The organism is Paenarthrobacter sp. TE4293 (genome assembly GCF_050435325.1).
Lineage (GTDB): Bacteria > Actinomycetota > Actinomycetes > Actinomycetales > Micrococcaceae > Arthrobacter > Arthrobacter nitroguajacolicus_C.
The window spans coordinates 692,060-749,730 of record NZ_JBNJRY010000001.1 but is presented as its reverse complement, the minus strand read 5'-3'; the positions used below and the strand labels follow the sequence as shown (position 1 = coordinate 749,730).

General features: G+C 62.2%; 48 protein-coding genes, 1 tRNA gene and 1 pseudogene (2 of these 50 running past the window's edge). 22 read left to right on the top strand and 28 right to left on the bottom strand.

Annotation, left to right across the window (positions count from 1 at the left end; genetic code table 11):
• The 9 genes from QF015_RS03415 to pyk all read left to right on the top strand — a co-directional run.
• Positions 1-249 carry the 3' portion of a Trp biosynthesis-associated membrane protein gene (locus tag QF015_RS03415; protein WP_310205572.1) on the top strand. It extends 357 nt beyond the left edge of the window, so the window shows 249 of its 606 coding nt (coding positions 358-606); the start codon falls outside the window, past its left edge; it ends in the stop codon at positions 247-249.
• A 132-nt stretch (positions 250-381) separates the two neighbouring features.
• Positions 382-654, top strand: coding sequence for an HGxxPAAW family protein (locus QF015_RS03410; RefSeq protein ID WP_310205569.1), 273 nt, complete (start codon positions 382-384; stop codon positions 652-654).
• Between the two features lie 2 nt (positions 655-656).
• Positions 657-1,475, top strand: coding sequence for an indole-3-glycerol phosphate synthase TrpC (gene trpC / locus QF015_RS03405; RefSeq protein WP_429387007.1), 819 nt, complete (start codon positions 657-659; stop codon positions 1,473-1,475).
• A gap of 114 nt (positions 1,476-1,589) precedes the next feature.
• Positions 1,590-2,966 (top strand): tryptophan synthase subunit beta, encoded by a 1,377-nt coding sequence (trpB, locus tag QF015_RS03400; protein ID WP_310205562.1) that lies wholly within the window; start codon positions 1,590-1,592, stop codon positions 2,964-2,966.
• Complete coding sequence (gene trpA / locus QF015_RS03395; protein ID WP_429387004.1) at positions 2,966-3,778, top strand: tryptophan synthase subunit alpha; 813 nt, start codon at positions 2,966-2,968, stop codon at positions 3,776-3,778. The genes trpB and trpA overlap by 1 nt, the downstream gene beginning before the upstream one ends.
• A gap of 20 nt (positions 3,779-3,798) precedes the next feature.
• The gene (gene lgt, locus QF015_RS03390) at positions 3,799-4,953 is read left to right on the top strand and encodes a prolipoprotein diacylglyceryl transferase (protein WP_310205555.1); all 1,155 of its coding nucleotides are present in this window, start codon (positions 3,799-3,801) and stop codon (positions 4,951-4,953) included.
• A gap of 259 nt (positions 4,954-5,212) precedes the next feature.
• On the top strand, positions 5,213-9,826 hold the full coding sequence (gltB, locus tag QF015_RS03385; RefSeq protein WP_429387000.1) for a glutamate synthase large subunit: 4,614 nt from the start codon (positions 5,213-5,215) through the stop codon (positions 9,824-9,826).
• Positions 9,819-11,276 (top strand): glutamate synthase subunit beta, encoded by a 1,458-nt coding sequence (locus QF015_RS03380; protein WP_310205550.1) that lies wholly within the window; start codon positions 9,819-9,821, stop codon positions 11,274-11,276. The genes gltB and QF015_RS03380 overlap by 8 nt, the downstream gene beginning before the upstream one ends.
• Positions 11,277-11,330: 54 nt before the next feature.
• The gene (gene pyk / locus QF015_RS03375; RefSeq protein WP_310205548.1) at positions 11,331-12,824 is read left to right on the top strand and encodes a pyruvate kinase; all 1,494 of its coding nucleotides are present in this window, start codon (positions 11,331-11,333) and stop codon (positions 12,822-12,824) included.
• Positions 12,825-12,960: 136 nt separating this feature from the next.
• On the opposite strand, the gene QF015_RS03370 is transcribed toward pyk, so the two are convergent.
• A complete protein-coding gene (locus QF015_RS03370; RefSeq protein ID WP_026540371.1) occupies positions 12,961-13,566 on the bottom strand; it encodes an ANTAR domain-containing response regulator in 606 nt (201 codons plus the stop codon).
• A 198-nt stretch (positions 13,567-13,764) separates the two neighbouring features.
• Between QF015_RS03370 and QF015_RS03365 the strand changes: the two genes are divergently transcribed.
• A tRNA-Leu gene (locus QF015_RS03365) sits at positions 13,765-13,846 on the top strand.
• Between the two features lie 1,057 nt (positions 13,847-14,903).
• The gene (locus tag QF015_RS03360; RefSeq protein ID WP_429386997.1) at positions 14,904-16,253 is read left to right on the top strand and encodes an MFS transporter; all 1,350 of its coding nucleotides are present in this window, start codon (positions 14,904-14,906) and stop codon (positions 16,251-16,253) included.
• A gap of 598 nt (positions 16,254-16,851) precedes the next feature.
• Here the strand turns inward: QF015_RS03360 and QF015_RS03355 are convergent.
• From QF015_RS03355 to QF015_RS03305, 11 genes are all read right to left on the bottom strand, one after another.
• A complete protein-coding gene (locus tag QF015_RS03355; protein ID WP_429386994.1) occupies positions 16,852-18,021 on the bottom strand; it encodes a hypothetical protein in 1,170 nt (389 codons plus the stop codon).
• 586 nt (positions 18,022-18,607) lie between these two features.
• A complete protein-coding gene (locus QF015_RS03350; protein WP_429386992.1) occupies positions 18,608-19,303 on the bottom strand; it encodes a carboxyltransferase domain-containing protein in 696 nt (231 codons plus the stop codon).
• A 155-nt stretch (positions 19,304-19,458) separates the two neighbouring features.
• Entirely contained in the window at positions 19,459-20,919 is a 1,461-nt protein-coding gene (locus QF015_RS03345) for an NAD-dependent succinate-semialdehyde dehydrogenase (protein ID WP_429386991.1), read from the bottom strand.
• A gap of 2 nt (positions 20,920-20,921) precedes the next feature.
• Positions 20,922-23,834 carry an FAD-binding and (Fe-S)-binding domain-containing protein gene (locus QF015_RS03340; RefSeq protein ID WP_429386989.1) on the bottom strand — a complete coding sequence of 971 codons (2,913 nt, stop codon included), beginning with the start codon at positions 23,832-23,834 and terminating at the stop codon, positions 20,922-20,924.
• A gap of 7 nt (positions 23,835-23,841) precedes the next feature.
• The gene (locus tag QF015_RS03335) at positions 23,842-25,119 is read right to left on the bottom strand and encodes an aspartate aminotransferase family protein (RefSeq protein WP_429386987.1); all 1,278 of its coding nucleotides are present in this window, start codon (positions 25,117-25,119) and stop codon (positions 23,842-23,844) included.
• A gap of 97 nt (positions 25,120-25,216) precedes the next feature.
• The gene (locus QF015_RS03330; RefSeq protein WP_429386986.1) at positions 25,217-25,933 is read right to left on the bottom strand and encodes a haloacid dehalogenase type II; all 717 of its coding nucleotides are present in this window, start codon (positions 25,931-25,933) and stop codon (positions 25,217-25,219) included.
• A 118-nt stretch (positions 25,934-26,051) separates the two neighbouring features.
• Positions 26,052-27,353, bottom strand: a complete 1,302-nt coding sequence (locus tag QF015_RS03325) for an MFS transporter (protein WP_429386983.1) — start codon at positions 27,351-27,353, stop codon at positions 26,052-26,054.
• A gap of 31 nt (positions 27,354-27,384) precedes the next feature.
• Complete coding sequence (locus QF015_RS03320; protein WP_429386980.1) at positions 27,385-28,614, bottom strand: amidohydrolase family protein; 1,230 nt, start codon at positions 28,612-28,614, stop codon at positions 27,385-27,387.
• 135 nt (positions 28,615-28,749) lie between these two features.
• Entirely contained in the window at positions 28,750-29,184 is a 435-nt protein-coding gene (locus tag QF015_RS03315; RefSeq protein ID WP_429386979.1) for a putative quinol monooxygenase, read from the bottom strand.
• Positions 29,185-29,206: 22 nt separating this feature from the next.
• Positions 29,207-30,364, bottom strand: a complete 1,158-nt coding sequence (locus tag QF015_RS03310) for a PucR family transcriptional regulator (RefSeq protein ID WP_429386977.1) — start codon at positions 30,362-30,364, stop codon at positions 29,207-29,209.
• Positions 30,365-30,389: 25 nt separating this feature from the next.
• The gene (locus QF015_RS03305) at positions 30,390-31,079 is read right to left on the bottom strand and encodes a GntR family transcriptional regulator (RefSeq protein WP_429386975.1); all 690 of its coding nucleotides are present in this window, start codon (positions 31,077-31,079) and stop codon (positions 30,390-30,392) included.
• 193 nt (positions 31,080-31,272) lie between these two features.
• Between QF015_RS03305 and QF015_RS03300 the strand changes: the two genes are divergently transcribed.
• Positions 31,273-32,739, top strand: a complete 1,467-nt coding sequence (locus tag QF015_RS03300; RefSeq protein WP_429386974.1) for an amino acid permease — start codon at positions 31,273-31,275, stop codon at positions 32,737-32,739.
• A gap of 103 nt (positions 32,740-32,842) precedes the next feature.
• On the opposite strand, the gene QF015_RS03295 is transcribed toward QF015_RS03300, so the two are convergent.
• Positions 32,843-32,980, bottom strand: coding sequence for a hypothetical protein (locus QF015_RS03295; RefSeq protein WP_429386972.1), 138 nt, complete (start codon positions 32,978-32,980; stop codon positions 32,843-32,845).
• On the opposite strand from QF015_RS03295, the gene pdxS reads away from it, so the two are divergent.
• The 7 genes from pdxS to QF015_RS03260 all read left to right on the top strand — a co-directional run bounded on the left by pdxS (position 32,979) and on the right by QF015_RS03260 (position 36,963).
• Entirely contained in the window at positions 32,979-33,875 is an 897-nt protein-coding gene (gene pdxS, locus QF015_RS03290; protein WP_429386969.1) for a pyridoxal 5'-phosphate synthase lyase subunit PdxS, read from the top strand. The two genes, QF015_RS03295 and pdxS, sit on opposite strands and share 2 nt — an antisense overlap.
• 5 nt (positions 33,876-33,880) lie before the next feature.
• On the top strand, positions 33,881-34,231 hold the full coding sequence (locus QF015_RS03285; protein WP_429386967.1) for a hypothetical protein: 351 nt from the start codon (positions 33,881-33,883) through the stop codon (positions 34,229-34,231).
• Positions 34,228-34,836, top strand: a complete 609-nt coding sequence (locus QF015_RS03280; RefSeq protein ID WP_429386965.1) for a TetR/AcrR family transcriptional regulator — start codon at positions 34,228-34,230, stop codon at positions 34,834-34,836. Before QF015_RS03285 ends, QF015_RS03280 begins: the two co-directional genes overlap by 4 nt.
• Positions 34,833-35,804, top strand: coding sequence for a DMT family transporter (locus QF015_RS03275; RefSeq protein ID WP_429386962.1), 972 nt, complete (start codon positions 34,833-34,835; stop codon positions 35,802-35,804). Before QF015_RS03280 ends, QF015_RS03275 begins: the two co-directional genes overlap by 4 nt.
• Complete coding sequence (locus tag QF015_RS03270) at positions 35,801-36,298, top strand: SDR family oxidoreductase (protein WP_429386960.1); 498 nt, start codon at positions 35,801-35,803, stop codon at positions 36,296-36,298. The genes QF015_RS03275 and QF015_RS03270 overlap by 4 nt, the downstream gene beginning before the upstream one ends.
• On the top strand, positions 36,256-36,567 hold the full coding sequence (locus QF015_RS03265; RefSeq protein ID WP_429386957.1) for an SDR family NAD(P)-dependent oxidoreductase: 312 nt from the start codon (positions 36,256-36,258) through the stop codon (positions 36,565-36,567). Before QF015_RS03270 ends, QF015_RS03265 begins: the two co-directional genes overlap by 43 nt.
• Positions 36,568-36,630: 63 nt before the next feature.
• On the top strand, positions 36,631-36,963 hold the full coding sequence (locus QF015_RS03260) for a tRNA-binding protein (RefSeq protein WP_429386954.1): 333 nt from the start codon (positions 36,631-36,633) through the stop codon (positions 36,961-36,963).
• 151 nt (positions 36,964-37,114) lie between these two features.
• Here the strand turns inward: QF015_RS03260 and QF015_RS03255 are convergent, their stop codons facing one another.
• The 5 genes from QF015_RS03255 to QF015_RS03235 all read right to left on the bottom strand — a co-directional run bounded on the left by QF015_RS03255 (position 37,115) and on the right by QF015_RS03235 (position 40,662).
• Positions 37,115-37,330 (bottom strand): hypothetical protein, encoded by a 216-nt coding sequence (locus tag QF015_RS03255; RefSeq protein WP_429386952.1) that lies wholly within the window; start codon positions 37,328-37,330, stop codon positions 37,115-37,117.
• A gap of 28 nt (positions 37,331-37,358) precedes the next feature.
• Positions 37,359-38,204 carry an amino acid ABC transporter ATP-binding protein gene (locus QF015_RS03250; RefSeq protein ID WP_429386949.1) on the bottom strand — a complete coding sequence of 282 codons (846 nt, stop codon included), beginning with the start codon at positions 38,202-38,204 and terminating at the stop codon, positions 37,359-37,361.
• On the bottom strand, positions 38,197-38,850 hold the full coding sequence (locus QF015_RS03245; RefSeq protein WP_429386947.1) for an amino acid ABC transporter permease: 654 nt from the start codon (positions 38,848-38,850) through the stop codon (positions 38,197-38,199). Before QF015_RS03245 ends, QF015_RS03250 begins: the two co-directional genes overlap by 8 nt.
• A gap of 62 nt (positions 38,851-38,912) precedes the next feature.
• Positions 38,913-39,716 (bottom strand): transporter substrate-binding domain-containing protein, encoded by an 804-nt coding sequence (locus QF015_RS03240; protein WP_429386945.1) that lies wholly within the window; start codon positions 39,714-39,716, stop codon positions 38,913-38,915.
• A 292-nt stretch (positions 39,717-40,008) separates the two neighbouring features.
• Positions 40,009-40,662, bottom strand: a complete 654-nt coding sequence (locus QF015_RS03235) for a GntR family transcriptional regulator (protein ID WP_429386943.1) — start codon at positions 40,660-40,662, stop codon at positions 40,009-40,011.
• 113 nt (positions 40,663-40,775) lie between these two features.
• Between QF015_RS03235 and QF015_RS03230 the strand changes: the two genes are divergently transcribed.
• Complete coding sequence (locus tag QF015_RS03230; RefSeq protein ID WP_429386940.1) at positions 40,776-41,417, top strand: GntR family transcriptional regulator; 642 nt, start codon at positions 40,776-40,778, stop codon at positions 41,415-41,417.
• Between the two features lie 1,173 nt (positions 41,418-42,590).
• A complete protein-coding gene (locus QF015_RS03225; RefSeq protein WP_429386939.1) occupies positions 42,591-43,379 on the top strand; it encodes a hypothetical protein in 789 nt (262 codons plus the stop codon).
• Positions 43,380-43,900: 521 nt separating this feature from the next.
• Here QF015_RS03225 and QF015_RS03220 read toward each other — a convergent pair.
• The 5 genes from QF015_RS03220 to QF015_RS03200 all read right to left on the bottom strand — a co-directional run bounded on the left by QF015_RS03220 (position 43,901) and on the right by QF015_RS03200 (position 48,387).
• On the bottom strand, positions 43,901-44,218 hold the full coding sequence (locus QF015_RS03220; protein ID WP_429386937.1) for a hypothetical protein: 318 nt from the start codon (positions 44,216-44,218) through the stop codon (positions 43,901-43,903).
• A gap of 390 nt (positions 44,219-44,608) precedes the next feature.
• Positions 44,609-45,439, bottom strand: a complete 831-nt coding sequence (locus QF015_RS03215) for an SDR family NAD(P)-dependent oxidoreductase (RefSeq protein WP_429386935.1) — start codon at positions 45,437-45,439, stop codon at positions 44,609-44,611.
• Positions 45,440-45,885: 446 nt separating this feature from the next.
• Positions 45,886-46,158, bottom strand: a complete 273-nt coding sequence (locus QF015_RS03210) for a hypothetical protein (protein WP_429386933.1) — start codon at positions 46,156-46,158, stop codon at positions 45,886-45,888.
• Between the two features lie 93 nt (positions 46,159-46,251).
• Positions 46,252-47,214, bottom strand: a complete 963-nt coding sequence (locus QF015_RS03205; RefSeq protein WP_429386931.1) for an alpha/beta hydrolase — start codon at positions 47,212-47,214, stop codon at positions 46,252-46,254.
• 186 nt (positions 47,215-47,400) lie between these two features.
• Positions 47,401-48,387 (bottom strand): hypothetical protein, encoded by a 987-nt coding sequence (locus QF015_RS03200; protein WP_429386929.1) that lies wholly within the window; start codon positions 48,385-48,387, stop codon positions 47,401-47,403.
• Between the two features lie 647 nt (positions 48,388-49,034).
• Here QF015_RS03200 and QF015_RS03195 point away from each other — a divergent pair.
• Positions 49,035-49,415, top strand: a pseudogene (locus QF015_RS03195) (IS110 family transposase); the annotation flags it as partial.
• A 558-nt stretch (positions 49,416-49,973) separates the two neighbouring features.
• Here QF015_RS03195 and QF015_RS03190 read toward each other — a convergent pair.
• The 5 genes from QF015_RS03190 to QF015_RS03170 form a co-directional block, all read right to left on the bottom strand.
• Complete coding sequence (locus tag QF015_RS03190) at positions 49,974-50,318, bottom strand: DUF4192 family protein (RefSeq protein ID WP_429386927.1); 345 nt, start codon at positions 50,316-50,318, stop codon at positions 49,974-49,976.
• Positions 50,297-51,004 carry a DUF4192 family protein gene (locus tag QF015_RS03185; protein ID WP_429386925.1) on the bottom strand — a complete coding sequence of 236 codons (708 nt, stop codon included), beginning with the start codon at positions 51,002-51,004 and terminating at the stop codon, positions 50,297-50,299. The genes QF015_RS03190 and QF015_RS03185 overlap by 22 nt, the downstream gene beginning before the upstream one ends.
• A gap of 1,064 nt (positions 51,005-52,068) precedes the next feature.
• A complete protein-coding gene (locus tag QF015_RS03180) occupies positions 52,069-54,207 on the bottom strand; it encodes an acetate--CoA ligase family protein (RefSeq protein WP_429386923.1) in 2,139 nt (712 codons plus the stop codon).
• 26 nt (positions 54,208-54,233) lie between these two features.
• Positions 54,234-56,603, bottom strand: a complete 2,370-nt coding sequence (locus QF015_RS03175) for an acetyl-CoA acetyltransferase (RefSeq protein WP_429386921.1) — start codon at positions 56,601-56,603, stop codon at positions 54,234-54,236.
• A 154-nt stretch (positions 56,604-56,757) separates the two neighbouring features.
• Positions 56,758-57,671, bottom strand: partial view of a LysR family transcriptional regulator gene (locus QF015_RS03170; RefSeq protein ID WP_429386919.1) — the 3' portion only. The gene runs 1 nt beyond the window's last position; the window shows 914 of its 915 coding nt (coding positions 2-915); only part of the start codon is in view: it crosses the right edge, with 2 bases visible at positions 57,670-57,671; the stop codon is at positions 56,758-56,760.

Sequence of the window (57,671 nt, the reverse complement as noted above, 5' to 3'; positions counted from 1 at the left end):
GGGGCGATCGCAGCTGCAACGGGCGTCTCGGGTGGGCAGGCCAACGCTGCGGCAACAGCGTTCCCGGTCCTGGCCATCGTCGCCGGATCCCTGCTGGCTGTCTGCGCGGTGGCCTTGCCGCTGGCCGGACGCCATTGGACCTCGCGGACCAAGTACGACGCCGGGACGCGGAGCCGGAAGGGCAGCAACGAACCGGTGGACGAGATTGACAGCTGGGACAGCCTGTCACGAGGTGAAGACCCCACGTAGGCAGCTGAGCAGGGCTTTCCGGCAGGTTCCGCGCAACAAAAGCGCACACGCCTTCCCTGACGTCGGACGATGTCCCGGACGCCGTCAATAAATGGCAGAATGTAAGCAGTATTCATCCTGAGGAGATTTCACATGAGCAAAACCACAGTGTCCGCAAACCAAACTGAATCCACCATGGCCAGCCACGCTGACGCCATCGGCCACGGAAACAGCCCGGCTGCCTGGACCTGCGTACTTGTGATGCTGGTCGGTGCGCTGATTTCCTCCATTGCTTTCGTCATCGCCAGCACCCCGATCTTCGTTGGCGGCCTGGTTGTCATGGTTATTGGCCTCATCGTTGGTGGCGTCATGCGCAAGGCGGGCTACGGAGTGGGCGGCAGCAAGCTGCAGAACAACGGCCACTAGTCGTGACCGTTCTTGATGACATCATCGTTGGCGTCAAGGAGGAGATGGAGGCGCGCAGCCGCCTCGTATCCCTTGCGGAGCTGAAGGACCGCGCCGCAGGTGCCGACCCGGCCCGCGATGCATGGGCAGCCTTGGGCGGTCCTTCGTCCGTCCGCAACGACCTCAAGGTCATCGCAGAAATCAAGCGCCGCAGCCCCTCGAAGGGCGACCTCGCACCGATCGCGGATCCGGCCTCCCTCGCGGTGCAGTACGCCGACGGCGGAGCTTCCGTTATCAGCGTCCTGACTGAACAGCGCCGTTTCGGCGGTTCGTTGGCCGACCTCGATGCCGTTCGTGCCGCCGTCGACATTCCCTTGCTCCGCAAGGACTTCACGGTTGACGAGTACCAGATCTGGGAAGCCCGTGCCCACGGAGCCGACCTGGTCCTGCTCATCGTCGCGGCATTGTCAGACACGGAGCTTGCGGAGTTCAGTGCCCTGAGCCATGAGCTCGGCATGAACGTTTTGGTGGAGACCCACACCGAGGAAGAAATCGAACGCGCCGTTGCGGCGCAGGCGAAAATCATCGGCATCAATGTCCGCAACCTCAAGACGCTCGACGTCGACCGCTCGGTCTTCGGCTCCCTGGCCGGTTTGATTCCGGCCGGGTCCGTCATTGTTGCCGAGTCCGGCGTCAGGGGCGCCGACGACGTGTCCCACTACGCATCGGGCGGCGCCAACGCCATCCTGGTGGGGGAGGCGCTCGTCAGCGACTCCACCCCGCGCGAACGCATCACCGAATTCAAGGCAGCTGGAGCTGCCGCCATCGCCGTCAGGAACTGAGGCAGTCACTGAATCACGGCGAACAGCCGCAAGGCAGCCCGGGCTTGTGCCTGTGGCTGCCTTGTGGCACGTGGAACTACCCAATGAACTAACTGGAACAGGACGGTGAGACTGATGGTCGACGCGCCAACAACCGGCTCAGAAGAGAATGCGGCCGACGCATTCCTGCAAGGTGGCCCTTCGCTGCGCAACGCCTCCGGGCCCTACTTCGGCAATTACGGCGGACGCTGGATGCCCGAATCCCTCATCGCCGCCCTCGACGAAGTCCAGGACACGTTCGAGAAGGCCAAGGCTGACCCCGATTTCATCGCACAGCTCAAGGACCTCAACAAGAACTACTCCGGCAGGCCTTCCTTGCTCACCGAAGCCAAGCGCTTCTCCGAGCATGCCGGCGGAGCGCGTATCTTCCTCAAGCGTGAAGACCTGAACCACACGGGCTCCCACAAGATCAACAACGTCCTGGGCCAGGCCCTCCTTGCCAAGCGCATGGGCAAGACCCGTGTGATCGCGGAAACAGGGGCCGGGCAGCACGGCGTTGCCAGTGCCACGGCCGCAGCCCTGCTGGGCCTGGAATGCGTGGTGTACATGGGCGCCGAGGATTGCCGGCGGCAGGCGCTGAACGTGGCCCGCATGCAACTGCTCGGTGCCACTGTTGTCCCCGTCACCAACGGCTCGCAGACCCTCAAGGATGCCATCAACGACGCCCTGCGTGATTGGGTTTCGAACGTGGAGCATACCCACTACCTGCTGGGAACCGCAGCCGGGGCCCACCCGTTCCCCGCGATGGTCCGCTACTTCCATGAAGTCATCGGCGAGGAAGCCCGCAGCCAGATTTTGGAACAGACCGGCAAGCTCCCCGACGCCATCTGTGCGTGTATCGGTGGCGGCTCCAACGCCATCGGGTTGTTCCACGCCTTCCTGGATGATGCATCCGTGAAGATCTACGGCTTCGAAGCCGGCGGCGAGGGCGTTGAAACCGGTCGCCACGCTGCGGCCATCTCCCTCGGCCGTCCCGGCGTACTGCACGGCGCCCGTTCTTACCTCATGCAGGACGAAGACGGCCAGACCATTGAATCGCACTCCATTTCGGCCGGCTTGGACTACCCGAGCGTAGGCCCGGAGCACTCCTACCTGGCCGACATTGGTCGGGTAACGTATGAGGCCGTCACCGACACCGAAGCCATGGACGCATTCAGCCTCCTGTGCCGGACCGAGGGGATCATTCCTGCCATCGAGTCCTCCCACGCTCTGGCGGGTGCCATCAAGATCGGCCAGCGCCTCACCGAGGGCAAGGAGAACCCTTCCGACGTCACGGTGATCGTTAACCTGTCCGGTCGTGGGGACAAGGACGTCGAAACTGCCGCAGCCTGGTTCAACATGTTGGATGAGGAAGGGCACGTCAAGGGCACCACGCTCTCCACACGAAAGCCCAAGGGCCCCACAGAGCGCACGTCCGAAGCCGCCGTGGATGTCAACGAGGACCAGAACTGATGACTGAAGAATTCGCCAGCAAATCCGCTGCGGCCATCGATCGCGCCAAAGCAGAAGGCCGCGCCGCCCTGGTGGGCTACCTCCCTGCGGGATACCCCACCGTCCAGGAAAGCATCGAAGCGGGAATCGCTTTGGCCCGCAACGGCGCTGACCTGATCGAAATCGGAATCCCGTACTCCGATCCCGTGATGGACGGACCGGTCATCCAGGCCGCCACCACGGAGGCCATTGCCAACGGGTTCCGTGTCGCGAACGTCTTCGACGTCGTTGCCGGCATTACCGACGCCACCGACGCTGCCGTGCTGGTCATGACCTACTGGAACCCGGTAATGCGCATGGGCGTCGACGAATTCTCCCGACGCCTCGCCGAAGCCGGGGGAGCGGGCCTCATCACCCCGGACCTCATCCCGGACGAAGCGTCCGAATGGTTCGCAGCTTCCGACAAATATGGCCTCGACCGCGTGTTCCTCGTGGCTCCTTCATCCACTCCGGAACGCCTCGACATGACAGTGAAGGCCAGCCGTGGATTCGTCTACGCTGTCTCCATCATGGGCGTCACGGGGACCCGTCAGTCCGTCAGCAGCAGCGCGGAAGACGTCGTTGCCCACGCACACGCAGCCGGCGCAGAGCGAGTGTGCGTCGGTCTGGGCGTGTCCAACCCGGACCACGTCCGGGAGATTGCCGCCTACGCTGACGGCGTGATCGTGGGAACCGCCCTGGTGGCGGCCCTCCGCGATGGCGGCGTGGACGCCGTCGGGCAACTTACCAAGAACCTCAGCGCCGGCCTTGGCCGCGCAGCTGCAGAAGCCTAGAAAAGGAAACAGCGAAGCGAATGCAGACCGTCCTCCACGCAGCGGCAATGGTCCCCATGAGTATCCCGAGCCCTTCGTGGTCCGGTTTCGACATTCCGCTGCCGTGGGGGACGCTGCGTATCCACGCTTACGCCCTCTGCATCCTGGCGGGCATCATCGTTGGCCTTTGGCTGACATCAGCCCGGTGGAAGCGCCGGGGCGCACCTGAGGGCAGCCTGTGGGACATCGCCATCTGGGCGATTCCGTTCGGCATCATTGGTGGCCGTCTGTACCACGTGTTCTCGTCGCCTGATGCTTACTTCGGTCCGGGCTTTGATGGAACCGGGGACCTTTCCTTGATTCCGCAGATCCAACGTGGCGGTTTGGGCATCTGGGGTGCCGTACTCCTTGGCGCGGTGGGTGCCTGGATCGGCTGCCGGCGGGCCGGGGTGAAACTGACGGCCTTCCTGGACGCAGCCGCTCCCGGGCTGCTGCTGGCGCAGGCCATTGGCCGCTTGGGCAACTGGTTCAACCAGGAACTCTTCGGTGCGCCCACCACGCTTCCGTGGGGCCTGGAGATTGACCCGGCAAACGCCAACTTCCCTGCGGATATGGCAGCGGGTACGCTCTTCCACCCGACGTTCCTCTACGAGATGCTGTGGAACCTCGCAGGCGTTGCCATCCTGTTGCTGCTGGACAAGAAATTCACCTTCCGGTGGGGACGGCTCTTCTGGCTTTACGCCGTGTACTACACGCTGGGCCGGGTGTGGATTGAGGCCCTGCGCATTGACGATGCCGAACAGATCAATCTCTTCGGCATCACCACCAGGCTCAACGTGTGGACCAGCATCTTTGTCCTCATTGCAGCCCTGGCCATCTTCTTCATCCTTGGCAGGCGTGGCCGCCCGGTTCCCGACACCCCTTATTTGCCGGGGCGGGAGCCGGAACCGGAGAAGGAAAATGAGCCCGCGGCGGTGACGAGCGTCACCAGTCATGATGTGGACGCATCTGTCTCAGATACTGGTTCGCGTGGTAATCTCCCTGATAACCAAAGCGATTCGGGCCACGTTGACGAGCCGCAGGAAACAGCAGGCAAACCGGAAAAGGACGCCACGTCCTCCACGGAATCCACACCTGCTGCAACTGCCGCAAGGAAGGCCCCCGGATCCACTCCGGATACCGGCGACACCAAGTAGCCGTATCCGCTCAAGGGGCAACAGAGTCACCGCTCGTAGGGCCCAGTCCACAGCGTCGTGGCACCCCGGAAACCGGACCGCAGCACACCGATGTTCACTGGTCAAGCCGGGGCCAGAGGTCTGCGTAACTGTTCGTTGCGCTGGATCGGCTGGCCTACAATTCCAATTACTAGCGCTTTGTTGTGCCCGTCACAGGGCAGGCAAGGTGGGGCCAACGTTGTCCCTTCCATACGCACGATCTCGAGGAAGGACGTCTCCCATGACCCATCTTCATAACCCCGGCTGGTCCGAAAATATCGAACCTCAGGGTGCCATGTCTCCGTTCAAGCGCTTTGCCGCGCTCCCGGAGGCCCAGGGTCTTTACAACCCTGATAAGGAGAAGGACGCCTGCGGCTTGGCCATTATTGCCACGCTCCGCGGGGAACCGGGATACGACATCGTGGAAGCGGCACTGACCGCCCTCCGCAATCTCGAACACCGCGGCGCCGTGGGCGCCGACGAAGGTACTGGTGATGGTGCGGGTCTGCTCATGCAGGTTCCGGACGAGTTCTTCAGGGCCGTCACAGAATTCGAACTGCCTGCTCCCGGCCAGTACGTGGTGGGCACCGCCTTCCTTCCTGCTGAGTCCCGCGAATCGGACACCGCCAAGGCCGGCATTGAAGCCCTTGCAGCTGACGAGGGCCTGACAGTCCTCGGCTGGCGCGAGGTTCCCGTGGTCGCTGACCTCGTCGGTGCCATGGCCCGGGCGTGTATGCCCTACTTCTCCCAGCCCTTCTTTGCCTCCGCTACCGGCGAGCAGCTCGAACATAACGAGCTCGACTCCCGTGCTTGGCGTATCCGCAAGCGTGCGCAGAACAAATTCGGCGTGTACTTCCCGTCGCTGTCCTCCCGCACCATCGTGTACAAGGGCATGCTCACCACTGCCCAGCTGGAGCCCTTCTACCCGGACCTCTCGGACAAGCGCTTCAAGACCAAGCTCGCGATCGTCCACTCGCGCTTTTCCACCAACACGTTCCCGTCCTGGCCTTTGGCGCAGCCTTTCCGCACCATCGCCCACAACGGTGAGATCAACACCGTCAAGGGCAACCGCAACTGGATGCGTGCGCGCCAATCGCAGCTGGCCAGCCCCCTTCTGGGCTCCGTCCCCGAAGAGCTGTACCCGATCTGCACCCCGGGTGCCTCGGACTCCGCATCCTTCGACGAGGTAGCCGAGCTCCTTTGGCTGTCCGGCCGTCCGATCACGCATTCCATCATGATGATGATCCCGGAGGCGTGGGAGAACCACGCCACCATGGACCCCGCACGCCGTGCTTTCTACGAGTACCACTCCCTGCTCATGGAGCCGTGGGACGGTCCTGCCGCAGTTTCGTTCACCGACGGAAACCTCGTTGGCGCAACGCTGGACCGTAATGGCCTGCGTCCGGGACGCTACTGGATCACCGAAGACGGACTGATCATCTTCGCGTCCGAAGTTGGCGTGATCGAAGTAGAGCCTTCCAACGTGGTTAAGAAGGGGCGCGTTGCCCCGGGCAAGATGTTCCTGGTGGACACCGAAGCCGGCCGCATCATCGACGACGCCGAGGTCAAGGCCGAGGTTGCTGCTGCCAACCCGTGGGCCGAATGGCTCAAGGACAACCTGATCGACATCAACGAGCTCCCTGAGCGCGAGCACGTGGTCCACACCGCGGCGTCGGTCAACATCCGCCAGCGCACCTTCGGGTACACCACCGAAGAGCTCAAGATCCTGCTCGGCCCGATGGCCCGCACGGGTGCCGAGCCTTTGGGTGCCATGGGTTCGGATACTCCTGTTGCCGTGCTTTCCAAGCGCCCACGCCTGTTGTTCGACTACTTTGTGCAGTCGTTCGCCCAGGTCACCAACCCGCCACTGGACGCCATCCGCGAGGAACTGGTCACTTCACTGAAGTGTGCCATCGGCCCCAACGGCAACCTCCTGGACGGCAAGCAGGTTCGCCAGCCGCAGATCTCCCTGCCGTTCCCGGTGATCAACAACGACCAGCTCGCCAAGATCGCGAACATTGAAACGCCCGACGGCGACCGCATCGCCATGAAGGTCCGCGGCCTTTACCGCCCCGAAGGCGGAGAAGCGGCCCTGCGTGCCCGCCTGACGGAAATCTGCGAGCAGGTTTCCGGTGCGATCAACCGCGGTGTCCAGTACGTGGTGCTGTCCGACCGTGACTCGAACGCGCAGTGGGCGCCGATTCCGTCGCTGCTGCTGGTCAGCGCAGTCCACCATCACTTGCTCCGCAGCGCCAACCGCACCAAGACCGCACTCGTGGTCGAGGCCGGTGACGTCCGCGAGACGCACCACGTCGCCGTGCTCATTGGCTACGGTGCATCCGCAGTCAACCCGTACCTGGCCATGGAATCGGTGGAACAGCTGATCTCCAATGGTGACGTCACAGGCGTTACTGCCGAAGACGGCGTCTACAACCTCATCAAGGGCCTCGGCAAGGGTGTCCTGAAGATCATGTCCAAAATGGGCATTTCCACTGTGGCTTCCTACACGGGCGCCCAGACCTTTGAGGCTCTGGGCCTGTCCCAGGAACTCGTGGACGAATTCTTCTCCGGCACGCACTCCCAGTTGGGTGGCGTCGGCCTGGACGTTATCGCTGCCGAAGTTTCGGCACGCCACCAGATGGCCTACCCCGAAGGCGGCATCGAGCACCCGCACCAGCCGCTTCTCGGCGGCGGCGAGTACCAGTGGCGCCGTGACGGCGAACCGCACCTCTTCAACCCGGAGACGGTGTTCCGCCTGCAGCACGCCACCCGCGAACGCCGGTACGACATCTTCAAGTCCTACACCAAGGGGATTGATGACCAGTCCGAGAACCTCATGACCCTGCGTGGGCTCCTGAAGTTCAAGGACGGCGTGCGCCCTGCGGTTCCGCTTGAGGAAGTGGAGCCCGTCTCCAGCATCGTCAAGCGGTTCTCCACCGGCGCCATGAGTTACGGCTCCATCTCCAAGGAAGCCCACGAGACCCTGGCCATCGCCATGAACCGGTTGGGCGCCAAGTCCAACACTGGTGAAGGTGGCGAGGACGTTGACCGCCTCCTGGATCCGGAGCGCCGCTCCGCCATCAAGCAGATCGCTTCCGGCCGTTTCGGTGTCACCAGCCTCTACCTGACCAACGCCGATGACATCCAGATCAAGATGGCACAGGGCGCCAAGCCCGGCGAAGGCGGCCAGCTGATGGCGCAGAAGGTCTACCCCTGGGTAGCCCGGACACGTCACTCGACTCCCGGCGTCGGACTCATTTCCCCGCCCCCGCACCACGATATCTACTCGATCGAGGACCTCGCGCAGCTCATCTACGATGCCAAGCGCGCCAACCCTTCGGCCCGTGTCCACGTGAAGCTGGTTTCGGAAGTCGGGATCGGCACGGTGGCGTCCGGCGTCACCAAGGCGAAGGCCGACGTCGTGCTTGTTTCAGGTCACGACGGCGGTACCGGCGCCTCGCCGCTGAACTCGCTCAAGCACGCAGGCGTGCCGTGGGAACTCGGCCTTGCCGAAACCCAGCAGACCCTCATGCTCAACGGTCTCCGCGACCGCGTGGTGGTTCAGGTTGATGGGCAGCTCAAGACCGGCCGCGACGTTGTCATTGCTGCCCTGCTGGGTGGCGAGGAGTACGGCTTCGCAACCGCTCCGCTGGTGGTTTCAGGCTGCATCATGATGCGCGTCTGCCACCTGGACACCTGTCCTGTCGGTGTTGCCACGCAGAACCCCGAGCTTCGTTCGCGGTTCAACGGCAAGCCCGAGTTCGTGGTCAACTTCTTCGAGTTCCTCGCAGAAGAAGTCCGTGAAATCCTTGCCGAGCTTGGTTTCCGCAGCCTGGAGGAGGCCATCGGCCACGCCGAAGTCCTCGACACCCGTGAAGCGATCAACCACTGGAAGGCCGAAGGGCTGGACCTGGACCCGATCCTGCACGGGCTGGAGTTCGACGACGACGTGCCGCTGCGCAACATGACCGGCCAGAACCACGAGCTGGACAAGCACTTCGACCAGCGGCTCATCACCATGGCGCAGGAAGCACTCAGCGACCGCATGCCCGTCAAGATCACCCTGGACGTCATCAACACGGACCGTTCCGTGGGTACGATGCTCGGCCACGTGGTGACCAAGACGTTCGGCATCGATGTCCTGGCGACCGACACCATCGACGTCACGCTCAACGGCACCGCGGGCCAGTCCCTCGGCGCGTTTCTGCCTGCCGGCATCACGCTGCGCATGTTCGGCGATTCCAATGACTACGTTGGCAAGGGCCTTTCCGGTGGACGCATCATCGTCCGTCCGGACCGCACCAACGTGTTCCAGGCAGAACGCAACGTCATTGCCGGCAACGTGATCGGCTACGGTGCCACCAGTGGTGAAATGTTCCTGCGCGGCCAGGTGGGAGAACGCTTCCTGGTCCGCAACTCGGGTGCGACCGCCGTCGTCGAAGGCATTGGCGATCACGGGTGTGAGTACATGACCGGTGGACAGACACTGATCATTGGCCGCACCGGCCGCAACTTCGGCGCCGGCATGTCCGGTGGCACCGCCTACGTGCTGGACCTGCAGCCTGAGCGTGTCAACAAGATGGCCCTCGATACCGGCGAACTCCAGCTCCTGGAGCTCGACGCAGAGGACCGCGACATCGTTCACGGGCTGCTCACCAAGCACGTCGAGGAAACCGAATCCGTCCTGGCCGGCCGTCTGCTCGAGAACTTCGACGACACCGCCGCCCGCATCACCAAAGTACTGCCCCGCGACTACGCCGCAGTCCTGCAAACCCGTCTCGACGCCATTGAAGAGGGCCTTGACCCCGACGGCGAAGAAGTATGGTCTCGAATCCTGGAGGTAACCGGTGGCTGATCCACGCGGATTTTTGAAAGTCCGGCAGCGCGAGACGCAGCCACGCCGTCCCGTTCCGGTCCGCATCATGGACTGGAAAGAAGTGTACGAAGCACAGGAAAAGGGCGTCCTGAAAAGCCAGGCCGGCCGCTGCATGGATTGTGGCGTACCGTTCTGCCACCAGGGCTGCCCGCTGGGCAACCTGATTCCTGAGTGGAACGACCTCGTCTGGCGCGATAAGGGTGAAGAGGCGATCGAGCGTCTTCACGCCACGAACAACTTCCCGGAGTTCACGGGTCGACTGTGTCCTGCACCCTGTGAGGCGTCGTGCGTCCTCGGGATCAACCAGCCTGCGGTCACCATCAAGCAGGTTGAGGTCTCGATCATCGACCAGGCCTTCGATAACGACTGGGTCCAGCCCCTGCCGCCAACGCGCCTCACCGGCAAGACCGTGGCCGTCGTCGGTTCCGGTCCTGCCGGCCTGGCCGTGGCACAGCAGCTGACCCGCGTCGGCCACACCGTTGCCGTGTACGAACGCGACGACAAGATCGGCGGCCTGCTCCGCTACGGCATCCCCGACTTCAAGATGGAGAAGGAACAGGTTGACCGCCGCTTGGAGCAGATGAAGGCCGAAGGCACCCGCTTCCGCACCGGTGTCGCTGTTGGTACTGACGTGACCTGGGAGCAGCTGCGCCGCCGGTATGACGCCGTGGTTGTTGCCACCGGCGCCACGGTTCCGCGCGACCTGCCCATTCCGGGCCGTGACCTTGACGGTGTCCACTTCGCCATGGACTACCTGGTGCCGTCGAACCGCGTCGTGGCGGGGGAGAGCCCCGAGAACCACATCGATGCCCGCGGCAAGCACGTCGTCATCCTCGGTGGTGGCGATACCGGCGCGGACTGCATCGGTACCGCCCACCGCCACCAGGCTGCCTCGGTGACCACGCTCGCGATCGGCAAGCAGCCGCCCGCCGAACGTGCCGCCCACCAGCCGTGGCCGACGTTCCCCACCTTGTTCGAGGTCGCCAGCGCCCACGAAGAAGGCGGCGAGCGGACATACCTTGCTTCAACCGTTGAGTTCGTAGGAGAAAACGGCAAACTCACCGGCGTCAAAGTTGCTGAAACCGAGTTCGTGGACGGCAGGCGCCTGCCCAAAGCCGGTACAGAACGAATCATCCCAGCTGACCTTGTCTTCCTGAGCCTTGGCTTTACCGGTGCTGAGCCGGCGGGCATCACGGAGCAGGTCAGCGCAGAGTTCGACGGTCGGGGCAACGTTGCCCGCGACGGCTACTACATGACGAACACCGAGGGTGTGTTCGTTGCCGGCGATGCCGGACGTGGCCAGTCACTGATTGTGTGGGCCATTGCGGAAGGCCGTGCATGTGCGGCAGCAGTGGACAAGTTCCTGATGGGAAGCACCATTCTCCCGGCACCGGTCGCCCCCACCGACCGGGCGATAGCGGTCTTATAGCGCCGGCAGGAACAAACTTTTACTCAATCAGCATGAACTACTTAAGGTAGGTATATGAGACGCGCGAAAATTGTGGCAACTTTCGGCCCGGCTATCTCCAGCTTCGACAACACCCTTGCGGTGCTGGAAGCCGGCGTCGACGTTGCTCGCATGAACATGAGCCACGGCGACTACTCCGTGCACGACAACACCTACGAGAATGTCCGCAAGGCTGCAGCCCAACTGGGTAAGCCGGTTGCGATCATGGCTGACCTCCAGGGCCCCAAGATCCGTCTTGGCCGTTTTGTTGACGGGCCCCATGAGCTGGCCGTCGGCGACACCTTCACCATCACCACCGAAGACGTCCCGGGAACCAAGGACATCTGCTCCACCACGCTCAAGAGCCTCACCGATGACGTCAACGTGGGCGACGCCCTGTTGATCGACGACGGAAAGGTGGCCCTGCGTGCCATCGAGGTGGACGACGTCAAGGTTGTTGCCACCGTGACTGTCGGCGGCAAGGTTTCCAACAACAAGGGCATCAACCTGCCCGGTGTTGCCGTCAACGTCCCCGCCTTGAGCGAAAAGGACGAGGACGACCTCCGTTGGGCACTCAAGCGTGGTGCCGACCTCATCGCCCTCTCGTTCGTCCGTGATGCCTCAGACATCACCCGCGTCCACGAGATCATGGATGAAGAAGGCCGACGCGTACCGGTGATCGCCAAGATCGAAAAGCCGCAGGCCGTGGAGCAACTCCACGAAATCATCGACGCGTTCGACGCCATCATGGTTGCCCGTGGCGATCTCGGCGTCGAACTGCCCCTCGAAGAGGTGCCGATCGTCCAGAAGCGCGCCATTGAACTGGCACGTCGCTGGGCCAAGCCGGTCATCGTGGCTACCCAGGTCCTGGAGTCCATGATCGACAACCCGCGTCCGACGCGCGCCGAGGCTTCCGACTGCGCCAACGCAGTCCTCGACGGCGCCGATGCAGTGATGCTTTCCGGCGAAACTTCCGTGGGGCAGTACCCCATCGAAACCGTCAAGGTCATGGCACGGATCATCGAGTCCACCGAAGTCCACGGTCTTGAGCGCGTACCCCCGCTGGGCACCAAGCCCAAGACCCGCGGTGGCGCCATCACCCGTGCCGCCGTCGAAATCGCGGACCAGCTGGATGCAAAGTACATCTGTACGTTCACCCAGTCCGGTGACTCGGCACGACGCCTCTCGCGCCTGCGCCCCGTCAAGCCGGTCTTCGCCTTTACTCCGGTAGAACACGTCTGGAACCAGCTCGCCCTCACCTGGGGCATCCAGCCGGTTTTGGTTCCCTCCGTGGGCCACACCGACGAGATGACCGCCCAGGTGGACAAGAGCCTCCTGGAAATGGATCTCGTGGAGGAAGGCGACCTGGTTGTCATCGCTGCCGGTTCCCCTCCAGGGCAGGCCGGTTCCACGAACTCGCTGAAGGTCCACAAGGTAGGCGACCTCGCCGACACCTCCAAGACCGACGACGGTTCGCGCAAGGAACCTGTTGGCCCGTGGCCCGAAAAGAAGTCCAAGACCAAGGCATAGTTCCTCGGTTGTGAAAGCGGACCCCGCCATATGGCGGGGTCCGCTTTATTGTTTTGAATTGGCTGTGTTGGTGAGTACGACGGCGGCCGCCCACCTCGCGAGGTGAGCGGCCGCCGTCGTTGTTTTGGTTCTTGCGTTAATTGACCTGGTTGATGATGGTTTCGGCAACCTCACGCATGCTGAGGCGACGGTCCATGGAGGTCTTCTGGATCCAGCGGAAAGCCTCCGGCTCCGTCAGGCCCATCTTGGTGGTCAGGAGGCTCTTGGCGCGTTCTACGAGCTTGCGCGTGGCGAACTGCTCCTGGAGGTCGGACACCTCGTTCTCGAGCGCCTTGATTTCCTCGTGGCGGGAGAGAGCGATCTCAATGGCCGGAATGAGATCCGCGGGGGAGAACGGCTTCACGACGTATGCCATGGCGCCGGCATCGCGTGCCCGCTCCACCAGTTCCTTCTGGCTGAAAGCGGTCAGCAGGACAACAGGGGCGATGCGGGCCTTGACGATCTTCTCGGCCGCTGAAATGCCGTCCATGACGGGCATCTTGACGTCCATGAGGACAAGGTCGGGCTTCAGTTCCTCGGCCAGTTGCACGGCCTTCTCGCCGTTGTCTGCCTCGCCGACGACGTCGTACCCTTCGCCCTTCAGGATCTCGATAATGTCCAAGCGGATGAGGGTCTCATCCTCGGCTACGACAACGCGTCGGGCCGGCTGGGCTGTGGGTGTGGACTCCGTCTGTTCGGTCACGGGATCTCCTTGAAAAGGTTCGGCGGGTTCATGTCCATCTTAGTGCGGACTCTTTGATGGCTGGTTTTTGTTGCATCAGCGCGCCCGGTTCTTTGAATCAGCCTATCTGCATGTAGAGTAGTTTCGCGTGCTGGGAAAGGATCGCGTTGCTCACAGAAATGAGAGCGGTCAGCGAGATTTAACGTCCCGGTAATCCGCGCCCGAGTGGCGGAATTGGCAGACGCGCTGCACTCAAAATGCAGTATCGAAAGGTGTGTGGGTTCGAGTCCCACCTCGGGCACGGCATACCCCCTCGTCAGAGGGGGTTTTTGCTTTAACGTGTGTACATTCTGGGTGGTCAGGTCCCTCTGACACAGGCCGCGGGGTGTGCCTGGCGCCGCGGGTCGCCTGTTTGGTTGTGGGGGAGCGGGTTCAGGGTCGTGGCTGGTGGGCCCTCCGCTTTCTGTGAACTGGGGTTATGCGTTCCTCTCGTGGCTCGTCCGGTAGGTCGTGGTTGGCCTACACCTCTTCATGGGTAGGGGTGCTGAGCACAACATGACTTCGCGATTCTGCGTCAAATTTCTTGGTTTTTACTCGTTGCTGATGTCGTGCGCCAGGGGCGGGCGGTGCTTTGTCAGGCCAAAGGGGGTGTGTATATTGTCCACACTTAAATCGTCTTTATGGTGACTGCACGCGGCCACTAGCTCGTCCCTCATTGGGCCATCATCTACTCATCCATGTGAGTGGCCGCAGCGACATGACGCGGAATCCGGAAGCGCTCCAATTAAAGGGCCGTTCCGATATTGGAGTTCAGCCACTACTCGCGACCTGTCATTTTGGGTGGTTTCGTGCACGTTGTCGACGTGACGCTAAGACTGAACGGGCGCGCCGTCACGGAATGGACCGCTAGTCCTTAGCGTGCTCTCCGGAGCATCGGCAACTTAACCGGTCGACGACTGGGCATTCGAAGCCGGCCAGTTTGCCGATAAGGGTCCGCATGCGGGCCGGCACCATCTCCGCATGCTTGAAAATCGGTCGTCGCAGTCTGGCGAAGTCGCAGGGCTACACGTCAGGCTCTCGCTTAGCCCGACCTGAGCCTCCGTGATGTCCTCCAGAACAGACTCAGGCCCGTCGACATGCGGCGCACAGTGCGCTGCAGCGTTACCGGGCCCGAGCCTATGGTCCGAAGGCCGGAGCTGAACGCGCGTTGAACAGGCGGTGAAAATCCCTGATCTCCCGTCCATAGGCGTGAGGTGACGCTAGTCATAGAGTTTCAGTCGACCACCGACGATGTCTGTCTACATGCTGCTTTCAAAGGAGCCCATGTGTCCCTATCTGCCCGGCTAGACCGCTTGCCATTGAGCAAGCCACATTATGCCCTCCTGTTGATCGGAGGGCTTGGTTATACATTCGACGGGATGGACAACGCCGTTGTTGCCTTCCTGCTGCCCGACGTCAAGGCAGCCTTCGGGCTCTCCTCGCCCCAGCTTGGCCTGGTGGCCTCGGCCGCCCCCTTCGGTTACCTGTTCGGCGCCTTCCTCGCCGGGTACCTGGGCGACAAGCTGGGCCGAAAAAGGGTGATGATGTATTCTCTGACCTTGTATGCAGTGGCCTCGTTGGTTGCCGCAGTTTCCTGGAATTTCGAGCTATTCCTGGTCATGCGGATACTTGCCGGGTTGGGTGCTGGGGCTGAAAGCGCCATCATCGCCCCGTTCCTTTCGGAGTTTGTGCCCAGCCACAAGCGGGGGTGGTTCCTCGGGGCTTTGGCAGGGTTCTTCTCCTTTGGTTTTGTCGCCGCTGCAGTGATCGGCCGTTTCGTCGTCCCCGCGTTTCCCGACGGCTGGCGGTGGGCGCAGGTGCTTACCTTCCTGCCCGTCGTCATGCTGTTGTGGTGGCGCCGCGCTCTTCCCGAATCTCCGAGGTTCCTCATGAATGCAGGAAAATTTGTTGAGGCCGAGAAGGTAGTTGTTTCTTTCGAAGAAAAGGTGTTGGCCTCCACGGGCAAGGCGTTGCCTCCGGTCGACCCCAACCACGCCGAGGAACCGGAACCGGAGAAGTTCTCCCTGGGTAAAGCCATCAAATTCTTGTGGGGTCCGAAGATGCGCCGGATTACCTCCGTGACATGGCTGATCTGGTTTGTCATCACCTTCTCTTACTACGGCTTCTTCTCCTGGATACCGACACTTCTGATTAGTAAGGGTCTCACCGTCACGACGAGCTTCACCTTCTCGTTGTACATCTATCTCGCACAGATACCTGGCTACTTCAGTGCAGCCTGGGTCAACGAGAAACTCGACCGTAAATACACCATCGCCATCTACTTGATTGGTTCGGCCCTGAGCGCGTTCTGGTTGAGCGCCATGACCGATCCGACCTGGATAACTGCCGCGGGTATCGCTCTGTCCTTCTTCCTCAACGGAACCTACGCGGGCCTCTACGCCTACACTCCGGAGGTTTACCCAACATGGCTTCGTGCAACCGGGGTCGGCCTCAGCTCGTCCTTCGGACGGATTGGCTCTATCACGGCGCCGCTACTGATCGGCGTCTTTGCGGCTCAGTGGGGTTTCGTCGGGGTGTTCGGCGTGACCACCGCAGTACTTGCTGTGGGGGTGATCTGCACGTTGATCTTCGCAGTGCGCACAAAGGGACGGTCCTTGGAAGACATCACAATCACAGAAATCCAGGACAAGGCCCTCACCAGACGGTGAGCGCTGGAGCTGGGCCGCCTCGTGTCAGCCCTGACGACCTCTAATCGTCGCAGCCATGGCGGGTGCCGTAGGCTCGACGCTTGCTGGGCTCGGTCGCATTGTGTCGAACCGAGCCCAGCATGTCCTGATCCAGTAAAGAGTCGGCAATAGGGCCTGCCATTGACGTCAGGGTTCGGGTGCTTCCGATGGTGAAAACCAGATCCCGACCCTTGAAACCCTTTCACCTTCGGCAGGCGGGTAAAGTACCCGCAATCTGCCCCCTTGAAGCCAGCCAATTCTTGGCGGACTGAGATGGTCCGTTGACGGTCTGCTAGCTGGTCCTTTACTGGTCCCTCCATTGTCCTTTACTGGTCCCTCCATTGTCCTTTGATGGCCCGGAAAGCCGTCCTTTTGCGTGAACCATCAGGACCGACCCTATGTCCAAGCTGGCCAACATTGGTGTGGCTGCTGGCCTTGACCCCCATCGATGCCCGAAACGGATTACCGCAAGGACCATCCTTGGACCGCCGGAAGGACCACTCAAAGACTGGCAAGGACTATCCGTGGACCGGTGTAAGGGCGGCCGGAAGTACCACCCGGAGTAAGGGCGCTTACGCGTTCACATGCCGGGTGGGAGCTGGGTGTGATCCCGTGGATAAGCGGCCATCAGAGCTGCCGAGGCTACCCACACCAGGCCGACCCCAGCTATGGGAATTGCCCCTCCTGCTCCGGTGGCAGCAGCGGTCCCGGCGAGGGCCGCGCCGGCGGCGAAGGCTGTTGCGCGGAGGCCGGCTCCTACGGTGAAGACCTGAGCCTTCAGATGTGTCGGGCTGAGCTGATTTCTGAGGGACAGCATGGCTGCTACAGGGGAAGCAGTGAAAAAACCTGACAGCCCGATGAATACCACGGTCCATACAATTCCCAAGTCGATCGTGGCGCCGATTGTCAGGAGACCTGTCATCAGGAAGCCGAGCATCATGACCTTTTGGGGACGCGATCGTGTTGGGCGCAGCGTTTCATAAAGTGATCCGGCCAGTGCTCCCACAGCGAAGGCGGTCACGACGAAGGCGGCTTGATCGGGGGAGCCTACTCGTTCCAGGGAGAATGCGATGGCTGCGACGGCGAGCCCGCCTTGACCAACCTGACTAAGTGTTGACGCTGCCGTCAATAGCGCCAGTGGGCGATGGCCGAGCATCCATTTCACTCCGCCGGTGATGGCGCTCAGGACGGATTTGCTGGTCCCGGCGTGGGAGGGCAGCCCCATCCTGAAGACCCCCATGGCTCCCAGCGCCGCGCTGGCAGTGAGTGCCAGAACTGCTATCTGGACGGGCGCGAACAGCGTGAGCAGGGCGACGGCTGCGGGGCCGCCTACGGCTGAGATGTTATACGAGAGTGCGTCAATGGCGAATCCACGACGACTATGAGGCATCACGTCCGCAACAAAGCTGGAGAGACCACCCATGTAAAAAGGTGAGACCGCCCCGGCCAAGATCAGAAGAATGAAGATTACTACCAGCGGGATGGCACCGAGTAACGTCATGGCAGCGGTGACGGCGGCGGTCAGCAAGCACGAGAAGGCGATCATCACCCCGGGGCGCCGCGTACGGTCCAACGCGGCGCCGACCAAGGGAGCGGCTATGACACTGGGGGCGAGCGAAGCTGCGACCAGAGCGCCGGCAATCCCGATGTCACCGGTCTGTTCGATGGCAAGAATGGGCAGAGCAACGGCGGAACCTGCCATGGCCAGGCGGGGAGGGACGGATGCGGCCAGAAATCTCTTGGTGCTCATTACCGGCCTTACGTTTCCTTTCCATGGTTGCCGCTCTCGGTCTCGGGTCAGCAAAGCAGCTCTGCGTCGGACGCAAAGTACTGGCCTGTGGTTACCGGGGATGCACCGGCGCAATCACAGGCTTGTATCCTTCCGTCCCTCGGCTGGCGGTTCTGCGTTCCAATCTCCGGAGGTCACGGACGACAGCTTCCGACGAAGCAGCCCGGGATGCCGTGGTATTCGCGTACCGTCTGGTGCCCCCTCGTGTCGTGCGGGGCCGCCTGGGCTGCTGTGGTACGGAAACAGGGTCGCTAGGAAGCGGTACTTCAGCCAGAGGATCGTGGAATAACTGTACTGGTTCGGGCATGATGACGCTCCTTTCAGCGGACGTTGTTCCCCGCCACAGATGATGTAGTTTCCGGGTTGGGCCGGTACTGGGAGGCAGCAAGTGCCTCCGGCGGCCGCTCGTAACGATGACCAACAGCCGGGTTGGTGCCGGCAACTCTGCCGGAAGCCCTTGGTCGGCTCTTCGTCGTCGAAGGGATCATGGGGACGAACTGCCCGTGTTGGGCTGGTGCGTACAGATCGGAACCTTGGTTTCTCTTTTTCATCTCGTGCATTCCTGGGGGATGGATTCGTTGGGTTTCTGAGGGGACGCGTGTTGGAATCTGACGAAGTCTCCGATGTGGAGTCGTTGCGGCGGGGTGGTCCCTCGTTGCACCACTCGCCCAACCTGGTATTCGTTGCTGAAGCCTCCGAGCGCGGCGATGGTGATGCCGGCATCAGAAAGCAGAAGCGTTCCGTGCAACACTGCTTTACGTGACCGGCAAGCTTGAGAGGAGGCCGACATGGCTTTGGTTGCGGTGACGTCGACCACTGGGGCCGCAGCTGGAGCTGTGAGTGCGGCTACGACATGCCCCGTTCGGCACAGACGGCGAATCAGCCCGGTTTCTGAGGTGCCCAGCAGCAAACTCGCCACAGGCAGATCGATGCTGCCGGGGCCGTCAAAGGATACGGATAGGGTGTGGATGCGGGCCGTATGGTCACCTCGGGCGAAGCGGACTGCGGCGTCGGCTGCGGTGAGCATGTCCTCCAGGTCTTCGGTGTCCACGATTCTGACGTCATATGCGATGTGGAGCCCGTCTTTGAGCGCACGCATTCGCGTGACTCCCAAGAGGTTGAGGGATTCGACCATGTCCCGCAAGGCCAGGAGGTATCTGCCGGACCCGGACTGGTGACCGACCCTTATGAGGAGGTTCCCGGGGCGTGCGGGGAGGAAGGTAATCCCGGCGGGGGCGGTCATTGGATCGTCCTTCCTGTTTGATGGGTGCGGACCGCACCGATTGAACACAGTGCCATGTGCAATCGGTACGGTCCGCGGTCTGTTGGCGGCCCTGAGTGCGGGCTCGCGATGGGCCTTAGCCCTTGCAGCAGCGACGGTTGCCGCTGGGCGCGTGGTTACTGGTATGGGATGAAGGTGTACTTGTATTCGAGGAACTCGTCGATGCCGAGTACGCCGCCTTCACGTCCGATGCCGGAGGCTTTCACGCCTCCCAAGGGTGCGGCGACGTCGGAGATGATGCCGGAGTTGATGCCGACCATGCCCACTTCCAAGTGGCGGGCGACGCGGTGGGCGCGGCCGAGGTCGTTGGTCATGAGGTATCCGGCGAGACCGTAGGCGGTATCGTTGGCGAGGGCGACGGCGTCGTCTTCGTCGGTAAAGGTGATGATCGGAGCTACCGGACCGAAGATCTCCTCTTGGGTCAGCCGGGCGTCGCGGGAGACGTTGGCCAGGACGGTGGGCGGGTAGAAGGACCCGGCACCTTCCGGGATGATCCCACCGACGCGGACTTCAGCTCCGCCGGCGACGGCGTCGTCCACGAGTGACTGAATGCGTTGGACGCTGGCGTCATCGATCATGGGGCCGATCTCCGTGCCTTCTTCCAAGCCGTTGCCGACTCGGAAGGAAGCGAAGCGCTCGGTCAGCTTGGCGGTGAGTTCCTCGGCGATGCTCTCGTGAACGAGGACGCGGTTGGCTGCGGTGCAGGCCTCGCCCATGTTGCGCATTTTGGCGGCGGTGATTTCAGTGACGGCCTTATCCAGGTCGACGTCCTCAAAGACGATGAACGGGGCGTTGCCGCCCAGTTCCAGCGAGGTTCGGATCATGTGATCGGAGCACTGGCCGTGCAGTTTGCTGCCGACAAAGGTGGACCCGGTGAAGGAGAGGTGGCGTACGAGCCCTTCGCTGAGCAGCGGAGCGACCAGTGCGCTCGAGCTGGAGGTAGTGACCACGTTGACCGTTCCGGCAGGTACTCCGGCTTCCTCAAAGATTTTTGCCAGGAACAACATGGTCAGAGGGGTCTTCTCGGCAGGCTTGACGACGACGGCGCAACCGGTGGCAATGGCTGGTGCGATCTTGCGGGCTCCCATAGCCAACGGGAAGTTCCACGGGGTGATCAGGAGTGAGACGCCAATCGGTTCGCGGGACAGGACGATCTGTCCGCGGCCGCTGGGGGATTCGGCATGTGAGCCTTGGACCCGGACGCCTTCCTGGGCGTACCACTGCAGGTATCCGGCGGAGTATTCGATCTCGCCGCGGGCTTCGGCCAGGGGTTTGCCCATCTCGGCGGTCATGATCGCGGCGAGCTCTTCTTTGGATTCCAGCAGCAGTTTGTGGGCTGCAAGCAGAATGTCGGCCCGGGCACGGGAAGACATGCCCGCGAAGGCCGCCTGTGCAGCGTTGGCGGCGTCAACTGCACGGCGTCCGTCTTCGGGGCTGGCATCGGGGATTTCGGCGATGAGCTCGCCGGTCGCGGGGTTGTGCACCTGGATGCGGGGACGGTCGGGAAGGTCTTCCCAGCGTCCGTTGATGAACAGTTCGGTCTTCAGTCCCACGGGGGCCTGCGCGGTGGTGGTCATGGTCATCCTTCAGTCTTGTGGGTGGTCTGGGGGTCGAGAAGTTCGGCAAGGTGCAGGCTCTTGCGTTCGGGTTCGAGTTGCTTGACCTGCATGGCGCAACTGAATCCGTCGGCAAGAACGGGAACGTCGGCGGCCGTCTGTGCCAAGGCTGGTGCCAGGGCTTGTTCGGCGACCTTCATGGAGATGTCGTAGTGGTTGGCTTCGAATCCGAAGTTCCCGGCGACGCCGCAGCAACCGGTGGCTTCGTTGACGTTGGCGACGCCAAGGGCTGCCAGGGCCTTCCGTTGGACGGTGGCTCCGAAGGTGGAGTACTCGTGGCAGTGGGTTTGAACGGTCACATCGGTCGGCATGGCGGGGGGTGTCCATCCGCCGTCGACCCATTCCTTTACCGCTTCGGCGAAGCTGCGGATCCTGTGGGAGACACGTTCGGCCGCTTCGGTGCCGAGTAGTTCGGGTGCGTCCTTCTTCAACGCCGCTGCGCAGCTCGGTTCGATGACGACGATCGGCGCGTCGGTTCCGTCATCGAGCTTGGCTACTGCCTTGCCCATCAGCTTTTTGGCAGTGTCCAGTTGGCCGGTGGAAATCCAGGTCAGGCCGCAGCAGGCATCGGATTCGCAGCCGACGGTACGGCCGGTGCTTTCCACGACCCGGGCGGCAGCCCCCGCCACTTCGGGCCTGAAACCCTTGGTGAAGGAGTCGACGAACAACACAGCATCGGCGGGAGTGGAGGGGTTGCTGTACGGAGCCAAGGCATCACGGAGCGTCTTCCGGGAGGCGAACTTGGGCATCTTCCGCTGCGTGGTCAAACCGCCAGCGGCTGCGACGACTTTCCCGAGCGGGCTCGCCAGAACCAGGTTGACCAGCGGGCTGATCAGGGTGGTCAGTTTGAGCCAGCGCGGCAGCCAGCCGAGGGAGAAGTGCGACATGGGCCGGAGTTTTCCCTCGTAGTAATGCGAGAAGAATTCCGACTTGTAGGTGGCCATGTCCACGCCGGCGGGGCAGTCGTTGGAGCACGCTTTGCAGGCCAGGCACAGGTCCAGTGCTTCGCGGACGTCCTCGGATTTCCAGCCTTCGTCGATGGTCCGGGCGCCTCGGACCATGTCCTGGAGCACGCGGGAACGACCCCGGGTGGAGTCCTTTTCGTCGCCGGTGGCCCGGTAGCTGGGGCACATGACACCGCCGGCGTCTGAACGGCAACGTCCCACACCGATGCAGGCTTGGACGGCGTGTACCCAGGGATCGGCGCCGGCAGCGGCGCCTTCGACGGGGCGGAGTTCGAAGTGGGTTCGCCACTCGCGGTCCGGGATTCCTTGGAGGGCGAGGTTGTCTTCGATGGGATCGGGGTCGGTGATGGATCCCGGGTTCAGGATGTCGGCTTTGTCCCACAGTTTCCGGTAGGTGGAGAACGCGGCGATCATTTCGGGGGAGTACATGACGGGCAGGAGTGCCGAGCGGGCGCGTCCGTCGCCGTGTTCGCCGGAGAGGGAGCCGCCGTGGCGGACTACGAGTTCGGCGGCTGCCTGGCTGAATTTGCTGAACACGGTCCGGCCTTCGTCGCTGCGCAGGTCGTAGGTGATGCGGATGTGCATGCAGCCGGCACCGAAGTGACCGTACATGATGCCCGTCAGCCCGTACTCGTCCAGCAGGAGCCGGAAATCTGCCAAGTAGGCGGCAAGGTTTTTCGGGGCGACGGCGGAGTCTTCCCAGCCGGGCATCGATTCACCGCCGCTGGCGGGACGTGAGGACAAGCCGGCGCCGTCTTCGCGGACACGCCACAGGGTGGCGCGTTCGGTGGAGTCCGGTACGGCACGGCCGTCGACCAGTCGTCCGTTGGCGGCGAGCCGTTCGATGAGGCGGTCCGCTTCGGCGGCAACGTCTTCTGCGTTGTCTCCGTCCAGGTCGACGTAGAGGAAGGCTTTGCCTTGGGGGAGTCCGAGTACGGAGTCGGCGCCGCGGCGTACCCGCATGGTGTCCACGATGGCTTCGTCGATGCCTTCGACAGCGGCTGGGGAGAATTCGAGGATCGTTTCGATGTCTTTGGCGGCGTCCACGACGTCCGCGTAGCCGAGGCAGACCAGCAGGGCGCTGGGGGCCTTGGGGACGAGTTGCATCCTGGCGCGGACGACGATGGCGCAGGTTCCTTCGGTGCCGACCAGTGCGCGGGCGACGTTCAGGCCGTTTTCGGGCAGCAGGTTCGCCAGATGGTAGCCGGAGACCTGGCGCTGGATCCGGCCAAGTTCGACACGGAAGGCTGCCAGGTGGTCCTGGGCGAGCTGCTTGAGCTCTTCACCGAGTTCGAAGGCGCGTGAGACCGAGTGGGCGTCGGCGGTGTCTGTGGCGCGCAGGCCGGTGGAGGTCGCGGTGAGCCGGGCACCGTCGGTTGTGATGACGTCAATCTGTTCGACGTGGTCGGAGGTGCGCCCGTACCGTACGGAGTGGTTGCCGCAGGCGTCGTTGCCGATGGATCCGCCAATGGTGGCGCGGTTCTTCGAGGACGGGTCGGGGGCGAAGGTTAGCTTTCCGCCGGTCGCCTTTTCCGTCTCCCGGGTCAGGTGGGAAAGGATGACGCCCGCTTCGACGTCGGCGGTCCCTGCGGTTTCGTCAATGGACAGGATCCGGTCCATGTGCCGGGAAAAGTCCAACACGATGCCGGGTCCGATGGCGTTGCCGGCCATCGATGTTCCTCCGCCCCTGCTGATCAGCGGCGTTGCCGTTTCACGGCAGGCGTTGACAACCTCGACGACGTCGTCCACGGTGCGTGGAAAGACGACGGCGATCGGCGGTACCCGGTAGTTGGACGCGTCGTAGGAGTACGCGGCCACCCGGTGGCCTGAGGAGTCCACGGGTACGCCTGAGGCTTCAAGCCTGGCGAGGATCGGAGCGTGCTCCGGGGCGGAGAGAACATCGTGGGTCATGACGTGCCTAGACTCCGGCGGTTGCCGGTACAGCGCCGACGACGGCTCCGACTGCTGCTTCGAAGCGCTGGAGTCCGGCTTCGATTTCGCTTTCGGTGACGATGAGGGCTGGGATGAGGCGGACCACGTTTCCTTCTGGTCCGCAGGTCAGGGTCAGCAGGTCCTGGTCGGTGGTGGCCTGCTGCACGGCGGCGGCCGTTGCCGCGTCCGGGGTGCCCTCGGGGGTGGTGAATTCGATGCCCTGCATCAGGCCCAGGCCGCGGACGTTGCCGATCACGGGGAACCGGGACTGGATGGCTTTCAGGCCAGCCTGTAGCTGCAGGCCACGGACGCGGGAGTTCTCCACGAGGCCTTCTTCTTCGACGACACCGAGGGTTGCCACGCCGGCGGCGGCGGAAACGGCGTTGCCGCCGTAGGTTCCACCCTGGGAACCGGGCCAGGCCTTGGACATGGTCCCAGTGGAGGCGGCGATCGCGGAGATCGGGAAGCCGGAGGCGATGCCCTTGGCGGTGATGATGATGTCCGGTGTCGCGGTGGAGTACTGGTGGCCCCAGAACTTACCGGTACGGCCTACACCTGCCTGGACCTCGTCGAAGATCAGCTTGATGCCATGCAGGTCGGCGCGTTCGCGCAAACCTTCCATGAACGCCGGAGGGGTAGGCAAGTAGCCGCCGTCACCCAGTGCCGGTTCGATCAGGAATGCTGCGGTGTCGTTGGGGGCAGTGCGGGTCTTGAGCAAGTAGTCCAGTTCCTGGAGGGCGAACTCGACGGCGGTTGCTTCGTCCCAGCCGTAGCGGTACGCGTACGGGAAGGCCGACATGTGCACACCGGCCATCAGCGGGGAGTATCCGGCGGAGAACTTGGTACCGGCGGTGGTCAGGGAGGCGGCGGCTACGGTGCGTCCGTGGAAGCCGCCCTGGAAGACGACGATGTTGGGTCGTCCGGTGGCCATGCGGGCCAGGCGGATGGCAGCTTCGACGGCTTCGGAGCCGGAGTTTGCGTAGAAGACGGAGTCCAGGCCGATGGGCAGAACGTCGCCGAGTTTCTCGGTCAGTTCCAGCAGGGGCTTGTGCATCACGGTGGTGTACTGGGCGTGGATGATCTTGCCGACCTGCTCGCGGGCGGCGGCGACGACCTTCGGGTGGCAGTGGCCGGTGCTGGTGACGCCGATGCCGGTGGTGAAGTCCAGGTATTCGCGGCCGTCGGTGCCGTAGATCCAGGAGCCGAGCGCGTGGTCCACCACGACGGGGGTGGCTTGCTTGAGGATGGGGCTAAGGGAAGTCATCGGATTTACCAATCGTTGGATAGTGGTGCGGCCAGCACTCCGGGTACCGCCGCAAGGGGTTCTCGAGGTGCTGGCCGCGGATCGGGTAAGCCGGAGCTTAGTTTGAGGCGACCGTCTGCGGGACAGCTGCGTCAGCGAATTCGGCCATGGAGGTGAACGTCCAGTCAGGCTGGACCTCCGCGCCGGGGTCGGGGGTTGCGCCCCAGCCCGGACGGTTGTGGCGGCGGTTGATCCAGACGCCCTTCAGACCGGCTGCGCGGCCAGGAACGTGATCGTGGAACAAGCTCTGAGCCACGTGGAGAACTTTCAGGCCCTCAGCGTCGACGTACGCGTTCAGTGCACCGAAGTTCTTCTGGTTCGGCTTGTAGCTGCCAACTTCTTCTGCGGTGATGATGCGGTCGAATTCGACACCGAGGCGGGCGTTGCTGCCTTCGAAGCTCTTCTTGTCGATGTTGGAGAGGATGATCAGCTTGAATCGGGTCTTGAGCTTGCGCAGTGCCTCGACCGAGTCGTCGAATGCGGGCCATTCCGGAACGGAGGATCCCAGCTTCTCAGCGTCAGCATCGGAGACCGGGATGCCGAGCTTCTTGCCGGTGGCCCGGAACGCTTCGGCCAGGACCTGCGGGTACAGGGTGGTCGGGTGTTCCTTTTCGATGCGGGCTTCTTCGTCCGCGTAAGCGAGCAGAAGGTCTTCGTCGGTCAGTTCGGGACGTGCGGCGCGGCCCCACGGTCCGAGAACGGCGGCGATGCCGGCTTCCCAGTCAATCAGTGTGCCGTAGCAGTCGAAGCTAAGGGCGTCGAATTCTTCGAACATGTTCTTTCCCTTTGGTTTGTCGTTGATGGCCCCGGATGGGGCGTTGGCCGGTTCTTACCGTTGGTGGGGAAGAGTCCCGCCGGGTCAGGATGTGGTGCTGACCACCTGACCACCTGCACTAATCATGATCGTCTGCAAGATGATTGTCAACAATCCTACGAAAAAATATTTGGTGGTCCGTAAGGATGTCCTTGTTCCGCGTTTCGGGCAGCGCCCAGACCGCGATCAGGGCTAGGGTGGCGCCGACAGCTCCGACGATCATGATGGAGTTGCCCAGGCCGAGCGTGGCCGTGAACAGGCCGATGGAGAGCGGACCGAAGGCGGCGACGCCGCGACCGACGTTGTAGGCGAAGCCTTGGCCTGTGGCGCGCATCTCCGTTGGGAACAGTTCGGACAAGTATGCACCCAGTCCACCGGCTTGGCCGGAGGCGAAGAATCCGAGCAGGAAGCAGATCGGCAGGGCGATCGCCGGCTGGGCAGCGGGGGTCAGGATGAACAGGACGATGGAAGCGATGGAGGCCAGGAAGAAGAAGGCGAAGGTGGGGCGGCGGCCGAACTTGTCATGGATGTGGCCGGAGACTACGTAGCCCAGGAAGGACCCGGCGATGACAACCCAGGTGTAACCTGCGGTGCCGACAACGCTCATGCCGCGTTCTGTCTTAAGGAAGGAGGGGAGGAAGACGAAGACGGAGTAGTAGATGCCTTGAACGCCCATGCCAAGCAGTGTCGCTAGGAGCGTGGTGCGGATTTGGGACCGGCTGAAGAGCATGGTGAGTGGGAGCTTGGCACCCTTGACCTTCTTGGTGACCGGAACCTTGTCCTTGACGGTGCGGCGGATCCAGAAGGCAACGATGGCGGGGATCACGCCGATGAAGAACAGGTAGCGCCAGCCGACGGCGGGATCGGCGATGGAGAAAACCCACAGGTAGATGGCGGTGGACAGTGCCCAGCCGACGGCGTAGCAGCTGTGGATGGCGGAGAGGATGCGGCCGCGCTTGTGGGCGGGGGCGTATTCGGAGACCAGCGCGGCGCCCACGGCCCATTCGGCGCCGAAGGCGAGGCCTTCAAGGACGCGCCAGATGGCGAACTGGGTGACGTCCTGGGACGTGGCGGTCAGGCCGGTGAAGAGACAGTATCCGAGGATGACCCAGGTCAGTGTGCGGACGCGGCCGAACCTGTCGGCCAGGACGCCGCCGAGGGCGCCGCCGACTGCGGAGGCGACGATGCTGATGGCGGTGATCCAGCCTGCTGTGGAGGAGGTGAATCCGAGGACGGGTCCTACGGCGGTGAGAGCGAAACCGTAGATGGTCCAGGTCAGGCCGTCCAGGCCCCAACCGATGCCGGCGGCTACATAGGCCTTCTTAGCTTGGCTTTGTTCGTTCGCATCTGGTGGCGAGACGACGGTGCTTTGGCTTTGCATGTCAGTGCTCCTTGTTGTTGGGGGAGTGATCTTAGGCGTTGCGGCGGTCGCGGAGGATGCGGCCTTCGCTGAGGACGAGCTGGAAGGTGCTCTTGTCCTGCAGGGCGGTGATGTCGGCCAGGGGGTCGCGGGAGAGGACCACGAGGTCGGCGAGTTTGCCTTCGGTGATGGTGCCGAGGTCCTGATCCATGCCGATTAGTTCGGCGTTGGTGCGGGTGCTTGCCTCGAGGGCGCCCAGTGCCCCGAGGACCCGGGCCTTGAGTTCGAGTTCGTAGGTCTTGTAGCCCTGGTGGGGTCCGAGGACGTCTGAACCGGAGGCGATTTTGACGCCCCGGTCTTTGAGGATTTCGAGTGCCTCGTAGGCGGTCCCGAGAACCTTCTTGACCATCGTGACCTGGTCTTCGGGCATGCCGCCGGCCAGTCCGTCACGAAGCAGCAGCTCGTAGGTGGCGACCGTCGGAACGGCAAAGGTACCCGATTCGCGCATCGCGTCGGCCGCTTCTTCGTCTACACCGTTGCCGTGTTCGATACTGCGGATGCCCGCTGCAACGCAGGCAAGGATGGACTGCGGGGTGTAGGCGTGGGCCATGACGTATTTTTCCTGAGCCCGTGCCTCGTAGACGATGGCCCGCATTTCCTCGTCGGTGAACTGGGTGTGGTCCACGCTGTCGGTCGGGGAGGTGCAGCCACCGCTGGCCATGATCTTGATCTGGTCCGCTCCGCGGCGCAGGACTTCACGGGCTGCCCGGCGGCAGGCGTCCGGGCCGTCGGCGACCATGCCCGGGTGGTAGATCCCGTCGGCCTGGCGGTAGTCGTCTTCTTCGCGGGTGCGGAAGTCGCTGTGCCCGCCGGTCTGGCTGAGCGGGGCGATGGCCAGGTGCATCCTGGGCCCTTCGGCGCTGCCTTCCAGGACAGCCTGCTTGAAGCCGTAGTCGGTGAAGCCTGCGTCGCGGATGGTGGTGATGCCGTAGTCCAGGCAATCGCTCAGCGCCCGGAAGCCGCGGGCGGCGTTCACCGCCGTCGGCAGGAGGTGGACCTTGTTCAGGTAGTCACCGGCGGAAATGTGGGTGTGGGCATCGATTAGGCCCGGCGTCACGGTCATGCCGGTGCAGTCGATGACGTTGGCGTCGGTGCTCTGGATGGCGGTGCGGGAGATACGGGAGATCCGGGAACCATCAACGCGGATGAAGGCATTTTCGATGGGGTCGGTTCCATCGGCGGTGATGACTGTGGCATTGGCCAGGATAAGTGAAGTTGACATTGTCGGTCGCTTTCAGGCTTTTTGTCGGATTGTTGACTAAAGCCTATGACCGGGGTCACTTCTGGACTATGGACGGGAGGTCAGTGTTCTTCGCCGCTGATTCAACTGCCGTTCAAGTCCTGTTTGAAGGCCGGTCTATTGCCGGTACTGCTGGTCGGAAGGATTTTCCTCTACTGAAGTGTCGATGTCGGGGCGCTGGCCGGTCCTGTCCTCGCAGCGGATCCGGATGCTGATCGGCCGGTCGCCGAACAGCACTGAAAAGTCGGTGGCTGTGGCAGCGTCGGTTTCCTTGGTCCAGCCGGAAATGGAGTCCCCGCCGTCCAGGAGGGGCATTATTTCGGCGATGAGGGATTTGCGTTCCGGCGCGGTCAGCCAGCTTTGGTACGCCTCCTGCGAAGGCCACACGGAAACGACGGCAACGGTATTGGCGTTCTCCGCGGGGTGGGCCAGTTCGCCGACCTGCAGCCCATAGGGCACGGCGGCGCCGATGACGTCGTTGTCGCGGTAGTACGAGACGAGCGCCTCGAGTGAGCCCGGGGCAGGGCGGAGGAGCAGGTATGTGCGGAGCATGTTCTTCTTTCGGGTTTCAGGTTTACTCAGCGTGATGCCATTTCGGTGCTCTCAGGAGTTTGAGAGCTTCCAAGGAAAGCTGGATGGTCAGGCGGTCTTTGCCTGACTCGAGATCCAAGCCGGTGGCATCCTCGAATTTGCGGAGCCGGTAATACAGCGTGCCTCGGTGGATGTGGAGGCTGTCGGCAACCAGGTCGGGTTTGCGGCCGTGGTCCAGGTAATGGTCGACGGTTTCCAGGAGTTCACTGTCGCGACCAAGGGACGCGATAGGGCCAGGAACCGTGTCGGCGAGGACGTCGGGGTCCTGGAGGGAAAGGATCTTAATCGGGGTCAGTTCGGACCACCGCGTGGTGCCGCGGCCGGTTGCCGTGGCCGTCCGCAGAGCCCCCAGGGCCTGTTGGTAGGAGCGAGGCAAATGCCGTGGGTCCTCGACCGGGTTGCCTGCGCCCACCACGAGCGTAGGACAGCAGGGGGCGAGATCTGCAAGGATCGCCGGGTCGACATCCGCGTCGCCAGCCAGAAGGAACGCGTGATGGTCCTCGAATTTGCACTCGACGCGGAGCGCCCCCGGATTTCGTGCCCTCCCGGGACGAGCGGCTGCAGACTTGGTCTCATGGGGCCCAGCACCGGACGTCGACTCGACGGATGTACCGACGGCGATGACCCACTCCTGGATGCGGGTGCCCAGCTGGTCCCACAGTTCCTTTACGGCCACGGTCTGGTCGGCACCAAGGCTCGTTAGGGCACGGCGCAGTCGATCCCTCGCCAGACGCGCTGACTCTTCGGAGTCCAGCATGATGCGGCCGATGTCCGAAGCCTGCCCGGCCACCGATTCGAGTGTTGCGGGCTCGCACGTGGCGTCCGGATCGAGGATGGACAGGTACCCGAGAATTAGTCCGCCGGAGTGAACCGGAACAACCCACCGGGACATCGCCTCCTTGTCGGGAATTCCGGGAACGAAGGTCGGATCCAGGGAACTTCCGACTCCCGCTTTCCGGAACCAGCGCACCACCCATTCTTCGGTGCCGCGGCTCAGCAGCGACTTGGACCGCACGGCATCGATGATGAGCCCGGAATGCGGGCTGAAAACGATGGAATCCAGGTCCGGAGTTGTCAGGGAGACGGGAAGGCCCACTTGGCGGGCGATTTCGTTGACCCGTCGTTGCAGGTCATCAAACAAAGTGCATCACAGGCCGATCCTTGTCTTAGGCCGTCTGCAAAGTCGCTGCTGAAGGCTTCTCGGTCAAGAGCCGGGCGAGGGCATCGTCTTTGTGGGCGTCCAGCAGCTTCATGAGTAGTTCTGTCTTGCCGTCTTTCAGCGCCTCGGCGATGTGGCGGTGTTCAGCCACGCGGACCGATTCGTCCGGGTAGCGGCCTTCGAGCCGGTTCAGGCACATGCGGGTTTCGGTCAGGAGTGTTCCATGCATGCGGGACAGGCGGGGGCTCGCCGCCATGGCGACGAGGCGTTCGTGGAAGGCAACATCGGCTTCGGACATTGCTTTTGAGTTGCTTTTCGCCCGGGCCGCTTCCATGTCGTCGACTTTGGCGAGGAGCTCAAGGCCGGCACCTGAGTGGTCTCCTGCAACGAGCAGCCCTGCTGCGGCTTTCTCGACTGCCGTGCGTGCCTCATAGATGTCACGGATGTCCGCCTCGCCAAATTCCGCGACGAAGACACCCCTGTTGCGGATGCTGACCAGCAGGCCTTCCTGTGTCAGCCGCTGGATGGCTTCGCGGATGGGACCGCGGCTGACACCAAGCGCGCCGGCGATGTCCATTTCGACCAGCTGGGCACCCGGGGCCATGGAGCCTTTGCTGATAAGGCTGCGGAGCTGCGCGGCAATGAGCGCCGGGGTGGACTCCTGGCTGATGGGCTGGAAGCCCTCGGTGGGTTTCATGTGTTCCTCACGTATCGAATGATCGGATGATTGTCAACAATCATACTTCTTTCGACCGATACAGGCTAGAGGCAATTCACCTATTGTTGACAATCCTACGTTTTGTGGATCAGACTCTTGTTACCCACGTCACCGTCAGCTCTGGTGCCCACAGAAGTGCCCAAGAGCGGCTACCCACTACTACAGGAGCTACATGTCCAGTCCTGCGCGCTATTCCGTGCTCAGCCGCAAACCCATCGACGAAGTCAGAGAGGATGACGGACACGGCTCCGGACTCAAGAAGTCCCTGGGTCTTTGGCAGCTCACCGCCATCGGCGTTGGTGGCATCATCGGCGTCGGCATCTTCACCCTCGCCGGTGTTGTGGCCCGCGGTGATGCCGTCAACCCTGCAGTGGGCCCGGCCGTTGTCATATCTTTCCTGATCGCAGGACTTGCCAGCGCCGCCGCCGCACTGTCTTACGCCGAATTCGCCGGCATGATTCCGCGCGCCGGATCCGCATACACCTACGGTTACGTCGCACTGGGCGAAATCGTCGGCTGGTTCATCGGCTGGGACCTCCTGCTTGAATACACCGCGATCGTCTCCGTCGTCGCGATCGGAATCTCGGGGTACTTCTCGGCCTTCCTGGGCGGCATCGGCATCGAACTGCCAGCAGCCCTCGCCTACGCCCATACCCCCGAAACACCCGACGGGATCATCAACCTCCCCGCGATCCTGACCTGTCTGCTGGTTACCTGGATCCTTAGCCGCGGCTCCAAGAGCTTCGGGCGCTTTGAGCTGGTCGCAGTCGGCCTGAAGATCCTGGTGGTTCTGGCCATCATCGGCATCGGCGTCTTCCACATCCACACCGAAAACTTCGTCCCCTTCATGCCCAATGGCTTCGAACCGGCCATGGCCGGGGCAGCCACCGTGTTCTTCGCCGTCTTCGGCTATGACGCCATGAGCACCGCCGCCGAAGAAGCAGTCGATGGCAAGAAGCACATGCCTAAGGCCATCCTGCTCTCCCTGGCCATCGCCATGGCACTGTATGTTCTGGCGACGTTGGTGCTGACCGGCATGCAGAAGTACACCGAAATCAACCCGCAAAGCGCCTTCGCTTCAGCGTTTGACTCGGTCGGCATGCCCACCATCGCCACCATCATTTCCGCCTTCGCTGTTGTCTCGATCCTCACCGTCATGCTCACGTTCATGCTCGGCGTCACCCGCGTCTGGTTCTCCATGAGCCGCGACGGCCTGCTCCCGGCTTGGTTCGCCAAGACCGACCGCAAGCGCGGTGTACCGCTGCGCGTGACCTGGATCGCCGGCATCGCCTCGGCTTTGCTCGCCGGTGTGTTCCCCATCCGCCTGGTCGCCGACCTGACCAACATCGGCATCCTCGCCGCATTCGTCGTCGTATGTGCCGCCGTCATCGTCCTGCGCAAGACCCGCCCAGACACACCCCGGACCTTCCGTATTCCCTTCATGCCCGTCGTCCCGATCTTCGGACTCCTCGCCTCCGGCTTCCTGATGCTTCAGCTCCACTGGGACACCTGGGTCCGCTTTGGCGGGTGGCTCATCATCGGCCTTATCGTCTACTGGTTCTACGGACGCAAGAACTCCATGCTCAACCCCAACAGCCCCCGCCGGCTGGCCCTCCGCGAACGGCAAGAAGTTGGCTGAGAACCTGCAGGAACTCAGGCCGCGCGGCGGAGCGCGCATGATGCGGCGCGAAGACAGGGTCGCCGGTACTGGCAGCCACTGTCCCACTTCCGGAATCTGGGAATCAAACCAGGACCCGGCGGAGCGCATCACGCTTCAACGCGGTGACCTGATGCCGCCACTGAACGGTGCTGCCGTTCAGTGGCGGTTCCTGCCCCAGCCCACCGCCTTCCACTCCCAACGCAGAAGAAGGTACCCCCATGACTGAAACCGCACCAACCACCGGCTCCAATCCCGTTAAGCGGGGCATGGCTGAGATGCTCAAGGGCGGCGTCATCATGGACGTCGTTAACGTCGAGCAGGCCCGCATCGCCGAGGAGGCCGGCGCCGTTGCCGTCATGGCCCTCGAGCGCGTCCCGGCCGACATCCGCGCCCAGGGTGGCGTGTCCCGCATGTCCGATCCGGACATGATCGATCAGATCATCGCCGCTGTGTCCATCCCGGTGATGGCCAAGGCCCGCATCGGCCACTTCGTCGAAGCCCAGGTCCTGCAGTCCCTCGGTGTTGACTACATCGACGAGTCCGAGGTCCTGACCCCGGCCGACTACGTCAACCACATCGACAAGTGGAACTTCACCGTCCCCTTCGTCTGTGGCGCCACCAACCTTGGCGAGGCGCTGCGCCGCATCAACGAGGGCGCAGCCATGATCCGCTCCAAGGGCGAAGCCGGCACCGGCGATGTTTCCAACGCCACCGGCCACATGCGCAAGATCCGTGCCGAGATCGCCAAGCTCGCCGCCCTCCCCGAGGACGAGCTCTACGTCGCGGCCAAGGAACTGCAGGCCCCATACGAACTGGTCAAGGAAATTGCCGCGACCGGCAAGCTCCCGGTAGTGCTGTTCACTGCCGGTGGCATCGCCACCCCGGCTGATGCGGCGATGATGATGCAGCTCGGCGCCGACGGTGTGTTCGTTGGCTCCGGTATCTTCAAGTCCGGCAACCCCGCAGAGCGCGCGGCCGCCGTCGTAAACGCTACTGCCTACTACGACGATCCTGACGTGATCGCAAAAGTCTCCCGCGGCCTGGGCGAAGCCATGGTCGGCATCAACGTCGACGACATCCCGCAGCCCCACCGCCTCGCAGAACGCGGCTGGTAAGTCTCGTGACCGACATCAAGTCGACCGATATGTCGGTCGTCGAGAACCGCAGGTGCTGCTCATTTGACGCGGCACCCGTGCTGCCTGCGGTCATGGAAACACCTTCTGAGGCGCCGATGCGCTTGCATGACTGGGTCTTCCTGAATGCCGGGGATCGCGTCGTCGTGCAGCTGTCCGACGGGCGGGTCTTCGCGGGACTTATCGATGCGGTCGCCCACGATGCTTCGGTCTTCTGGCTCTGGATGGACGACGGCGGTGGCCGCACCGCCGTGCACGAGGAGGAGGGCTGCAAGGTCTGGAAGACGGCGAACTGGATAGGGATAACAGCTTGTGACTTCAGAATTGAGGACCGATGACCAAGGTGGCTGCCGGCAACACCGGCCAGAAGGAACTGAAACGTCCTGCCCGGGAGAAGCTGCTCGCGTCGGCATCCAAGCTGTTCTACGCCGACGGCTTGGCCTCCACAGGCATCGACGCCGTTACAGCTGATGCCGGGGTGGCCAAAATGAGCCTCTGCAACAACTTCGCTTCCAAGTCCGAGCTGGTCACGGCCTACCTGAACGCGCGCCACCAGGAGTGGCTTGGTCTGTACCACCGCAGACTCGACCAAGCCGCCGAGCCGGCGGACCGTCTTCTTGCCGTCTTCGACGCGTACAGCGACCACGCCCACTTCGAATACGAGCGTGGTTTCCGAGGCTGCGGGCTGCTGAACGCCGCAGCCGAGCTCCCGGTCGGGGATCCAGGCCGGGACATCGTAAAGCTGCATAAGGAAGAAGTCGAACGCCTCCTCGCAGAGCATCTGCAGGAGATCGCCCCCAGACGGACCGCCCCCAACGCGTCAACAGCCAAGCAGCTGTCCTTCCTCCTTGAAGGAGCCATGGCCCGTGCAGGTCTGGAGGGTAACGACACCTGCCTGACCGAAGCCCGCGGGATGGCCCGTCAGTTGGTATTGGCACTGTGACGGCCAACAACTCGACCCGATGGGGCGCCCCGGCTGTCATCACCACGGCAACGCTCTGGGGAACAACGGGGGTGGCCTCAGTCCTCATCCCGCAGGTAAACCCCATCGCTGTAGGCGCCGCGAGTGTCGGCATCGGCGGACTGATTCTGGGGTTGATCTCTCTCAAAGCCGTCCTGAAATCCTTCAAAACACCTGGAGCCACCCGTTACATCGTGCTCGGCACCCTTGGCCTGATGCTGTACATGCCCCTGTTCTACGTCTCCGTATCCCTGACCGGGGCAGCCCTGGGAACCATTATTTCGATCGGCTCCGGCCCGCTCTTCGCCGGCATCCTGGAATGGATCGTTGACGAGAAGCGTGTCACCGCCGTGTGGACGGTGGCGATGCTCGTCACGGTGGCCGGGGCCGGACTTCTATTGGCCGCCCGCGAAGACCACGGCTCCGGAGACGCCGCCGGCCTCATTCCCGGTGTTGTGGCCGGACTCGTCGCAGGAGTGACGTACGCACTCTACGCCTTCGCCACCGGCAGGTTGATCCAACCCTGCGGGATGCGACCAGACGGCATGGCGCACCGTACCGTCGTCGCGGCCATTCAAGGCACCGCCGCCCTGCCTATGCTCGGGCTGCTGGCTTTCACCGGCGAGGGTGCCTTCGGCGAAACTGCCTGGCCCATCCTGGTTTATCTGGCGGTCATTCCCACAGCATTGGGCCACACCCTGTTCGCCTTCGGTCTGGGTCGCATGAAAGCGTCCACAGCGACCCTTTACACCGTCCTCGAACCCGTAGTCGCCACCATCTTGGCCGTCCTGATCCTCCGGGAAACGTTCCGGCCCGAAGGGTGGATCGGATTTCCGCTGGTGATCGCAGGTCTGGTCCTGGTCAACGTCAGTCCAAAGCGCCGTCAAAAGACCGAGGCTGCACGGGAAGCAACACCCATAGAACCAGCGACGACAGGACCGGTCGGATGACAACGACAGCGCAGACAAGCAGCCCCCGGGCAGCTATAGTCACGGGCGCCACCTCCGGAATAGGCGAAGCAACAACCCGGGCCCTCCACGCAGAGGGTTACAGAGTATTGCTGACGGGTCGGTCCCAAAGCAGGGGCGAAGCGCTTGCACGGGAGCTTGGATCCGGTGCTCACTTCTACCCGGAGGACCTCACGGAATCCGATGCTGCTACCCGCGTGGCCGAAGCGGCCTTGGCCTTCGCCGGCAGACTCGATGTCCTGGTCAACAATGCCGGCATCGACCACACTGGCGACATCCTCACCGCGCCGATGGAGGAGATCCGTGCGGTGTTCGAAACGAACACGTTTGGAACCATGGCGATGCTTCAGGCAGCTGGCAAGGTCATGAAAATCCTCGGGGAGGATCCATTGTCAACGTCACCTCGCGACTGGCCTCCATCGGCGTCCCGACGATGTCCGTGTACGCAGCATCCAAAGGCGCCGTCCTGGCTTTGACGAGATCCGCGGCGGTCGAACTCGCCCCACACAACATCCGGGTAAACGCCGTTGCGCCGGGCATGACCCGAACAGCCTTGTTCGACGAGTGGGTAGCCGCGCAACCCGACCCCGAAGCGGCCGCACGCAGCGTGGCCTCCGGTATACCGCTGGGCCGCGTTGCCGAACCAGAGGACGTCGCCAACGCTGTCCTCTTCCTTGCCTCCGATCGAGCGGCATATCTCACCGGAGCCTCCATAGCCGTCGATGGTGGCTACACCGCGGCCTAAGGCAACCACCGAAGCCCCGACGGCGGGACTGCCCGCCGTCTATGACTAAACAGGAGAAGAATCGTGATTGAATTTCCCGACTTTCAAAAAGTCGAGATCCGCGTGGGCGAAATCGTCAAGGCCGAAGAGTTCCCTGAAGCTCGCAAGCCCGCGTACAAGCTCTGGATCGACCTCGGCCCGGAAATCGGGGTCAAGCGCTCCAGCGCCCAGTTGCCGGCCAACTACCGGCTGGAGGACCTGACCGGAACCCGAGTGATGTGCGTCGTCAACCTCCCGCCACGCCGCATCGGCCCCGTCATGTCCGAAGTGCTCACCCTCGGCGTGCCCGACGCCGACGGTGAATGCGTTCTCGTCGTGCCGGACAAAGCCGTGCCCACCGGCGGTCAGCTCTACTAGACGCCCGCATTCCGGCACCGGCGGGCATAAAGGGAAAACTGTCCCCGCAGATACTGGGTCATCTCAATGTCTGCGGGGACAGTTTTGTTCGCGGGGGCGGCCGCGGCGGGAGGCCGGACCGCTTTGGTGGCGCTCCGGTACGCGCCGGGCCTCAGCGGTCCCAGGATTCGACGGTCGTGCCGGACGGTATGTCGTGTCTGACCGACGCTGTGTACTGGCCGACGCCCGAGCGGGCGATCTGGATCCCGGAAGATTCGGCCATGGCGGCGGGCATCAGCTGCGCCACGGCGGCGTCGAGGATTGAGTCGAGGTCCTGCCGGGTTTCCACGGTGACTTCGAGGGAACGTAGCAGCGGCGAGTTGTCCATGTCAGGTCCTTCCTGGGGAGCGGGATCGTTAGAGGGCCGGGTTGGGAAGCACGCCCGAGCGGCTGAGCAGCGCCTTGGTTTTGGAGTGCTTTGGATGGGTGAAGATCACTTCGGGCGGTCCTTGCTCGACAATGACGCCTTCGTCCATCACGACAATGCGGTCGGCGATGTCGCGGGCGAACTGCATTTCGTGGGTGACGATCACCATGGTCGTACCCTGCTCCGCGATTTTCCTGATGACGTTGAGGACTTCCCCGACCAGTTCGGGATCCAACGCGGATGTCGGCTCATCGAAGAGCATCACGCTCGGTTCCATGGCCAGAGCCCGGGCGATCGCGACCCGCTGCTTCTGCCCGCCGGAGAGCCTGCTGGGAAAGTTGTCTGCCCGGTCAGCAAGACCGACCAGTTGAAGCTGGGGGAGGGCGACCTCCCGGGCCTGCTTGGCCGACATCCCCTTCACGTCGCGCAGAGGTGCCATGACGTTTCCGAGGGCGGTCTTGTTCAGGAATAAGTTGAAGTGTTGGAACACCATGCCGACGTCAGTGCGTTTCTTGGCGGTAATGGACGGCTTTTCGCTGACGAGTTTTCCGCCGCGTTCTTCATAGCCGATCATGTGCCCGTTGACGTGGATGCGGCCGCCCTCGATCGTCTCGAGCTTGTTGATGCAACGGAGCAGAGTGCTTTTTCCGGACCCGCTGGAACCCAGGATCACGACGGTTTCACCGCGCACGATGTCCAGATCGACGCCTTTGAGGACTTCGAGCCGCATTTCGGCGGGGCGCCTGGACGTCAACTTCTGCCAGAGGCTTGCTTTGGAACCCATGACGTAGGTTTTATGCACGTCTTGAATGCTGATGACTGTCGATTCAGGCATTGGCGCGAACCTTCCTTTCGAGTAGGATCACGGCCCGGGAAAGGGGGAGGCTGATGATCAGGTACATAAGAGCTGCTGCCGTGTAGATCTCGGTTGTTTGGAACGTCTGGCTGTTGACCATGTTTGCGGTCTTCAAGATCTCCGAGACCGCGATCACGGACGTCAGGGCGGTGTCCTTGACCAAGGAGATGAAGTAATTGCCGATAGGCGCCATGGAGACAACGAAGGACTGGGGGATGACGACTTTCCACAGCGTGCTGGTGGGCGTGTAACCGAGCGATAGGGCCGCTTCGGTCTGGCCGCGTTCGACCGAAAGTATGGCCGAGCGGAACACCTCGGAAAGGTAGGCCGCGTAGTTCAGGCCGAGGCCCAGAATACCGGCGGGGACAGGTTCGATCGCTATGCCGATGCTGGGCAGGACGAAGAAGATGTAGACGAGCTGCACGAGCAGCGGGGTGCCCCTCATGACTTCAACGAACGCGGTGGCGACGGTCTTGAGGAGGTTTGAGTTGGAGAGCCGGGCGAGGGCGATCAGCAGCCCGAGGACCAGAGCCAAGGCCATTGCGCCGAAGGCCAGTTGCAGGACGACCGGAACGGCCGAAAGCAGCTGCGGAAACACGGAGATCGTGCGGGTTATGAAATCCATTGGATATTCCAGATCTGTTCGGGGTGTGGTGGCCGGCATCATTGCCGGCCACCACGGTTGGTCTACTTGGCTGCGTTCGCTTCGCCGAGACCGTACTTTTTGAGGATCTCGAGGTACTGCGGGGTCTTCTTCAGCTCAGAGAGCCCGGCGTTGAGGTCTGCCAGCAACTGGGTGTCCTCTTTACGGACACCGGCGCCGATGTTGCCTTGGAAATGAGGCTCGTAGGGAGTGACAAGCTTGATCTTCGAGTTCGGCTTCTGAACCAGGCTGTAGCCGATGACTGCGGCGTCAGTGAAGGCGGCGTCGACCTGGCCGTTTTCGACGGCAGTGATAAGAGCTGCCTGCGTGTCGACGAACTTCACGTCGCTGCCGCCCAGGGTCTTGACCCATTCTCCGTAGACGGTGCCGGTTTGAGCGCCGATGACCTTGTCTTTGACGTCTTCCTTGGAGGCCAGGGTGGAGCCCGCAGGGACGATCATTCCCTCCGGCTGCATGTACAGGGTGTCGGTGAAGTTGACTTGCTCTTTGCGCTTGTCAGTGATGAACATGCCGTCGACGATGATGTCTGCCTTCTTGGCGTTGAGGGCGGGGATCAACGTCGCGAAGTCGGTAACGAAGGTCTTGATTTCCCAGCCTTTGGACTCAGCAACAGCACGAAGCATTTCGCCGTCAAGTCCCGCGAGTTTGCTGGTGGCAGGGTCCGTGAACGCAAAGGGTGCCTCCTCTCCGATACCGATGGTGATTGTCTTTTTGCCTCCGGCCGGAGCAGCCGTGGAGGCACCCGAGCAGGATGACAGCGCCAGCGCTGCAGCAATCGCGGCCGCTGACAGGACAGTACGGCGGGTCGCTTGGGTGGTGGGTTTCATGATTACCTTCCGGTTGTGTTGATCGAACGGTGAGAAGAAGAGATATGAAAGGGCAGCACGGCATAGCCGGACGGCCTCATGGGCAGCTCATTGAAAGGGGGTGCGCGTGGGCGGACGACGGGATCTCAGATTCAGGGGAGATGCCAAAGTCTTTGATGTGGACAACTGGCCCAGTTTTTGGGCGCGCAGTGCTAGGGCAGGTGGTGTCCATCAATGGGGTGTGGAGGATCTCCGCATGGGATTGGACATCTGCCGTGGGAGACCTGGAGGTGATGTGCCCTTGCGGCGTTGGTTAGATCGTGGGGGCGCCTCCGCCGATGCGCTGGCCGAGGAAGGTCTCAGCGTCTTCCAGATGGACGGTCCATAGGCGTAGGGCTAAATCCGCATCCCGCGCATCGAGAGCATTGAGAAGTTCCAGGTGTTCGTCCCTGAGAGTCGAAATCCGGGGGTAGTGGGCCCGGAGCAACGCCATCAGAAGGCGAATCTCCGTTGAAATGGTTTGGAACAGACTGCTGAGGCGGGGTGAGTCTGCAGCTGCCACCACTGCCGAGTGGAAGGCCATGTCTGCCTGCGCTGCTGACTCCCAGTCCCGGTCATCTTTCACGTCGGCAAACTTGTTGAGTGAGGCAGCGACCCCGGCAGTGCTCCCACCCCTGCAAACGCTGGCGACGGCCTCGAACTCGATGAGCCTCCGCACGCGGAAAATGTCCGTGACATCATCCCCGGAAAACTGACGGACCCGGGCACTCCTTCCGCTTTCGCGGACCAGGAACCCGTCGGCTATCAATGCCTGTACGGCCACTCTCGCCGTTGGCCGGGCGACCCCAAGCTGCTGAGCGACGTGGGTGTCCCGAACTTCCGCGCCGGCGGGGTAGTCGCCGGCTAAAAGGCTGCGTTCCAGACGGGAGCGGACTGCGTCTGCAACGGTTACTGTGTCGATGGTCACACCAGAACTGTATAACAGCTATACCGAAACTACTATAGATTGTCGGAAAGTAGATTGTCTACATTCTGCAATGAGTGTTATTCTGTGGATCATGCCGAGAGAAAGCTGATGGAATGAAGGATCAAGCAGGTCTGACCGCCATGACGCCGCAGTCAACGTCGATCAAAATCGCCGAGCAATTACGCGAGAAAATCGTCGAAGGATTCTTCGTTCCTGGTCAGCAGATCAACGAAACCCATGTCTCAAGCCAACTTAACCTCTCCCGCGGGCCTCTTCGTGAGGCGCTGCAGCGGCTGAGCCAGGAAGGTCTGCTGGTCAGCAAGCCCAATCGGGGCGTTTTCGTCGTGGAACTGACCAGCGAGGACGTCGATGAGATCTACGGTGTTCGGGAAATTCTGGAGTTGGGCGCCGCTGAACTCATGACCTCTCGGCCAGCAGCGAGGCGGAGGCAGGTGGCCGACAAGCTGCTGGCCATCGCGGCCAAACTTTCAGCTGCCGCTGAGGTCGATGACTGGAACCGAGTTCAGAAATTGGACCTGGCCTTCCACACGGCCCTCGTTTCGGCACCCGGAAACTCGCGGCTTCTGCGTGCTTACACAACGCTGGCTACCGAATCTCTGATCTGCATGACGAATCTCAAGCAGGCCTACCCAACGCCGAGCAGCGTGAGTCATCACGCGCTCATGCCTGAGCTAATCGCTACCGGAACCATGGCGGAGATCCGGCCGGCATTCCACCGCCACCTGTCTCTATAGAGGATCGGTTAACGCGCTCTACAACAGGCGACGCGGCAGGGTTCTCAAGGTAGAGCCTGTGCGTCGTCCTAGTTGTTAAGGCCAGTATCGGGACGGGCGGGCAGATGCACTCTGGCCGCCCGTAAAGAAGCAGGTCCAGGAAGCCCGCCGTGGGCGGGTATGGAGCGGCGCTGGCTGTTCAAGAACGTCCAGGGTATGGCTGAGCGTCCCAGGCCCCGAGGGCCGCCCTATAGACGCAAAAGAAGTGTGGACATTGTCCACACTTTCCATCTCGGATTGGCCCGTACGGGCCCCGGACTTGCCAGGATTCCTTATGTTTCCGCCACTTCCCAGTGTTTGCAGGGCCTGGAATCCCGTTCGAGTCCCACCTCGGGCACGGCATACCCCCTCGTCAGAGGGGGTTTTTGCTTTAACGTGTGTGAATGTGGACACGAGGCTCTGATGTGTGGTGCCGGCTGATGCCTGGCCGCCGGTTGGCCTGTTCAGTTATTGGGAACGGGTTCAGGGTCGCGGCTGGTCGGCCCTCCGCTTGCTTTGTACTCGGACTATGCGTTCCTCTCTTTGTACGTCCGGTAGGTTGGGGTTGTCCTACGCCTCTTCATTGGTAGGGGTGCTGAGCACAACATGACTTTCGGAATCGTTCGTCGGAAAGCTTGATGTCGGCTCGTAGTGGGTGAGGACACTTAGTTGGCTGCGGCTGTGTCAGGCCAAACGACGTGTGGATATTGTCCACACCTGACCCGTCTCATGAACGACTGATCACAGCCATTGCCTGCCCTTATTGGACCTGCATCTACCCATCGCGTGTAAGAGCCCGAGCGACATGACGCCTTTTCGCAAGCGCGACAACTGCAGGGCCACGGCGACGTTAGAGTTCGTCTGTGCTTGCGTACTCCGAGTGACGCCGCAGGGCCTGCAACAGGCCCGCTTCTTCGAGCATCACTCACCTCCCGTGACAAAAACCGATTGTAGGACTACGGTCCTTGCGCCACAACGGGCGTCGGAAGCAACAGTGTGCTGTCACGGGGATGACATTCGGCACAGTTCCGTCCAAGTCTTCATTGTCACGGGTTTTCTACCGGAGGAGACTTGATGCGACGGCGTCCAATGTGCCGCCCGCGGGGCCAGCAGGCTGCGGGGCCTCACAGCACCTTGTAGCGCTCTGGTGGATCAATGACTTCTGTGACACCCCTCGAAAAGCCCGCTCAGCGGTCGCGCCATCTCTTGCCCTTGGTGACGATCGCACTGATTGGGTGTCTCGGCGGGTGCGAGTATGAGTCGGACGACGCCTCCCTCCCGTCTCCCAGTTCTCCGGTTTCGGAGGCTCCCACGGTCTCACCGCTGCCGGAGAGCCGCGGCACTCGCACGGTGCCACCGCTGCCGGAGAGCGGTGATATCGACGCCGGCACATATCTAGTCCCCGTCACCGGCTACAAGGAGCCTTTCGAGATCACCGTCCCAGGCGGCTGGTCTGCTCTCGACGGCAATAGCCTGGGCAAGGATGACCCGGATCACCCGGCTGAATGGGCCGTCTACCTGACTCTTGGGCCCGCGTTCTATGTGTCGCAGGACGCATGCAACTGGAGAGGAGCCCTTGCCGATGTCGGTCCTGCGGCCGAGGCCTTCATTAGGGCAATGGCGGCGCAGTCGTCAACGGCAAGCACTCCTCCCGTCAAGGTCATGGTGGGCGACTACTCAGGCTTCGAGTTCGACCACTCCGTCGAGGGCGAAGTGGACACCACAGCCTGCGACACCGGCAAGTTCTGCATCCACTCAGAAATGATGTACCACTGCACGCACTGGTACTCGACTCAGAATGAACACGAGACCTACCGGGTGGTCGACGTGGAGGGCCGGCGGGCTGTCGTCGCGATGGGTTATATCGACGAATCGATCAATCCGGAGCTGATGAGAGAGGCGCGCAATGTCTTCGACTCAATCGTGTTCAAGTCCTTCAAATGACCAGCTGATCCGATGGGCGATCCCGCCCCGCGGTCTCCGGCTCCCTCTCTGAACCCACCGGGATGTCACATAGCCTTAGTTTCTCGAAACGCTGGGTGTACGAAAGTGAGGGACCAGGCCAGAACTTCGTTCTGTGAACACAGCAGAGCGGCAGCGGGCCATAAAGTCAACGCAGTGAGCACTAGGCCTCCTACAGAAACCGCGCCAATTGCCTCACGCTTTTCGGTGCGGGCAGCCCAAACGGGTAAAGCGGCCAGCTTGACCTGCGGAAACGTCGGATTGTTGCTGCACGGGAGTTCTCGCAACTACATCAACTCCCGTAGTTTGAACGCCGATAATGGACTTCCGTAAAGCCAAGGCCGAGGGGGCTCCCCGAAGGCCCTCTGGCGACGATCCTGGCATGCCTTTCAGGACTTAACTGAACACAGCAGCCCATCGTCACCTGACGCGGCTGGGGACTCTGCGCGGACACCGGCGTGGTGGCGAAGCACCAGCCAAATAGCGGTTGAACGGAGCTTCGGTCAATTATGTGCGCCTGCCAGCAGGAATCCTCCAACGACATCCAGCGGACGGTTCGTGCGGACGGGGGGATAGTTGTCCTCGCCAACTTGGTATGTGCGCCTGGCCATGATGCCCACCGGAAAAGTCACTTCATGGTTCTCGATTACGCGAATCCGTCCTTGTCCATCGAGCCATACCCAGATGATGGATGCATCCTCTGAGACATCGCCGATGGTGCCAAGGCAGGGGCTCACGTTTGGCCGCTGGGCCACCACACGGTCCCCTGTGTTAAGGATGTGCCAGTCGTCAGTGCTCAGTGCCGGATACAGGTTCGGCATGAACTCTTCCTTCCGCTGATGCCGGCCGGTGCCGGGGGCGGCAGGAGCTGGGTTTATGGACTTCAATGGAACCGATGATGGTCTGCTCCCAGGAAGGAACAGGTGCCCGGGCTATCACGGTCGGCTGTGACCTATATGAGCGAGTACCTCTGTGTTTGCACGGCCCGGTTTCCTGGATCCGGGCGTTCCGTGTGGCTCCGGAGAACCACCACGGAACGCCCGGGTTGGGCGGACGGGAACAGGTCCAACGCCATCTCTTGGAAGGGAGATCAGTCTGCAGGTGGGGACAGCGCCGGCGACGACCCTTCCGTGACGCCACGACGAAGGTACATAAAAGCTTTCCTTGGACCCCCGGGTTGGCCCACCGGTGCATGGATGCGGTACGGCCGATCAGGCGCGTGCGGCTTCCAAGCCCGAGGTTGCAAGCTCTTGACGCAGCCGGTCGAGTCTTGCCTCGACGGGGGCGTCAGAACCAGGGTTGGGGAAGATATAAAGCCGGTCAACCTCCAGCGCTTTAAGGACGCGAGCTGCCAGTAACTCGGCCGTGATGACGTTGGCATGGGAGTGATCGTCAACGACATTTGAGGGCTCCGGTGGCTCCGGCTGCTCGCCCCCGGGCCGGTTCCGTGCTGCCTGGCCGATTTGCGTGGGGACGAGGCCCGGGCAGATGACGGACGTGCGGACGCCAGGTGCTGTTTGCGCGAGCTCGACAGCGAGTGTTTCCGTCAGTGATACGACCGCGTGCTTGGTGGCATTATAGGCTCCGTTGAACGGGACGACGGCGACACCTGCCATCGATGCAGTGTTGACGATATGACCGGTGCCCTGCTGAACGAAACCCGGCACGAACTCCCGGATCCCGTTGATGACGCCCCATAGATTCACGCCCATGATCCATTCCCAGTCCGTCTGGGTGTGCTCCCACATCGGTTTGAAGGGGAGAACAACGCCTGCGTTGTTGAACACCCAATCAATTCGTCCGTGCCGCTCCAACACCGTCTGCCGAAGGGCCTTCACCGAGTCGGGATCGCTTACGTCGCACACGGCCGTGCTGACGGTATTGGTCGACTCCATGCGTTTCTCTGCCGCTGCCAGTGCCTGCGCCTCGATGTCAGCAAGGACGACCGTGATGCCCCGGGAGTTCAGTGCAGCCCCCAGAGCGAATCCAATTCCTGACGCTCCTCCGGTGACGACCGCCACCTGTCCTTGTTCAATTCTCAAGGGTCCTCCTAGTGTTTTTAGATGTGTGGGCCGATGTGCGTTGCAAGGCAACAAGACGCACCCGACCAGTGATTGTGAGCGTACGTGCGCGTCGTTTCGCGGTTTCCCGTTCAGAAAGCCCCTGGGCGACGCCGCCCCGGAAAATGCGAGCGATGTGAGCACCGCCTATGGCGATTGCCACATTTTGATGGATCCACAGCGGCCCTATAGCTGACTTCAGGACATCCGCGGCGCGTATAACTTGGTTGCCCTTCCGGTCGATGGCTGCGAGGTTTCGCCAGGGGAGAGGGAATCCAGAGCTGCGTGGCCAGTTGGTGGGCTACCGGAGAACCAACCTCATGCTGTCGGGTTGAGTTCTAACGACCCATGATGGAGAGGAAGTAAAGGCATCTGTCGCCCACATTCGTCGGGTTTGGTTGTGGTCAAATCCCCTGAAAGGCTTGAGACTATAGCCCGTCAGGGACCGGGGAAATCGAGCCTGGCCGCCGCTTTTCCGATAGTGAAATCCATTCGTTCAGCGAAGCCTCCCAGCAGGCAATGACGTTGACCGCGAGGCCGCCTGCGCCGATTTCGCCCATGGTTTTGATGGCGTTATCGAGGAAGACGTGGTGGATGCCGTCTCCGCACAGGCTGATGCGGGCGGCGTTGAGGGCTTTGTTACTGGCCAACGCGACGCGTTCAACGCCAGTACCTGATTTCAGGACATTCGCGGCACCCATATTACACTTGCCCTCCCGGTCCGATGGCTTCGAGGTTCCGCCAAAGGAGAGGGAAACCAGAGCTGTGTGGCCTGTCGGCTCCAGCCGTAGCCTCTATCCCAGTATCCGGCGAATCCAATTGTCGCGTGCAGCCATGGTGTCCCTGGAGATCGCCGCCTGTGGAGCATACGCCTCGTACCCGTGGAACCCCCCGGGCCAGACATGGAGCTCGGCCTGGCCCCCCGCTTCCCAGAGAGCGGATGCGAAGGCAATGGCTTCGTCCCGGAACACCTCGGCCGTTCCAACGTCGACGAATGTTTGAGGCAGACCTTGAAGGTCTGTAGCCCGCGCGGGCGCTGCATACATAGACACGTCTTGGGTGCCCTTGCGATCTCCAAGAAGCGCCGTCCATCCGGTGATATTGCTGGCGCGGTCCCAGCCTCCCACGCCGTCCATCTGACGGGTCGATAGAGTTTGGTCGCGATCGTCGAGCATCGGGCACATCAGCAGCTGCGCGAACAGCTTCGGGCCGTTGCGGTCGCGTGCGAGAAGGGCGGTGCCAGCGGCGAGGCCTCCCCCTGCACTTCCCCCAACGATGATGACCCGGTCGTTGTCGATGCCTAGCTCATCAGCGTGCTCGACCATCCACACCAAGCCCGCATAACAGTCTTCTACCGGTACGGGATCTGGAAATTCTGGTGCAAGTCGATACTCGACGGTAACAAGTACTGCGTCGTAGCGATGAAGCCACTCAGTGAAGTAGGAAAGTGAAACGAAGCGGTCCCCCATGACCATGCCGCCACCATGGGTGTGGTAAAAAACGGGCCCTCTGCCGATGCGGCCCTTGGCCTGGATGACGCTGACTGTGATCTCCTCGCCGCCGTATCCTGGGATGACAAGGTCACGGACCTCAAGATTTGCCTGCTCCAAGATCTCAGACACTGTGGGCCCAGGCCAAACGGCCTGCCGCATCGCTGGGATCACCTCGGCGCTGACTGTGGGTAGCTGGTAAACGTCTACGACCGCCGCCAGTTCGGGATCTAGGGGCGGTCGCCTCAGCTTGGTCGTGTCGGTCATGTGAAACTCCTTTGTTTTATCGCCACTGTTCGGCGGATGTCTTATCATCACGCCAGACATCACAAAGAGGAACCGCCAGGGCGGCCGGAAAGTCCACCGGTCGACAGCCGAATGGCGGGTCTACGGCCTGCCGGCCCTGCGCGGGTTCTCTGCGCGATGGGTATGCCCCCGAGTCCGCCGCGGTGCTCACATAGCCGCGGCGTCTCCACGGGCCGTAAGGCGAGCGATCATGCGGGCCGTTTGATACCGCGTCCGACCGCGGGGACTGAGTGGATCAAACCCCAGACGCTGGGATAGTGAAGTGTGACGGGATTGGACGCTGCTGTGGTGCAAACCAAGGGCTGCAGCCGCAGCACGAATGCTCTCGCTCTCCGCGATGACGTCGAGAAGCATCAATGAGCGCTCATCCAGTTGTCCCACAATGATGACGTCCCGATGAGTGCAAAGAGTCATGTCGGGAGCGCTCACAAGTCTGATAATGACGCCGAGGGAATCGGCATCGATAACCGGATGCCGCTCGTTCGTTAAACGCAAAGCGGTACGTGCGTCGATCCAAGCCTGTGGAAGCTTATCGAAGCTGTCAGCAAGCGCGACGCCTGCGGGTCCAACCACGGGAAATGGTCCGCCAAGCGATGCCCTGACCAAGCCCTCAGGCGTTGCCAAAACGGCCGTGGGGCTAGCGCCCGCAGCTCGATCAGTGGGGGTGGCGATCACGCGCACTGGGCCCACCGCCATTCGGAGTTGGTGAGCCGCGGCGATACGTTCACGCGGAGTGGATTCCGCATTCAACAAAATGTCTACCGAACTGCTCCCCGGCGCCCGTCGACTCTCCACGATCGCGAGAGCCAATGCCGCACGGTCGAGAATCATGGCATCGTTGACATGCGGAACCTCCGCATCCCGTTCAATCCATACCCGGATCGCATCTCCCGCCACCGCGGAAGGCCATTCACCTATCTCGGTCACCGTGGCACGCCCACCATCCGCATCAATTCGAACAATCCGATCGCGTATCACAGCTCCCGCCGCCGCGCCACCGATCATCACCATACCGCGCACAATCGATTCAACACCCGCACCACCTGCGACCAGGGCGTCAAAAAACGCAATTACTTTAAGCGATTCGCCCGCATCAGGGTCAAGGGCGGTGATGCGCCCGGCGAATTCTTGCATCAATGCTCCAACACTCGTGTCATGGTCTGTAACTCTCTCTGCCTCGGCGGTCCCGAGAACGCATCCGCCCCAGCTCGCACGGGCTGCACTCACCATACCGGGAGTCACCAACTGTGGCGATGAAGTCCAACGCACAGAAACCGCCCGCACTTCTCGATCCCAGAATGCTTCTGAACCCAGGCAAAGACCTTACGAACGATGATCTGCCCTGACCGTCGCATGAAGTGCCACCGCGAGGACACGTCCGGGATGTCCTCTAATCAAGCATGAGTGGGGCTCTTGGTCCCACACAGCTGTACGTCCGCAAACGCGGCCAACGCGAAGCATGGGGTCACGGCAAATCAAACGCAGGTGAGGATTGCGGTGGCTGGTCTGGGACTGGCTGGAGAGTAAGTGCAGGCCGTTCCATCCTGCGGTCGTGACTCACTAAAAGGTTGGCCCCGTGCCCCGGGCGTCCTATTATCGACATGTCCGTCTGCTGGGTGGGCGTCCGGCACCTGCCCTGGCCCTCCTCGGTGACTTGATGAGAAGATTGTCAGCCTCGGTGCGAGGCGTGGCTTGTCACCGTGCTGTTCCGAAGTGACATCTACCCGGACTGGTACCGGCCCCGACCATGTCCGCTGAATGAGGAAGGTGCCAGAACCGCTATGACTATCGTTTCCTATTCCTACCCGTTTGTCGTGGGGGTCGATACCCACGCCCGGAAGCACGTCTTCGCCATCATCGCAGTGCCCAGCGGCGAACGGATTGATAGTCGGGATTTCCCGGCGACCGGTGTAGGCATCAATCGCGCTATTGCTTGAGTCGCCCGCGGCACCGAAGCAGATCTAGCGACTTTGTGGGTGATCGAGGGGGCCGCTTCCTGCGGTGCTGTGCTGGCCGGGGCTGTCGCAGCTGCCGGTTACCAGGTCGCCGAGGCTGCTCGTATGGATGCCTTGCCGCGTCGCTGGGTTGGGAAGTCGGATCCCCCGGACGCGCACCGGATCGCTTCTGCCGTCCTTGCCTTGGAAGAGGACAAGTTGCGCCGATAATGGATCTCTCGTAAAGCCGCGGGAACGTCCGCTCGATGGCGCCGGGTGGCGATCTGCCCGGCGGCGTGACCAATCTGATTGGGCAGTGACGTGGGTACTGGCCGCCTAGGCGTTTCTGCTCGTGTTGCGGTTGGGGTCCTCGGTTGAGCCAGCCAAGCCTCCGAACTGCTGGCTGGCGTTGGTCTGCCCGGAGTGAAGGACCGTGCGACTCCTCCGGAGGCGTTCGCGGGCGTGGAGAAGTGGTCGCCAGCGGGCAGACGGGGTCGCTTTCTGGGCTTTGTCGTCCCTTCAACCAGCCACCGTCCTGCCATCCGGGCAAGAGCCTCGGGCGGGCTGCAGACACCGGGCATCTGATGGCGCGCGTCCGGGCCTACGACGTTTGATGTGCATCTGCATGCCTAGGGTGCACGGCAGCCTGACCGAACCGGGAAATTCAGCCACATCTTGTCCACGAAAAAGCAGATGTCGGATATTTGCCATGCTGAGTTTGACGGTGGAAGTTGCAGGCAGAGGATTTCTCGCGCGGTTTGCCGCCTGGCTTAGGGCCGCTGGGATTTAGGGCATGTCCAATTGTGTCCTATAGGCGGTATCTCGGTTTTTGTTCCAGCCTGCGATGATGCCTGCCCCGAGCATCTGGTCGCTAAGCCTCGCGAAACGGTAGCTGGGGTCTGTGTCGAGGGCGAGCTGCATGAATTGGTGTGCTTTGGAGCCTCTGCCTTCCCACCAATTAATGTAGCCAATGGTCGTGAGGATAGGAGCTGCGTTCTCAGGGCTAGTCCGTGTGTAGGCATGGAGGAGTAGCTGTTGGCCCCATTCAATACGAGACCACTTTGGTGCGCTCTGGGTTTGTGCGAAGAGCACGTGCTGTGGCGGTTCGTCTATGCCTGGGATGTCCGCCATGAGTTGGTTGCGGATGTGGGGATCTGGAAATAAGCGATCAGTGTCAGGGTGTCTTCATCGGCGGGGTATTCCTTGGCGTCCAGTAGATCGGTCCAGAGCCGGTGGGCGTGTTCGAAGGCTTCTTCTGGGTGCATGGCTCCAATGGTTGTCTTTTGTTCATTGACCGCCATTGCGTCGTAGGCTTGGTGTCTTCGTCGCGGCAGAGTGATCTGGTTGGTGGCTGCGATGGTGCTGCCGCGGTAGATGAACTCGGCGTTCACGTGGCTGTACTCGGTGGTGCTGAGGGGCAGAGTGATGTTTTGGCCGGGTTCGCTGTCGTAAGGGGAGTAGGTGTCGTTCCCGACGAAGATACCGTCGCGAATAGTGATGTTGTTTTCTGCGAGGACCCCGCTGAGGGCTGCGATGGTTGCGGTGTGCGGTTTCGGTTGACCAGGCTCTGTTGTGGCTGAGGTGTAGAGGGCGAAGACGATGCTGGAGGCGTTGGCGTCGTTGGTTAGGTAGCTGACGACTGTGCGGGCGAAGAGGCGTTCATGCCCTGGTTCACGGGGGAGGTCGATGCGCAGAGTTGCTCCGACGTTGTCGCGGTTCAGGGTGATGCAGACCAGGCTTTCCTGGGGCCAGAAACCGAGGGTATGGCCGATAAAGCTGAGGAGATCTGCTGGGTCCCTGATGGTTAACGCGTTCATGTCTACGATCTCCTCGTGCGTTCGAATGTCTTTTGTCTCCTCATGTTGACTGGCCCGGCATCCCGCGACTGTCAGTCATCCATGGGTACTCGATGGACCGGCGCCATGACCGTCAACTAGCGGTTTCAAGGAAGAGCGATCTAAGAGGAACCAAAGCGCACGACGGGAAGACGCTTGAGCCTGCCGTCCCACCCGCCGCTCGCACACCCGGCGTCTTAGGGAGCGGCGTGGCTTCGGTGTATTCGGATTCTGCGACAGAGTCCGCATACCCCCTCGACAGAGGGGTTTTTGCTTTAACGTGTGTACATTCGGGTTGGTCAGATCCCTCTGGCACTAGTCGCGGGGTATGCCTGGCGCCGCGGTTCGTCTGTTTGGTTGTGGGGGAGAGGGTTCATCGTCCTGGCTGGTCGGCCCTCCGCTGGCTTTGATCTGCGGTTATACGTTCCTTTCCTGCTTCGTCCGGTAGATCGTGATTTGCCTGCATCCGTTCATGGGTAGGAGGACTGAATGCGACATGACTTGGCGGTCCTGCATTAAAGATCTTGGGTTTGGCTCGTTGCTGACGTCGTGTGCCAGGGTGTCCGCTGCTTTGTCAGGCCATAGGGAGTGTGGACATTGTCCACACTCCCTATGGCCTGTCCCTCCTTCGCCCTACCCCTATTCATCTCCTGTGAGTGGCCATAGCGACATGACCTGCGGGGTCACTCTGACGTGAGAGTTCAGTCGCTAAGCCCATCGAGTGCCATGAAGTGGTTATGTTCGTGTAGTCATAGCGGTACTGCAAATGAAGGTTTGCCGCATCATGCGCTTGACGGCTGAGCGAGGTGAAACGGGCAAACATGGCGATAAGGGCCCATAGGTTAAGGTTGAAAGCCGGCGGCGCTTTGCCACGCCTACGGTGGTCTTGAAGGTTTTAGGACCGAAAGTAGGGCCTCAGATTATGTGAGATTCTGCGCTGATGAACGTCTGGCTTTGCCGCGGATACAGCAGCAGGTTAACGAAAAGGCGCTGCTCCTATGTGAAGAGCAGCGCCTTTTCGGTATAGAGGCCCCTGATCCGTCTCTCTAGTGGATGGGCGCCATGGTTGGACGCCAGGTAATCAGGGCGTCCAGCGCTTCGATCTGGTCCCCGTCCACGCGCAGGGGGTTGACCTCCAGTGATTCGAGGTTGTCTCCCAAAGCATGGACAAGGTCGCCGATGCTTGAAATAACTTGTGCAAGCTTGTCGAGGTCAGCGGGCTTGTTTCCTCGTACACCGTCGAGCAGCGGTGCGGCTTTCAGTCCCTTGAGGAGTTTCTTCGCCCGTTCCGGGGAGACCGGGACCTGGGTCAGAACCGAATCCTGGAACACTTCGACGAAGACTCCGCCCAGTGCGATGGCCAGCATTGGTCCCCACGTTGGGTCCTGGACCGCTCCGACCAGCAGTTCGGTGCCTCCGGAGCGCATCGGTGAAACCAGGACGCCGTCAATCCAGGCCCCCTCGACCGTTTCTCCTGCAGCGCGGACAATCTGATAGGCCTCCCGCACTGCGGATTCGCCCTCAACACCGAGCCGGACACCGCCGATGTCGCTCTTGTGGGCAATGTCGGGGGAAGCGACTTTGAGAGCGACCGGCGAATTCAGTCGGCGTGCTGCGGCCACGGCTTCCTCTTCCGAGCGGGCGAGGAACGCGGGAACGACGGGAATTCCAGCGTTTGCCAGGAGTTCCCTGGAGATGTGTTCGGACCAGGAGCCTTCCGGGGCGGCCGGCAGGTCCAGTTTGGGGGCTGCTTGGGTTGAATTGTCCGACTCGGCCAGCACTTCCCTCCGACGTTCGGACCATCTCATGACACCGCCGAAAGCCGTCACGGCTTCGCCGAGGCCACCTATGGCAGTGACCAGGCCGGCGTGGTCGAGGATATCGCGCGAGTATTGGGTCAGTGGCTGGAGAACCTGGTTGACCAGAACTGCCGGTTTCCGGGCCCCGTTGATGCCCGCCCCGATCGCGTCAGTAATCGGCATGCCCATCCACGGTCCTTCGCCGGCCCAGGGCAGTGAGTTGACCACTGCCACTGCTGCAATGCCCGGGTCAGCCGCCATGGCTGTGATGCCGTGGGTAAAGATGGATCGGTCGATGACCGCGGCACCTGTGACGTCGAGCGGGTTCTGGATGGTTCCGTACTCAGGCATGATCTCTGTCAGGCGTGCATGGGTGGCGTCAGTGATTTCCGGGAGCTCAAGTCCGGCATCTTCGGCCCTGTCAGCAACGATGTCGCACGCCCCGCCGGAGATTGACACCACCCCCAGCCCGCCCGGGCCAAGCGGACCGGTGTGGGCGGCAAGGCCTGCGGTGATCATCATGTCCTCGATGGTGTCGACCCGGATGACACCGAGGTCCCGGAAGATCGCATCGACAGTGCGGTCATCCCCGACGAGCGCGCCGGTGTGTGCCGCGGCTGTTCTGGCGGCCAGCTGGCTGGATCCGGCCTTCAGCGCGACCACAGCCTTTCCTGCATGAAGCGCCTTCAGTGCCGCCCGGCGGAAGACTTCCGGTTCCCGTACCGTCTCGAGGAAGATAGCGATGGCTTTTGTGTCCTCGTCTTCGACGAAGAAGTCCAGAGCGTGGCCTGCGGTGATCATGGCCTCGTTGCCGAGCGTAACCATGTAGCTGAGCTCGTTACCTGACATTGTGGCGAAATCGAGCATGGCCGAGGAGCTGGCTCCGCTTTGGGATAGCAGAGCGATGGGGCCGGATTTGCGGGGCAATCCGGGGATTGCGGTCACGGGGATCTGGTCAACGAAGTTGGCGAAGCCCAGGTGGTTGGGGCCAAGAAGCAGCATGCCCAGTTCCTCGGCATGGGCGATAAGGTCATCCTCTGCCTTGCGTCCGGCTGCGCCTGCTTCGCCGTAGCCGGATGAGAGGATCACGGCGTTGCGGATACCGGCTGCGGCAGCTTCGCTCGTGGTTTGGAGGGTAATGGCTTGGGGGACCATGAGAAACGCGACGTCAACGGGTTCGTCGATGTCGGCAAGCCGGGGAACCGCGCTGCGACCGTGGACCACGGAGTTGCGGGGGTTTACCAGATGGGTGTGTTCCCCGAATCCAAACTGGGTGAGGTTGTTATAGGCAATATGGGAGAACTGGGATTTGTCACTAGCCCCGACCAGGGCAACACTGCGGGGACGGAAAAGGCTCTTAAGCCGTTCCGGGGTAATTTCTGACATCGTCGTCATCTTTCCTTTGAGGGTGGTTATTGGTTTTTCCATTGCGGGGCGCGCTTTGTGGCGAAGGCGGTGAGTCCTTCGATCGCGTCGGCGCTGGACATCAGGTCATCGAAGGCTGAGGTCCTAGCCGTGACGGCGTCAACCACGTCCGCGATGCCCCGTGTTGCCTCCATCACTTCCAAGGACACCCGGACAGAGGTGGGTGAGTTTTCCATGATTTCCGCGGCCAGTTCCTTGGCCGCGGCGAGTGCCTGTCCCGCCGGAGCGGTGCGGTTGACGATGCCCAGGTCCTTGGCTTCCTGGGCGCCAATCCGGCGTCCGGTGAGAACGAGTTCGTAGGCAACTTTCTCGGGGATGGCCCGGGGGAGGCGGACCACTCCGCCTGCTCCGGCGACCAGACCAACCTTGACTTCGCTGAGCGCGAATTGGGCCGTCGCGTCTGCGACGACCAGGTGGCAGGCCAGCGCTGTTTCGAAGCCGCCTCCCATGGCGAAACCATTGACCGCGGCGATGACTGGTTTGGTCATTCCCCGGCGGCTGGTCAGGCCAGCGAACCCTGACTCGGGAATGTAGTTCGGCTTTCCCGAGGCCGAGTAGACCAGGTCGTTGCCTGCGGAGAAGGCTTTGTCTCCGGCGCCGGTAACGATGGCCACCCACAGGTCACGATCTGCGAAGAAGGCATCGAAGACTTCGGCCAGTTCCTCATGCGCGGGCGGGAACAAGGAGTTCCGGGCCTCCGGACGATTAATGGTGACAGTCAGTAGGTGACCTTCACGCTCGGCAGTGATGTACTCATAGTCGCCGCGGATGGCCAAAGGTTTCGCCGGGAGCAGTGCTTGTGCCCGCTCGGCGGTGGTGGTTACGCGGTTGCCCGGACCGGTGGAAACTGCCCAAACGCGCTGCCCGATCGGTTCATCGGAGTTCAGCAGTGTCAGGATCTCCTGGTCATTCTCCAGGCCCATGGCGACGAATCGTTCCCCGGTGTTTTCCAAGCGGCCGATGACGATGCCGACTTTACGCCCTTCCCGGTCATGCTTGACGGTGTACGTTTCGATGGTGGCCCATCCGTTGGCCCGGCTGACCTGCGGGACGGCAGCCGGGGCATCCACTAACTCTTGGACGTGGTGGGACAGGTCTTGCTGCCACTGCTTCGGCGTCGTGGAGTAGACGGCCGTTGAATACTTGCTCATGATTCCGCCGTTGGCCCCGACGAAGCCGAAACTACCAGGTTCCTTACGGGCTCGCTGAACCGTTTCGGCGATGGCGTGCATGGAGTAGTTGTTTCCCGCGCCACCGAAGAACGGCAGCCCTCCCGTGAGCGTCAGGCGGCGCGGGTCCGACGCGGACAGTTCCAATCCGTCGATGGCGGCATTGAAGACCGGGATGGGAAAGCAGCTGTAGAAGTCCCATGTGGAGACGTTGTAGGTGGTGATGCCGGCCATGTCCAGGGCTGCTTTCGAGGCCAGTTGCGCTGCCGGGCTGGCCGAGAGGTCAGGGCGGTCCAACAGGTTCCGCTCCCGGACGTCGGCGTGACCGTGTACAAAGACCCATTTGCTTTCGGGGACACCAAGTTCACGGGCTGCTTCAACAGACGCCAGCAGCACTGCTGCGCCTTGGTTCACCTGGTCACGTGCGACGACGTACCGGCCGTACGGTTCCGCAATGGGCCGGTTGGTCTCTGTGGGCGTGGTGAGCTCGTCAGCGGAACGTTTGACCGGCGCGGAAGCGTAAGGGTTCCCAGCTGCCACGGCGGTGAACGGGGCGAACAATTGACCGATCTGCTGTGCATACTCGGTTTTGGTCAGCCCGAGCCGTTGTCTGCGGGCGTTTTCCAGGAGAGCGTACTGGCTTGGGGCATCTGTCAGCCCGTGGTTGGCCAACTCCATGGAAATCAGGCCTTTCAGGCCGAACCCGCGGTCTTCCAGGCTGCCATCGACGGTCTCTGAGAAGTCCGGCTTCTGCGGTGATTGGGCCAGGGCCCGCGCTGTCGAAATCGCTTCGGATCCAAAGATCAGGGCCACCCGGCTGCGGCCGGCAGCAATGTTGCCTGCCAGTTCAGTGACGAGGTGCTGCGGGCCTTGGCCACCTCCGACTTCCAGGACCGCCCGGCGCGGATCAGCTCCCAGGCGCTGGGCTACCGACCGGGGATAGTTGTTTGACTTTCCAAGCGGGGCAGGAGCGCCAGGGGTTGAGATTTCAAACTGGCGGATGCCCGCCACGGTGTCGATCGCCTGGGCGATACCGCGGGTATCGGCTTCTGCATCGTCAAGCGCGCGGGAAGCGGCCCGGGCAGCCAGATCCACTGCGGAGAGACCTTCGTAGCCTTCCTCGCCGAAGCGATCGATGATTTGGCCTACTCCGATCAGGACAGGTGTTCGGGGATCAAGCTCAGGCATGCTGCGTCCTACTTTCATAGCTCTGTCACGCAGGGCCGTGGCACCCCGGGTGTTAGAAAGAGCCTTCCATCAGGCGGGGTGGATGTGAATCGCCAATGTAGCCACGAGCACATTGCTTAAAGAGCGATGTGTGGCGGCGGGGCTGGTTTGGGTTTCAGACTTGAAGGTCGACGTCGCGCAGGGCCATTAGGGCGCGTTGCAGGAGCGGGGACCTCTGGGCTTGGCTTGGGGACCACAGGATGCCGGTTTTCATGATCAGGGTTTCCCCGGTGACGGGGATGACGGTGAATTGCGGGGCGGCGAACACCCTGCTCAGCACCGACCCGGGAACATCGGGAACGAAAGAGACCAGCCGGCGTGACCAGACATGGGTAGCAATCTCTGCGATGCCCAGGACTTCGGAGTTGTCAATGTTGGTCACGCCTGCGGAACGCAGCTGTACTTTGTGTTCTTCCCACACTTTGGGCAGAAGCCTGGCGAGGGGATGGATGATTCGTCGTCCGGAGAGGTCTGACAGTGTCAGCGAGTTGCGTATTGCTAGCTCGTCATCGCTGCGGACCGCTATTGATAGTTTGTAACTTGTCCATTGCAAGGCATCGAGGCCTTCGGCGGCAGGAAGGTGAACCAGCGCGAGGTCGAGGGCCCCTGTCTTAAGCTGCCTGGCCAGTTCGTTGCTGCCTGGACCGATGAGGACTTCGTTCTCTATCGGAAAGTTCCCTTGTTTCAGGACCTCAAGGAACGAATCGAGTAAGGGGCTGGGTGCATATGGTGTTGCCCCTACCCTTAGCGGCGCTCCGGTTGTGCGCAATTGTTCGGCAGCGGCCCATACGGCGTCGGCGGCTGCAACGGTGGCGCGGATCGGGCCCAATAGTGAGGACCCGAGTGACGTGAGTTCGACGTCGTGGTAGGCCCGGACAAACAAGTCCCCGCCCAGTTCGTTCTCGAGCCGCCTGATCTGCCTGCTCAACGGGGCGGCGGTGATGTTCAGGCGCTGGGCTGCCCGGCCAAAGTTTTTCTCCTCCACCACAGCGAGAAAGCAACGGAGCCGCTGCAGATCAAGTGACGACA

Bases quoted from the DNA above. Each gene is read 5' to 3' on its own strand.
- QF015_RS03410 (WP_310205569.1), top strand. From the start codon at position 382: ATGAGCAAAACCACAGTGTCCGCAAACCAAACTGAATCCACCATGGCC.
- trpB (WP_310205562.1), top strand. From the start codon at position 1,590: ATGGTCGACGCGCCAACAACCGGCTCAGAAGAGAATGCGGCCGACGCA.
- trpA (WP_429387004.1), top strand. From the start codon at position 2,966: ATGACTGAAGAATTCGCCAGCAAATCCGCTGCGGCCATCGATCGCGCC.
- lgt (WP_310205555.1), top strand. From the start codon at position 3,799: ATGCAGACCGTCCTCCACGCAGCGGCAATGGTCCCCATGAGTATCCCG.
- gltB (WP_429387000.1), top strand. From the start codon at position 5,213: ATGACCCATCTTCATAACCCCGGCTGGTCCGAAAATATCGAACCTCAG.
- pyk (WP_310205548.1), top strand. From the start codon at position 11,331: ATGAGACGCGCGAAAATTGTGGCAACTTTCGGCCCGGCTATCTCCAGC.
- QF015_RS03355 (WP_429386994.1), bottom strand. From the start codon at position 18,021: ATGAGCACCAAGAGATTTCTGGCCGCATCCGTCCCTCCCCGCCTGGCC.
- QF015_RS03350 (WP_429386992.1), bottom strand. From the start codon at position 19,303: ATGACCGCCCCCGCCGGGATTACCTTCCTCCCCGCACGCCCCGGGAAC.
- QF015_RS03345 (WP_429386991.1), bottom strand. From the start codon at position 20,919: ATGACCACCACCGCGCAGGCCCCCGTGGGACTGAAGACCGAACTGTTC.
- QF015_RS03340 (WP_429386989.1), bottom strand. From the start codon at position 23,834: ATGACCCACGATGTTCTCTCCGCCCCGGAGCACGCTCCGATCCTCGCC.
- QF015_RS03335 (WP_429386987.1), bottom strand. From the start codon at position 25,119: ATGACTTCCCTTAGCCCCATCCTCAAGCAAGCCACCCCCGTCGTGGTG.
- QF015_RS03330 (WP_429386986.1), bottom strand. From the start codon at position 25,933: ATGTTCGAAGAATTCGACGCCCTTAGCTTCGACTGCTACGGCACACTG.
- QF015_RS03325 (WP_429386983.1), bottom strand. From the start codon at position 27,353: ATGCAAAGCCAAAGCACCGTCGTCTCGCCACCAGATGCGAACGAACAA.
- QF015_RS03320 (WP_429386980.1), bottom strand. From the start codon at position 28,614: ATGTCAACTTCACTTATCCTGGCCAATGCCACAGTCATCACCGCCGAT.
- QF015_RS03315 (WP_429386979.1), bottom strand. From the start codon at position 29,184: ATGCTCCGCACATACCTGCTCCTCCGCCCTGCCCCGGGCTCACTCGAG.
- QF015_RS03305 (WP_429386975.1), bottom strand. From the start codon at position 31,079: ATGAAACCCACCGAGGGCTTCCAGCCCATCAGCCAGGAGTCCACCCCG.
- QF015_RS03300 (WP_429386974.1), top strand. From the start codon at position 31,273: ATGTCCAGTCCTGCGCGCTATTCCGTGCTCAGCCGCAAACCCATCGAC.
- pdxS (WP_429386969.1), top strand. From the start codon at position 32,979: ATGACTGAAACCGCACCAACCACCGGCTCCAATCCCGTTAAGCGGGGC.
- QF015_RS03295 (WP_429386972.1), bottom strand. From the start codon at position 32,980: ATGGGGGTACCTTCTTCTGCGTTGGGAGTGGAAGGCGGTGGGCTGGGG.
- QF015_RS03280 (WP_429386965.1), top strand. From the start codon at position 34,228: ATGACCAAGGTGGCTGCCGGCAACACCGGCCAGAAGGAACTGAAACGT.
- QF015_RS03270 (WP_429386960.1), top strand. From the start codon at position 35,801: ATGACAACGACAGCGCAGACAAGCAGCCCCCGGGCAGCTATAGTCACG.
- QF015_RS03265 (WP_429386957.1), top strand. From the start codon at position 36,256: ATGTCCGTGTACGCAGCATCCAAAGGCGCCGTCCTGGCTTTGACGAGA.
- QF015_RS03255 (WP_429386952.1), bottom strand. From the start codon at position 37,330: ATGGACAACTCGCCGCTGCTACGTTCCCTCGAAGTCACCGTGGAAACC.
- QF015_RS03250 (WP_429386949.1), bottom strand. From the start codon at position 38,204: ATGCCTGAATCGACAGTCATCAGCATTCAAGACGTGCATAAAACCTAC.
- QF015_RS03245 (WP_429386947.1), bottom strand. From the start codon at position 38,850: ATGGATTTCATAACCCGCACGATCTCCGTGTTTCCGCAGCTGCTTTCG.
- QF015_RS03240 (WP_429386945.1), bottom strand. From the start codon at position 39,716: ATGAAACCCACCACCCAAGCGACCCGCCGTACTGTCCTGTCAGCGGCC.
- QF015_RS03230 (WP_429386940.1), top strand. From the start codon at position 40,776: ATGAAGGATCAAGCAGGTCTGACCGCCATGACGCCGCAGTCAACGTCG.
- QF015_RS03225 (WP_429386939.1), top strand. From the start codon at position 42,591: ATGACTTCTGTGACACCCCTCGAAAAGCCCGCTCAGCGGTCGCGCCAT.
- QF015_RS03220 (WP_429386937.1), bottom strand. From the start codon at position 44,218: ATGCCGAACCTGTATCCGGCACTGAGCACTGACGACTGGCACATCCTT.
- QF015_RS03210 (WP_429386933.1), bottom strand. From the start codon at position 46,158: ATGGGTGCCGCGAATGTCCTGAAATCAGGTACTGGCGTTGAACGCGTC.
- QF015_RS03205 (WP_429386931.1), bottom strand. From the start codon at position 47,214: ATGACCGACACGACCAAGCTGAGGCGACCGCCCCTAGATCCCGAACTG.
- QF015_RS03200 (WP_429386929.1), bottom strand. From the start codon at position 48,387: ATGCAAGAATTCGCCGGGCGCATCACCGCCCTTGACCCTGATGCGGGC.
- QF015_RS03190 (WP_429386927.1), bottom strand. From the start codon at position 50,318: ATGGCGGACATCCCAGGCATAGACGAACCGCCACAGCACGTGCTCTTC.
- QF015_RS03185 (WP_429386925.1), bottom strand. From the start codon at position 51,004: ATGAACGCGTTAACCATCAGGGACCCAGCAGATCTCCTCAGCTTTATC.
- QF015_RS03180 (WP_429386923.1), bottom strand. From the start codon at position 54,207: ATGTCAGAAATTACCCCGGAACGGCTTAAGAGCCTTTTCCGTCCCCGC.
- QF015_RS03175 (WP_429386921.1), bottom strand. From the start codon at position 56,603: ATGCCTGAGCTTGATCCCCGAACACCTGTCCTGATCGGAGTAGGCCAA.